The sequence below is a fragment of the Apibacter sp. B3935 genome, from assembly GCF_009827705.1.
Lineage (GTDB): Bacteria > Bacteroidota > Bacteroidia > Flavobacteriales > Weeksellaceae > Apibacter.
In genome coordinates this window covers 136357-185144 of sequence record NZ_WINL01000004.1, presented here as the reverse complement: position 1 = coordinate 185144, position 48788 = coordinate 136357, and the positions used below count along the sequence as shown (strand labels likewise).

The following is a 48788-nucleotide window of genomic DNA, read 5'->3' as shown; positions in this document are numbered from 1 at the left end:
TTTTTTTTTAATCTTTTTTTAATCTTTTTTGCTAAGCAATCATCAATCTCCTGAATATCACCTATTTAACCTCAAAAAAAATTTTTAATTTTTTTTCTATTTATTCCTGCTTCTCTCCTGATCATTCGTATTGGACCTTATGGGCTCGTTCTTCTTCTTTTCTATTTTATTATCTTTATAGGTTGTATTCTCTAATTGATAGTTTTGAATTCCTTTCCTCTAATGTTTTTATTCAAGTACTTTTTTTATATATATAGGTTGATAGTACACTTTACTATTAATACTTTTTATTGTATCTTTTATTTAACATTATTGTTCTTTACGGAGTCTTTCCAGTTCTGCAGCTACTAAATGATGTGATATTGTTTTTTCTTTAAATATATTGAGTATCTCCTTCTTTTCTTTTTCCGTTGCTCCTAATTGATTTATTATATTGGTAAGATGCATTTTCATATGTCCTTTTTGAATTCCTGTTGTAATTAATGATCGTATTGCAGCAAAATTTTGAGCCAGTCCAGCAACTGCTACAATTTGCATAAGTTTTTCTGCTGAGGGATTATTTAATATTTGTAAGGATGCTATTACTAATGGATGAAGCTTCGTTAAGCCTCCAACTATTCCTAAGGATATAGGCAGATCAAGCCAAAAACGAAATTGATCGTTTTTAATTTCACAATGAGTTAAACTGGTGTATTTCCCTTTATGTGAGGCATAGGTATGTGCACATGCCTCAACTGCTCTAAAATCATTTCCTGTGGCTATTACTACAGAATCAACTCCATTCATAATTCCTTTATTGTGAGTAGCTGCTCTATAAGGTTCTACTTCTGCTATTTCAACTGCTTGTTTAAACTTCCAGGCAAATTCTTCCGGAGGCATTCCGCTGCCGTCCTTTAAGTCTTTTATTTTACAGCTTACTTCCGCTCTCGCCATACAATCGGGTGTATAATTGGAAAGTATAGACATAATAATCTGCAAGCTGTTCTTTTCTTCTTTATTAAATATATTGGATTTTTGAAATTCTGTTTTAAATGTTTTTGAAAATTGTTCTAGGCATGAATTTATAAAGTTTGCTCCCATACTATCTTGTGTATTAAAAGAACCTTTTATCTGATAGTAGTTTTCAAGCTCTTTGGATTTATCTATTAACTCTATATTCACAATTCCTCCTCCTCTCATCTGCATATTCTTAGTGAGATCCTTCGAATGTTTAATAAGTTCTTCTTTTAAATGGGTGTTAAACCATTGTAATAATTTACTTCCTTCTCCTTTATATATGAAGTGTATATGTCCTAATTTAGTGTTTCCTAAAAGTTTCGTTTTAAATCCTCCTTTATCTAACCAAAATTTAGCTGATTTGGAAGCGGCCGCTACTACTGAGCTTTCTTCTATAGCCATGGGCAAGGCATATATTTCATCATTTATTAAAAAATTAGGTGCTATACCATAGGGAAGGTAAAAATTGCTTATAGTGTTTTCTGTAAATTCATCATGTAGTTTTTGCAAATCAGCGTTATGATTCCAATACTGTTCTAATATATTTTTTAAATCTCCTGAACCTCCTCCGTATTGTTGATTTAGCCAGTTAATTTTTTGTTCTTTGTTTAGTTTTGAAAACCCTTCAATAATTTTACTTTTCATCTTATTACTTGATTAAGTCTTTAACAAAAGTAAAATATATAATTATATATCGTAATTATTTACATTTATTGTTAATGACATTTTGTTTTTTTAATACTATAGTTTAGTAACATTCTTTAGAGGTACAATCTTTTATATATAGTATAAGTAATCAAATTATATTTTTTTGAATATTTTTTTATACATTTTACTCTTTTTAAATTATTTTTTAATTTTAGAATTAAAATCCTCTATTTTGTTTACTTTTTTATATTTATTTTTTTAAACTTTTAGTATATATTTGTATTAAAACCTAAAAGTAAATGGAAAACCCATCCACTGCAGTCAATATTGAACAGAAATTAGCTTTTGATTTAGCCAACTATACTAACAAAAACATTTTTATAACCGGAAAGGCGGGAACGGGTAAAACCACTTTTTTAAAGGAATTGAAAAATTCTACTAGAAAAAACACTATTATCGTTGCTCCCACGGGAGTTGCAGCTATTAATGCGGGAGGGGTTACTATACATTCTTTATTCGGGTTTCCTCTTACAAGTTTTATTCCTGTTAATGACGGATGGATTGATCGGAATATTGCTATCACTAAATTAGAACTTCATCAACATTTTAGGTATAATAAAGATAAGAGAAAATTATTTTCGGAGGTTGAATTATTAATTATCGATGAAGTTTCCATGTTGCGTGCGGATATTCTTGATGCTATTAACTGGTCTTTGCAATACACAAGAAAAAATGCTGCTCCTTTTGGAGGTGTACAAATACTTATGATTGGAGACATGTATCAATTACCTCCTGTAATAAAAGAAGAACAATTGAATCTTTTAAAGAATTATTATAAAAGCCTTTTTTTCTTTGATGCATTAGTTTTGCAAAATAATCCTCCGGTATGTATTGAATTCAAAAAAGTATACAGGCAAGATGATCCTGTTTTTATAAATTTATTGAATGCTATTCGATACCAGGATTTTGATTCTATTGATTTTGAATTACTTCATGAAAGATATGATCCTGATTTTATTCCGAAGGAACCCGGTTATATAACTTTGACAACTCATAATTCTATTGCTACTTCCATTAATGAGAATGAATTGAGAAAACTCAATAAACCTATTAAGTTTTTTGAGGCTATTGTAGATGGTGTATTTCCTGAAAACTCTTATCCTACTGATATGGAATTGGTATTAAAAGAGGGCACTCAAATCATGTTCATTCGAAATGACAGCTCCGGCAACAGAAGGTATTTCAACGGAAAAATCGGTATTATTGAAAAAATTGAGGATTTTGAAATTTATGTTCGATTTGAAAATCAAAAAGAATCCTTTTTATTGGAACATGAAGTTTGGAAAAATATAAAATATACTGTTGATCCTGAAACGGGAAAGATTACAGAAGAAGTTTTGGGATCGTTTTCTCAATTTCCCATTCGACTTGCTTGGGCTGTAACCATCCATAAAAGTCAAGGGCTAACTTTTGATAAAGTTATTGTTGATGCAGGAAAATCTTTTGCTTCCGGCCAGGTTTATGTTGCCTTAAGCAGGTGCCGAACTTTGGAAGGAATTATTTTAAAATCTATTATAAGAAATCATAATATTATTCAGGATTCTAAGATAAATGAATTTCAAAATCAAATGTGGAATGTGCATGAGTTAGAAAATACTCTTAATGAAGAGAAATATAATTTTGGACTTGAAACTCTTTTTAAATCTTTATCGGTTCTTTCTTTAACTCATAGGATTCAGGATTGGCGCAAAATGACTATTGAAAAATCTATTCCTGAAAAACAACAGGTTTTGGATTTAATTACTTCTATTGATGAGTGCTTACATTCTCTTTTGTTAATCAATCAAAAATTTCAACGAAATATTCTTTCTCGTTTTAATTCATCAACTATTACCAATAAAGAGGAAATATGGCGAACTATTGAAATGAGGGCTAAAGACGCTGTTGAATATTTTGCTGATGAGCTTTTTCTTAAAGTTTGGAAACCTTTGCAAACTCATTATCTTGATTATAAAAATAAATCAAGAATTTCTCAATATCTTAAATTCATTTGTGAATTTGAAAATGATATCAAAATTAAAACAAAATTTATACTTTCCACGAATCTTATTGATCAACGAATTACATATAAAGAATATATTTTTACTTCTGATTCCGAAACTTTTTCAAAAGCCGATAAAAAGGAAGACACGGTTGATTTAACTTTACAGCTTTTGCAGGAAGGAAAAAATCTTACAGAGGTAGCCAAAGTTAGAAATTTGACGGTTTCTACTATTAGCAATCATGTGGCTAAATTGATTTCTAAAAATAAAGTATCTGTATATGATTTTATCTCTGAGGAAAAGTATGTTTTGATTGAAAAAAAATTAGCTGAGTTAAATACTAAAGAATTAAAACTTATTAAGGAGTCATTGGGAGATGATGTTTCTTACGACGAAATTAAATTTGTACGAAGCGATTTGGGCATATAAATAAACAATACTGTGAGTAATTGAATTCTATTTTTCAAGTACGCGTATATCTACTCTTCTGTTTTGTGCCTTACATTCAGGTGTATCATTAGCTTCACAAACCGGATGCTGTGATCCATATCCTTCAGATGATATTCTTTCTGTTTGTACTCCTGATTTAATTAATTCTTCTTGAACGATTTTTGCTCTATCTTCTGAAACTTTTTTATTAGTTTCTTCTGATCCGGTAGTATCGGTATATCCTCCAATTTTAACTTTAGCTTTAGGAAATGCTTTTAAAATTTGAGATAAATTTTTTATTTGTTTTCCTGATTCTGTAGTTAAAGTGGTTTTACCTGTATCAAAATATACTCGATCTAATGTAATCCAGCCTTTGGTTTTATCTTCACTTACATTTAGAGTTGAATCTTTTAGAAAATTAAACAATTTGGCCTCGGTTGAATTGTTTCCTACTTCGAAAATTTCTTCTCCGTTCGGAAGTTTTATGGTAAATATATCCCCGGTTTCATATATAAAATTTCCTGTTGCAGGATCTAAAGTACCTTGAATGACTGTACCAATTTTATCTACTTCAACCGATTGTTCTTTTTCTAATTTTTCTTTTTCTGCCTGTTGTTTTTCAAGTTCTTCTTTTTTATCTCTGGCACATTCACAACTTGTTATAGTACAAACAATTGTTAAAGCTCCTAAAAATTTTACAAGGGGTTTATATAATTTTTTATTCATATTAATAATTTAATGTAAAAAAATTAACTCACAGTATTATTTATTAAGAAGGTAAATTTACATTAATATTTCATTTAGGAAAATTTTAATAAATAATTATTTTATACCTTATCATATATTTTATTTTTAAGATATTAAATAAATTTAAATTAAAAGAACTTGTATTTGTCGAATACTAATCATTTAAAAAATGATTTATAATTAAAATAAACACATCATTATCTTAATTTTTTTACTATTTTTATTGATCAATTTTCAATTGAGATAATGTGAATTAATTTTATTTTTTTATTATATCTATTAAATTATTTTTTTTTATTTTTTTAATATATTAATTGATTTTTTTTTATATTATATTTGACCATTTGCAATAGTTTAATAATGAAATATAAAAATATAGTATACATTTTCTTGATTGCAATTATCATTAAAATAGTATATATTTTTACAGCAGTCTTTATTTTAAAGAACACTATAGATTATTCTAATTTTAACACTTTTATTGGAGATATTTTTTTTAGATGGGACTCCCATAAATACTATTCTTTAATAATAAATGGATACCCACATTCATCACCGGAGATTTTAGCTGAAAAAGATCATATTTGGGCTTTTTTTCCGCTATATCCCGGAATTATTTCTGTTTTAATGAAAATATTTTCTTTAAGTTTTAACACAGCTGCATTTTTTTGGTCTCTTGTATCTTCTTTAGCTGCTTTTCTAGGAATTTACTGGTTTTGTAACATTTATTTTAACAATACTAAAAAATCATTATTTATAACTATACTTTTTTTATTTCTCCCATTTAGTTACTACTTTTCAGCTTTTTTAACTGAAAGTACTTTTTTACTTTTATTAATATTTTCATTTATTAGTATTTATAAGAAAAAATATTTTATCTTCTCGATTCTATCTTCTTTGCTTGTTCTTGTTAGAGCTAATGGAATGTTATCGGTATTTATCCTTTTTTTATTTTTTTTAGAAAATAAAGGAATCATTTCTGGATATTTTAGATTTAATTTTTCAATTAAAAAAGAACTTGTTATTAAGTCATTATTTTTCGTTCCTCCTGTATTAGTATTTCTATGCTATTGCTTATATCAATATTATATGACCGGAGATTTTTTTGCTTTTTCAACAGTACAGAAGGCTTGGGGAAGAACAGGCGGAATTCCTCATGACTTTATTATTTTTAGAATTCCTTTAGCGTTACTATCTTTATTTTTGTTTGTTTATTTTTTAAATGTTAAAAAAAATCAATTAAGTTTTACTCTAATGATTATTTTGAATCTATTACTTCCTATTTCAACTGGGACTTTTGGTTCTATTCCAAGATACAGTTGTACATTATTTCCACTTTATATAATAGTTGGTAATGCTGTTAACAACACAAAAATAAAATGGCTTATTGTTGCTTTAACTTTCTCTATACAAATTTATTACTATATTTTATGGTTGAAACTTAGTTTTGTCACTGCTTGATCAATTAATTACATTTAAACTACAAACTATATATAGATTTTTAGATTATTTAAATTACTAACTTGAAAAATAGAAGTTTTTTAGTAACTATATATGTTTATTTATATTAAAAAAGATCAAATTATTTTCAGTCAATAGAAGCCGGGATATTGATATTTTTATTATTAACCCCATACAAATGTTTAAAAATAAATAATCTCTTATAAGTCAAAAAGTTTACTTTATCTTACTTTAAAAAAATGATCATAAATTTATAAGGGTTTAAATTTTATATATCTCATTGTAGAAAAGAATGAAATATTTTTGGATTCCAATTTTTTAAACTCGTCGAGTTTATTTCATTAAATATCTGTCTCCCCTAATTAATCTAACTTAAATTTTAACATTAAAAGATAGAAATGTATTTTTTCATCAGGTTTATAAAAATCATAAATTATCTCGTACCATAATTAGCCAATTGTATATTGGGAACTACTTATAAATTCCGGCTTATTTCCGTTGAAGAAGATAGTAGTAAGCTTTTATACACTTATTTTAAAATAAGAAAAATTTATTTAAATCTTTACGTTGTTATTAATTTACTTTCACAAAATAAAACGCTGATTATATAATTATTAACAAAATATAAAGATGATAATTAATTTATCATTTAAGAATTCTACAAGAAATAAGGGCATGAATAATGGATTCAGGAAAAATATCTTCATCGTATATATTATTCAATAATTCGTCAAGATCATAGGATGAAATCTGATAATCATAATATAATTTAGGTATATTATTTTTTTTAAAAAGGTAAAGGGTTTGTTCAAAACGATTGTAAGTTTTTTCAAGAATCGTTATCTTTTGTTGTATGGATTCAAAACTAATTTCAAATTGGTTTATTTTCTGATCTAATTCAGCTATCTTTTCCAACAATATATCATCTTCTGTTGATCTAGTTTGTAATGTTATATCATGAAGTCGTTGTTGAGATTGACTTTGTAGCATTTTAGCCAATCGATTAGATATTTTTCTAAATTCATTACTTTCACCCGATCGAGTTTCAATTAATTCATTTTCTATATCCTGTTTCTGTTTTTTATAATAAGCCAAATACTCCTCAGTTTGTTTCAATTCTAATTTGAGTTTAGGCAACTTTAAGTTTTTTTCAACATCATATTCTTTTTGATCTTTCTGCTCTAATAAAGATAGGCATAAATTTTTTTCAGATTCATAGCATATTTTAGACTCTTCAACTAAAGCAATTAATATTTTATGGTTATTATAATTTTCAGAAAAATTTATAAATCTAGCAATCCAATTATCTAAATTACGAATAATCCCAGAACCTTTATAACTAATTTCTCCATAATCACGATCAATCAAATAATTATAATATCGATTTTGATTGTACTTTTCTATTTTAGTTGAAAACTGTTGGTTTGAGGTTTCAATTTTTTTTTTATCTAGATTTAATTTTTCCTTAGAAACATTATATCGATTTAAAAGAGATATATACTCTGAATCATTGTCTAAACGTACAAGCTTTAGCTTATAAAAATCATCTAATCTGATAAGAATATTATCTATTTTTTGTTGATAATCATTGATTAGAATATCTAATTTATCAGATTTACGTTTCAAATTACTATTCAATTCTTGTAAATTCTTAATCGCTGTTTGTATTTGAGAATCTTCATTTTTGGGCGATTCCAGTAAATAAATAGTAGCTATCTTTTGGAATATTTTTACCTGTTCATTTTTTAATTTCGAAATTTTTTCATGAGTAACATCAATTTCTTTTTTCGTGATTTCAATAGAAGCTTTAATTTCCAACCCTTTCTTGGCTATTCTATTTTCGATTTTTTCTGTATCCATTTTTTATTCTAAAATTCAACCTGCTTTAATTAAATTTGGACAATGTAAATTTAATTATATATTTAGTTTGTATAAATATTGATAAATCTTCTTTTACTTTTTGAGTAACAAAAGTTAACTTAATAAGTATTTTAGAAACTTTCAGATCAATATTTTGTGCAACCAAAATAGCAATTAAAGTTTCAATTTATTTGCTGAAATTTTAGCGTAAATAAATGGATTTTTCATTGTTATTAGCATGCTATTTAAGTTGATCAATATATTTAAAAATGTAATTTGTTACAATATGATAACATATTAGAAAATTTAATGATATTATACAAAACCAAATAAATATCATAACTGGAGTTAATAAAGCATACCGAAACCATTTAAAGAAAACTCCACGCTTTATATAACAAAAAGCAAGAAAATGCTGAAACTTTGATCTTTTCGATTCTATAAAATGTAAACGATTATCAAACCACTGATCAATTCCCATTTCAATAGTCTCATTATCTACATCCAGACCCTGAGATTGATAATAATTTTTGATGCCATGCTCTAAATTATTGCGTAATTTATCACGATCAAGATGCTCATTTAATAATTGTTGTTTTTGATGTAATTCATCAATTATTGCCATTGCACCTAATTGGTCACTAACTTTTATTTCATCCATTAATCATTTACTTTCAATAAAATATTATTAAAGCGTTGTTTACCATCCTCAACAATACGATCAATTTCTTTCGCATTATCAATTGACTCATTTCTTAGTTCAGCAATTAATTGATTACTTGATTCTTGATAATTAACAATTGCTTCAACCAAAGCTCTTAATGAATCAGCTTTTATAGTTGAACCATATCCAGCTCTCAAACCTTCTTCTAGTTGCTTATTTCCTATTTTAGCAATACTTTCTATTCCTTTATTCATACCATCTTTCATTGCTTCTAATGTCTTGGTACTTTCACTTAAGCCATTTAATGAAGTGATAGAGGCACTTAAAGCTGTGAATACAACTTCATTGGTCGAAAAAAAACTCACGCTTTGTTGATAAACACGTTCTTTTACAGAGGTTGTTTGCTGTAATCTGGCAAATACAGCTTCCGCTGAATTATAAGAAACCAATAAATTATTTGATAAATCTAAAACTATTTGATAACGGCTATCCTCTTTTTGCAAATTGCGTAGCGCTTCATCTCGCAATAGCTCTAACCGTGCACGAGCTAAATTATCATTATCAGTAAAATTATCAACTTCTGCAATTGCTAATGATAACTTTTGTTTACACTCTTCAAGGCGGGCAGTAGCAATCTCTAATACTTCTTCTGCTAAGATTTGAGCTTGTTTTAAACCAAATCGAAAGTCTTGATAAGCATTCAATATTACACGTTCTCGTTCAATCTGATTTCCTGTTTCTTTAGCAACATCTAAATAGGTTTTCTTAATCAAGTTAAAACGATCTGGAATTGAACCTCGTATAAAGGTCATCCAACCCATTTTGATTTTTTCTAAAAAATCTAATTTACCATCATCTAGCCAATTTAACATTTTTTCCATATCGGCACGAATGCTATCAAAATATACAACAATTTTTGTATAACGATCGGAAGCGTGAACACCATCAATTTGCTCTCGAACTACTTCATTAAATGCACTTTGTTGTTGTAAAGTGCGAGCTATAGCTATAATTCGATTTTTGTCAATTTCAGCAACATGATCTAATAATTTTAAAATCGGCGCATCAGATTGAGGTTTTATTAAAATACCGATTTTATTTAACTTTTGTACAGCTCTATCTACATAAGTAATTAAATGATTAGACATCTTATAATATCTTTTTAAGTTTTTTGCAAACATATAAAATTTTTAATCATTTATTTTAATTGTATGTATAATATGTTAATATAATTTGATCTTAATATAATTATAGTCAAAGATTTTAGATGGTTATTGTTTGGGATTGTTTATAAAAATTTGATTGAAAAATCTGATAAAATATTTAATTAATTAAATAAAAAAGTAATCATTTCAATAAGAACATGGATTATTTGCATAATGATTGATACATGATTAAAATTTTTAAAAAAAGAATAATAAGATCTTTTAAAAACAGCATAATAGCTAACAATATAAACATTTTGAATGTATTTAATTGTATTTCTTTATTAAGTCAAATTATCTTTCAATTTTATGTCCGTTATGTTTATTATTTCCAGAAATCATTAATATGTATCTAAAATATGTATCTAAGGAAAAAACCTTATCACAGTTATCCTATTATCATGACTAAATATCCTGAAATTTTTATTCCCATAAATCTTAAATCGATCTGAACATTAAAATAAAATTATCTATTATAAATTTTGACAGATGTTTTCAAGATATCATTCTTCGCATATTTGATTAATAATAGAATATTAACCTTAAAACCAAAAAATTTAAAAAATAAAGAAAAGCAATCCAAAATTACTTTTCTGGATTCTGTTTCTTACTCTTGAAGATAATTACAAAAAATACGATAAAGTATACATGAATTTTTAAATTTTAAAAACTAAATTTGTCGTAAATTATATTACATGTTTGAATAGATCTTTAATAATAGAGATAATATATTTCGTAAGGACGATGGATGCGGGAAAGAGCTTGTTGATGTGGAACAATATTCCATAGACTTATTTCTCAAATATTTATCCAATTTAAAAGGAAAAATCTACAAATCAATTATCAAAGATGAATTTCAATAAAATAAATAAGCATTCTTAAAACTTAAGAAGTCAAGCCCAACTATAAAAATGCTTTGACAGGGGTTTTGTGCTCCAACAATATATATAAATATGGGAATAAAAAATGCAAAAAATACCTTATCGTTTTTCAGAGACATATGTAAATATCTTTTCCTTAACTATTAAAACTGATTTTTATGTTCGTATTTTCTCTAAATAAAAACCAATTGTCTGAACTAAAAGAAAAGCCTTTTAAATTGGAAAAGGAAATTCAATTATTATTTGAAAACAATATGGAAATCTTAACAGGATTAATGTATATTAAATCGGAATTTACGATTAAAAATAGCCGGATTGACACCCTTGCTTTTGACATGGAAAGTAAAGCCTTTGTTATCATTGAGTATAAAAGAGAACGGAATTACAGTATTATAGACCAGGGCGTTTCTTATCTTAATCTGATGCTTGAGTATAAAGCCGATTTTATTGTCGAATATAATGAAACCCAAAAGCATTCCATTAAAAGGAATGAGGTGGATTGGTCGCAAAGCCGAATTATATTTGTTTCCCCTTTCTTTACCGAATTTCAAAAACAATCTTCCAATTTTAAGGATTTAGCTATAGAATTATGGGAGATTAAACGTTATGAAAATAATAGTCTCATAATAAATCCGATAAAAAAATCGAAATCAGCTCCTAGTATTAAACAGATACAAAGTGACAGAAACTCTAAAATATCAAAAGTAACTAACGCTATAAAAGTATTTACAGAAGAGGATCATTTGGATCACAAATCTGAAGAGGTTAAAGAATTATACGAAATGTATAAAAATGCGATTTTAAACCTTCCTGCTAATATTGAAACAGAGCCTAAAAAACTATATATTGCTTTCAAAAAAGATAAAAATATTGCAGATATTGTACTATTAAAAAAAGGGTTGAAAATTTTTATAAATAAGAAAAGTGGAGAATTGGATGATCCTAAAAAATTGACGAGAGATGTATCTAAAGTTGGACATTGGGGAAATGGAGATTATGAACTTATTGTTGAGGATACGCATAACTTAGAATATATTATGAGTTTAATAAAACAGGCTTTATAGATTAAAAAATATCTATTTTTCTAATTATATCATTTTTTTATTATATTATCTAACCTGTTCTACATAATTATTTAATAGTATTTAGATCAAAATTAAATCCGATATACAAACTAAAAAAATAATTCTTCTCATTATTCAGAAAATTATAGGTAGCTATTTCAAATTCTATATTTTAACGATTTCATTAGATTTATTTTTAATAAAATCTTTAGTAACAATTATTTATTTCAACCATTTTAAGAACATAAATAATGAACTATTATTTTATAATAAATAAAAAAACCCCTATAAATATAATATTTAAAGAGGCCTAATAATATTTTTAGAGTAATAAACTACTCTTGAAGATTGTGATCGCGAAAGGACAATAAAAATCACATTAAAGGAGCATAATATTCAATAAAAATAATAAAATAGTCCTAAGAAACGTTTAATATTTTTTGATCATAAGTTAAATAATATTCCTACTGTTAATTTTTCACTAATTGAAAATTATTTCATTAAGTAAAATTTGAAAGTGGAGTATCTATTTCCAAAAATTAAGAATTAAATGGTAAACTTTATAAAAAATTGTTTATCATTTAAATAAAGATTAACTAAAAGATAATCTTCATTTTTTTATTATCAATCTATTTCCGATAAAACAGCTATAGTATTCCATTTAAAAAATATTAAACAATTCAGTTTGTCTAATACTAGCACTAAAATAATCATGAATTATTTTAATTTCACTAGCAACCTTATAATTAATAATACACTTACCAAATATATTTTAAAAATATAGTTAAGAATAATTTATTAATATCATATATTATATCAATTCTGGGTGGAGAAATAAATAAAAGATTATATTAATTTAAAAAATTAATAACATTCAAAGGTATTGTAAAGAAAAAGTTTCCCGATTCTTCTTTAATAAATAAAAGAACTGTACCCGAACCTTGTAAGAATAAAATCGTCTTATCTGTATCTATATTAGATTTGATATAAGCGTATAATACACTTTATTATGTATAAAGTTTTATATAACTTTATTTTAACGAAATCAACAATTATATCATCTATCTTCTGACTATATAATAATTGAAAAGCAAAAAACAAAAAACAAGCTATAAAAGAGAGTTTCATTAAGTTTTTTTGTAGAAAATAAAAAAGACTTTCAAAAAATTGAAAGTCTTTATAATTATATTGTGATCGCGAAAGGATAGAAACCCAGACTTGTAACCTGCTTATTTTCCAACATATAACAATTTTCAAATTCTGACAGGGGGATGTATAGGGGGAATTATTTTACAAAATTACATATTCAAGCTCTACCCTTAGATGTGCTATGATTCCTTGCAACCATTTAACAATTTTATCTTCATCATCAATTTTATGAACATGTCCTTGGCTACTTTGCCAATTACCATTCATAGCAAAATGAATTTTATTAACATCAATAACTTTCTGTTTTTCGTCCTCCAATATTAATAAAAAATCATCTTTATCAAAAGTTTTTGAATATTCCTCAAACGTTCTTTCAATTGCTTGATTTGCAGTAATATGCCAATGAGGTTGAGAATGATTTTCATTAGGATTGTAATTATCATCCCACTCTGCTCTAAATAATTGATATTTTCTATAATCACTATCTTCACCTTGAAAGACAGATAAAGAAATATATGTATGAAATATATTATTATTTTTATTAGGTAATTTCTCTGTTATGATAATAAATTTTATTTCTAAAAATATCCAGAAATCTCTAAACCATTTTAAAACATCTACCGACTCAGAGGGATAATCAAATCTATTCAAAGCCTTAGAAGAACCCTCTATTCTATAAAAAATACTAGTATGACTCCTTGTATATGATTTTAACCTAAAAGGATTAATAAATAGGTTTTTACAATTTATATTAATGGAATCTATTAATTTTTGAGGCTCTATCATGAACAATATTATTAATTATTTCACACATTAAGATAGAAAAAACTCCTTAAAATATCATCTATTACTTGTTTAACATAGACATTGCCTGATTCTAATTCTTTTCCTAATTCTATCAATCTAAAATATACATCTGGATTTTTTTCGAATGTTAAATGAGCCTCTGGAATAGGTATATTACTTGTATTTTTTTTCCCAAGATCATACCATTCTCCACCAGCAAGTTGTTTAGAATAAATTGATAATAATCTATTAAAAATATTACTTGAAAAGAATGCTAAATAAAAATAATAGTCGTCAAAAGTAAATTCTTTTTTTGGAATCCAACCATTTCCTCTTTCAATAACATACTCCCCTAATTTATCTAAACCAAAAGAATTTGCATTACCAAACTCCGTCGAATATAACCTTTTCTCTTTATTAATTAGCCATGCTCTATGTTCACTTAAAATCCACCAAGAGTTCTCATCTTTTCTAGCCCTATTAGACAACTGTTCTTTGAAAGAACTTAACTTTTCATAAGAATATGGAGCAATTTCCCTAAAAGTCTCTTCGTTTTTTATTATTAAACCTTTCTCATCATAGGGATACCAAACATAATTTTTTATTTCTATCTTCCCATTTTTTATTGATTCATTATTAATCATTTTTCGATAAAATCTTTTTTCTGAAATAGGTATGTCTTCAAATTGGGATAGCTTAATAATAAACATTTTACTCCCTGTTCTAATACCTTGTTTAACGGAAAAAAGATTTGAGACTCTTGTTAATAATCCATCTTGCACAAAACGCTCAATATTTTTTTTGAATTTAGTTTCTGCTAATGAAATTATTTTCCAATTATCAGAAATAATAGGAAATTCTGTAGAAGTATAAATACTATAATTTTTTTCCTCAACTGCTTGTTGATTATTAATATCCATTCTTCTTAAATCTCTTAAAACATTTTGAACTATTCCTTTTTCATTTTTACTCCATATTAATTTGGGTAAATCACGTGTTTTCGGTTTTTGCCCAATAAAAAAACTGACATCAGTTAATGCATCCTCAAAAACAAAATTTCCAAGTTTAGCAATTATTTTTATTGTCAGATCTTCATTAATTTCATTTCGTAAATTATTATATGAAGCATATGTAAAAATAGAAGATGGTAAAATACACCCTAATATTCCTTGATTATTCAGAGACTTTACCGATTTATAAAAAAAAGCACTCGCTAAATTTGGTTTTCCTTTTCTCACTTCACCCCCTAATATTTCTAATACGACATCTCTTTCTTTCTTATTTTTCAATAACTCCCAAGACAGAAATGGAGGATTCATTAATATTAGGTCAAAATCATCATCCCATTTTTCTTCAAGCGAGTTATTTACTTGCCTCACTTCAAAAGTCATATTATCGTCATTCCATTGTGTCCTCTTTTCATATTGTAATAAAAATTTAGATGTATTTACAGCACTTTCTGAAATATCCCAACCTTTTACATCTATTTCCCCAGAATAACCTAAATTCTTAAGTTGTTTTAATACTTCTATTAAAAATTCAGACGAACCACAAGCAGGATCAAAAATTTTTATTTTTTTTACCGAAAAATCTAAATATTTTAAACAATTTTCAACTATTGAACGAGCTAAAAATTGAGGAGTATAATGTATACTTGAATACATATCTTCCTTCATGAATAATTGATTAGAAATACCTCCAAATAAATCTCGTTGAGGATTAAAATAAATCACTTCCCGATGAGCTTCTTGAAATAAAGTTCCAGAAACATGACGTAAAATCAAATCAAGTCTTGGGTTAATAGATTTAACACCCAGCTTCATCAATTCAACAAAATAATCAAATTGACTGGGAATCTCACTATCCCTAATTCCCCATTTTTCATAATCTATATTTGAATAATCCTCTTCTAAACTTATTAATAATTTAAAAAGTAAATTTAAAGCATCTGATGGTTTTTCTCTTTCAAGAGTGACATTCCGTAGTCTTCTAAAAATATCTAAGACAAAGGGTACCACATCACTTTCTGTCTTATATGATTTAGATAACAGATATTTATAAAATCTATCTGAATAATTCTCTACCTGTTGTTTAGGAATGGTTTCTACTTCTTCACTTAACCAATTATAAACTTTTATATTATCGTTATTAATTACAACAAAATTTTTAGTATTTGTTGACCACGATTTTTCAAAATAAGACTCTATTATATCCTCCTTTGAAGAAATTTCCAAACAAAAATCAGCATATCCTCCATTTAACATGAGAAACTTCATATCACCAATATTAGGATTAAGATGGATTGGAAGTAATCCAAAACTTCTTGTCCAATTATCTATTACAGCTAAATCTCTCATTATAATATTTATGCAAAAGTAAAAAATAATTGATTAGCAAAAATATTCATTAATTACTCTTTTTATGGAATTAAATATAAATATATATAATAAATAATATCTAATTTTAAGTCATATTTTTATTTAGTTTAACAAATTTAAATTGTAATTAAAACATTTTTAACTATTTATAATAATTAGTTTTACTAATTCTTCAATTTCCCAGCAGACCAGAATACAAAGTCCATTTTTTTTATTTCATTGATTTTGTATTCTTTAAATCTTTCATCAAAATATACATTCATCTTAGGCAACAAATGTTTATTCAAAATTTCTTTGTAGACATTTTTTATTTCTTCATACTGCTTCATATAGATTTTCAACTTTTCATCGAACGGAGAAACATAAGGTCTAACAAAACTAAACATTCTAGCTACTCCACTATCGTAAATAGGCATTTGTTCATCTATCATATTTAGCATTTTAGTAGTAAAAGAAAATTGAAAAGTGTTTAGCCCTCTTCTGCTAGGAATTTCATACAAACGTTGTAATACATCAGAAAAGTTAAAAAAATTTTGATTTCTATACTCTTCCAGAATAATAAAATATTCATTTTTAAATTCAGAGGTTAATCCTGCATTATCTAATCTATAAAAACTTCTATATACAAATTGAAACAAGTAATTCTTCCTTACATCAAAATCAGCAAATTGCTTTTTCAAGAAATTATATGTCACAATACTTTCAAATTCAATATTTTCAACAATTTCATCAGAATTCTCCTCTATGAAATCTATAATTTTTTTAGTTTCAGTCATTTTCATAATAAAGGGATAAGTTTAATGTTTAGGATTAAGCTAGTCCTCTACAATTGTATATCTAGCTTTTATTTCATTAATAGTAACTTCTGGTAATATCTCTAATTTACTCAATTCCCAATCTTGAACGATATTTGAATAAATTCCTTCTACCAAATCTTCAAAACTAGGAATGAAAATTGTTGTCAAAGTATTATCACTTTTATCAGAAAAATCCCCCGACCAATATTTAGGAATAACAATTTCATTATTTTTTTTAATAGATAACAAAAATTTAAAACTTCCTGCACCTTTATCTTTTTTTTCTGTAGCTAACCCAAACTTATGAACTAAACTATTTCTTAAAGCTTTGATTGCATCTATTTTTTCTTGATTTAGTGGGGAAAAATATTTTAAAGTACAGTATATACCATTAGTTTTCTCAATTTTATCTATTTCCTTAGGTTTAAATATACTTCCGATTTGCTCAAGGAGGATAAGATAATTAATAAGAGAAGTATATTGCATTGAATAATAAGTTTGTTCAACAAAATTATTCTCATTCACCTCATTCATTTCATAAACTCCAGTCTCAATATTTCTTCCAGCAAGTTTTCTTGCATTTCTTAATAATAGCGCCATCATCGAATAACGACATGGCGTTTCCCCTTCCATAGGTTGATTTATTTTAAGGAACTTCTGTGTATAAATTCAAAATCGTTAGTATTCATAGATTTATGTTTTTATTCGTTTAGTTCAAATATATAAATTTTGTCTCATTATTTAACTTAAGTACAGTCTCATTTAATCCACTTTCAGCTACCCAACTTAAACCGAAAATAAACCCATATAATCAAAGATTTAAAGGCTTAATATTGATATTCCGATTCAAGTTAATCCGTAGGCTTAGGATTCTAAGAAAAACAAATTCAGTATAAAATAGCAAAAAATGGGGAATTGGATTTAACCTTTACGAATAAAAAACCCCTATAAATAATATTTACAGAGGCCTAATAATATTTTTAGAGTAATAAACTACTCTTAAAGATTGTGATCGCGAAAGGATTCGAACCTTTGACCGTCTGCTTAGAAGGCAGATGCTCTATCCAGCTGAGCTACGCGACCCCTTTCTGATTTATCAAGTCGGGGTGACAGGACTCGAACCTGCGACCCTCTGGTCCCAAACCAGATGCGCTACCACCTGCGCTACACCCCGAATATACCTTGTGTGTTAATGCGGAGAGTGTGGGATTCGAACCCACGCGACAGTTTCCTGTCGACAGTTTAGCAAACTGCTCCGTTAACCACTCCGGCAACTCTCCAAATTTAGTCCGAATTCCAACTAATTTGGAGTGCAAAAGTAAGTGTAAGATTTTACTTATGCAAGTATTTTTTTAAAATTTTTGACTTATAATTATTTTACTGTTTTTTAACTTTGTTATTATATAATAAAATAAATGATACAAATAATAAAATTCAACATTTTGTGTTGTACACTCTTCTTCTTAGTAAGCTGTGGATCACAAAAAAAGATTATCGTTGATAGCAAGGTTATTAGAGATACTATATATATAACCCATGCTAATCCTAAATATCACATCATAACCGAAGCCAACCTTCCGGCATATGTTATTTCTCAAAAAAATTTCCCTTCCGTTGCATTTAATGAAAGAATTAAATTTTTAGTCCTACACTATACAGTTTCAGATTATCCAACCTCTGTTAAGATATTGGCTAAAAAAGGGCAAGTAAGCGCTCATTATTTAATCACCGATCAGCCGAACGATACCATTGATATCTTAGTTAGTGAGGACAAAAGAGCCTGGCATGCGGGAGTTAGCTCATGGAACGGAACAGAAAATTTAAATGATACTTCCATAGGTATTGAAATAGTAAATAAAGGATACACTAAAATAAAAGATTCATTAATATTTACTTATTTTCCAAAATATCAGATTAAGAAAGTTGCGACTTTATCCAAAAACATTATTAATCGTTACGAGATTGACCCAGTGAATGTTGTGGGGCACAGTGATATAGCCCCGTTAAGAAAACAAGATCCCGGACCTATGTTTCCTTGGAAAGAGTTATATACTCAGTATGGAATTGGAGCTTGGTATGAGGAGTATGACAAAGAGTATTATTTGACTCAATATATTCCGGATACCTACCCTTACAGTTCTCCATTGGAATTTCAGAAAGCACTTAAAAAATACGGTTATAAAATAGATTTAACCGGAGAATGGGACAAAAATACATATCTAACAATCCGTGCATTTCAATGGCATTTCAGACCTGAAAAGGCTGATGGCAATGTAGATGCTGAAACTTGGGCTATTTTACAAGCCTTGAATAAAAAATATCGTTCCAATACTAAATAACTTTATAATTTTATCAAAAAATTAATTTCATGTCACACCACTCAGGATTTGTCAGCATTGTAGGTAAACCCAATGTAGGAAAATCCACTTTGATAAATCAATTAATAGGAGAAAAGCTATCTATTGTAACTCCAAAAGTACAAACTACCCGTCATCGAGTATATGGAATTTGGAACGATGAAAATACACAAATTATATTTTCCGATACCCCCGGAATAATACAAAATCCTGCTTATGAATTGCAGGAAAAAATGAATGATTTTGTAAAAGAGTCTTTTGAAGATGCTGATTTGATTTTATTTATCACAGAATTTGGCGAAGAAAAAAATCCTTCTGAATTTTTAGTTAAAAAATTAAATTCGGTAAAAATACCTGTTATTGTATTACTAAATAAAGTTGATAAAGCTAAAGATGCTTCAACTATATCTGAAAGCGTTGCATTTTGGCATAACCAATTACCAAATGCAGAAATTCTTCCTATATCTGCCTTACATTCTCTCAATACCGAATTAATTCTTCCAAAAATTAAAAGCTTATTGCCGGAAATGCCTCCTTATTATGATAAAGAACAATTTACAACCTTATCGGAACGTTTTTTTGTGAATGAGACCGTTCGTGAAAAAATATTGCTCAATTATCAAAAAGAGATTCCTTATTCTGTAGAAGTCGTTACCGAAAGCTTTAAAGAAGAAGATCATATTATCCGTATTGAATCGACTATTTATGTAGAAAGAAATACACAAAAAGGCATTCTTATCGGTCATAAAGGACAAAAAATTCAAAAGGTAGGGACGGAAGCTCGACTTGAGTTAGAAAAATTTTTTAATAAAAAGATTTTCCTCAACCTTTATGTCAAAGTAAAAAAAGATTGGAGATCCAATGATCGGGATTTAAAAAATTTCGGATATACAAATAAATAAGATTAAATAACTGGTTGACAGGTTAACTTATTTTTTTGTGCTATTTTCAATAAAAGTACTTTTCACATTCTTATTAATCCTTATTTTTTCAACACTTATTGTTACCTTTGTCGAAATTTGAAGACTTTACCATGAATAAATATATAAAACTTGTTATTGCAGCCCTCATAATCGGATTGGGCATTTATCTGATGTTTAATCGTCAAATAGGATTAGGAATTCTATTGGTTATTCTTTCTGCCGTGCCTATTTTATTATTTTTCAGAAACGAATATATTTTATTGGCTTTTTGGAAATTGAGAAAACAAGATCTTGTAGGTGCTCGTTCCTGGTTGGACAAAATTACTAATGTGAAAAGTCAATTAGTAAGAAAACAATACGGATATTATAACTATCTTATGGGGATTACTGAGGCTCAAGGCAATGCTGCTAAGGCCGAATCGTATATGAAAACTGCTTTGGATTACGGTTTAAGTTTTAAACACGATCGCGCATTGGCTACACTAAATTTGGCGGCAGGAGCTATGATGAGAGGTAATAAAAATGAGGCAGAACGTTTTTTAACTGAAGCTAAAAAATTAGATACTTCCAACATGTTGGGAGATCAAATTAAAATGATGAAAGAACAAATGAAAAGAGTAAATGTTTCGAGAAGCAATATGATCAACCCTCAAATGAGAAGTCGTTCCAAATTCATGAAATAATTAATTTTAGCTTATATTTGTATCACACATTTCATTTAAAAAAACTTTTTCAAATTTCAAATATAAATATCCTAGTTTTAGATTTTTATCAATAAAAAAGGCTGTTAAATTAACAGCCTTTTTATCTACTATATATTTTTTATTAGCTATTTTATTGATTCATCGTTAATAAGAATTCTTCATTGGAAAGAGATCGGTCTAATCTCATTTTTAAGAACTCCATAGCTTCCAATGGATTCATATCTGCCAAATGATTCCTTAATATCCACATTCTTTGTTGAGAAACCGGGTCTAATAATAAATCGTCACGACGTGTTGAAGACGAAACCAAATCAATAGCCGGATAAATACGTTTATTGGCAATTTTTCGATCCAGTTGTAGCTCCATATTACCGGTACCTTTAAATTCCTCAAAAATTACCTCATCCATTTTAGATCCGGTATCTATTAACGCCGTTGCAATAATAGTAAGAGAACCTCCTCCTTCAATATTTCTTGCCGCTCCAAAGAAACGTTTCGGTTTATGAAGTGCATTGGCATCTACCCCTCCGGAAAGTACTTTACCGGATGCAGGAGAAACCGTATTATAAGCACGAGCCAAACGGGTAATGGAATCTAACAATATTACTACATCGTGTCCACATTCCACCATTCTTTGAGCTTTAGACAGAACAATATTGGCAACTTTTACATGTTTTTCGGCTGATTCATCAAAAGTTGAAGCAATTACTTCTCCTTTGACGCTTCTTTGCATGTCGGTTACCTCTTCCGGACGTTCGTCAATCAATAATACAATCATGTAAACTTCCGGATGATTTATGGAAATTACATTGGCAATATCTTTCAGTAAAATTGTTTTACCTGTTTTAGGCTGAGCAACGATCATCCCTCTTTGTCCTTTTCCAATAGGTGAGAATAAATCTACCACACGAGTTGACAAAGTAGCTCCTTTACCTGCTAATTTAAATTTTTCTTCAGGAAATAAGGGAGTTAAATGCTCGAATGATACTCGATCTCTAACAAATAAAGGATCTCTTCCGTTTATTTCGATAATCTTAACTAAAGGGAAAAATTTTTCACCTTCTTTTGGTGGACGAACTTCTCCGGTAACAGTATCTCCGGTCTTAAGTCCAAAAAGCTTAATTTGGGAAGGAGAAACATATACATCATCGGGAGATGAAAGGTAATTAAAATCAGAGGAACGTAAAAAACCATATCCGTCCTGAGTGATCTCTAAAACTCCTTCTGTTTTTATAATACCCTCAAATTCATAATCGGAGGAACGATATTTATTACCATTGGTATGTGATCTGTTAGCATATTCCTTAGTATTGTTTTTCTTCGGGCTTTGATAATTGGTTTTAGGCTCTTCATCAAAAAGCTTTTTATCATCCTTAGAAACTGTAGTTTTTTGAAAATGAGTGCTGTCTGCACTTTTTCTTAATATAACTTGCGGCTTTCTGTAAACCGGGATATCAATTTTAAAATCTTCATCATTTTCCGAAACTTCTTTTTGAATGTCATCATCTATTAGTGAGTCATCATCTTGGGAACTTTTATTTTCAACCACTTCCTCTTTAGAAAATAAAGTATCTCTCTGCTGTTGTTTAACAGGTATTCTTTTTCTTTGTCTTTTTTCCGTTACTATAGGCTCTTCATCGGTGGGTTTTTCCGACTCATTGTGGTGTGTTTGTTTGTTTTGATGAGCTAAAATTAATTCAATTAATTCTGATTTTTTTAATCCTGAACTTTTAATTTTTAATTCATTAGCAATAGACTGCAAATCAGCCACTTTCATTGCTTTAAGCTTTTGTTCCTCAAACATAAGTTATGTTTAGTATGATTTTAAAATTACTCGAAAATTACGTAAAATATTGATTTTGATTATTTTATAAAAGAATAAAGTGGTAACTTTATGAAAAATAATGCACTAATCTTTAGTAGATTATTCAGCAATATTACAAAATATTTTATTAAAACGCTAATTTTTTATACATTTGCTGTTCAAAAAAGCGAAATTTTGATCCAAAGAATTCAAAGTATTTATCTATCATTAGCCGGTATACTGGGATTTGCTGTCGGTTATATAACCGATTTCATTCCTAATGATTTAACAGATATGTTCCTTTTATTCCTCATCGGATTGTTAGCTTTTATTTCCCTATTCTGCTTTAAAAGCAGAAATGTTCAAAAAAAAATTAATTATATAAATATAATTATAAACGTATTGTTGATCGGTTTTATGGTTTATGATTTGCTAAATTCATCTGGAGGAAGTACTATACTTCCTGAGAAAGGTGTTGAGCTACTCGTCCCGGTCCTGCTGATTATTCTGCTTGCCATGGCAAATAAGTACATCAATAAGGATGAAAAGCTCATAAAATCTGTAGATAGATTCCGTTAAAACTCATAACAACTTTTAATGAGTGCAAGAGTCGTTTTATAAAATAAAACGACTCTTATTTTTTGCAACCATATAATAATTATGGGTAATGCAGAACAAGCTTCCATCCAAAAACGGGTGTAAAAAAATTGATGTGTTTTTCCCATAAATACTACCATACCCATACTGATTATACACACCACTTCCCATGCTGTCACATAGATTAAATCGCTTTGCTTATAAAAAGTCAAAGCAAAAACTAGTGCAGATAGAAATAAACATATACAAGCAATACCTTTGCTTTTTCGTATTCCTAAATAGTTGGGTATTGTACAAATAACATCTTTTTTCATGTCGCAAATATCAAAAGGCAGAGTTATACCTATGATAAAAAAATACAGAATTAAAAATTCTGCAAACGTATTACGATTACCCGAATTTCCTATATATAGAATCGCATAGGCCCATGCAAATGATATAATAAAAATTTTTAATAAAGGAATGTTTCTGAAAGGAATTTTTATAAAATCCGAATTATACATGATTACAATACTTCCAATAAATGCAATATGAAAAAATTGTAGTAAATCTTTTTCCTTACATACTATAAAAGCAACAAGTATTAAACTGATGACTGAAATATAAAAAGAATGTTTTTTTAAGATATTTCGCGACCAAGTATTTTGAAAGCAAATAAAATTATAAGCAGCTAAGGCAGAAAAAAAAATTATTCCAATTCTGCTGTAATTTACGGATTGGTTTAAACTTCCAAAAAATAGACATAATAAAGAAATCATGAAAGAAACCCATAATTGAGTTTTAATTAAAAATCTTTCAATCGATTTTTTCATTTCACGACCTTATCAACTGCCCACTCTTTTTGGATTATTTTTCACAAAGGAATCCCACCCCGAATATGATTTTGAAGTATTTACCGATGAGGGAACTCTACTGTTTAAAAAGTGGCATACTGCCAGAGCCAGTCCATCGGAAGCATCCAAATATTGAGTAGGAAAATCTTTTAAATTCAATAAAGTTTTTAACATTCCTGCAACTTGTTCTTTGGATGCATTACCGTTTCCTGTTATTGACATTTTAACTTTTTTAGGAAAATATTCTGTAATAGGAATTTCTCTTAGTAAGCCGGCAGCCATAGCCACACCTTGCGCTCTGCCTAATTTTAACATAGACTGAACATTTTTAGCGTAAAAGGGTTCTTCAATTGCCAATTCATCCGGATGATAGGTATCAATCAGCGACAAGGTTTTATCAAATATTTTTTTAAGCTTTAATGCATGGGATTCAACCTTTTTAAGAATTAGCTCATCAATGCACAAAAGCTTCATTTTATTACCCACTACACTAATAATCCCAAATCCCATAACATTCGTTCCGGGATCGATTCCTATTATAATTCTTTCCGTCAAAATGTTTTAATAATGTAATCTTAACAATTCTTTAAATATGCTTTCCAGCCTTCTTCTTTATATTTCTTGGCAGCTTCTTCCGGATTCTTAGCTCCGTAAATGCCTCTGCCGACAATAATAAAATCTGTATGATAGTCGGAGAATACTTTTTCAGGGGTATTGAATTGCTGACCTTTGGAATCTCCTGATTCAGTTAAATTCACCCCCGGAGTGAATAACAATAAAGCAGAAGGTAGTTTGGATTGGGCAACACATCCTATTACATTGGATACTTTACTTGAAATTTCGATAACTTTCGACTTATAGTTTTCATCTGTTAAAGTTCCTTTTGACGACATTTCTGCAATAGTCACTACTCCGGTTTTTTCACCAAATACTTGTAAGCTTTCTTCTCCGGCTATAACATGAGAGGTTATTAAATCTGCCCATTCTGAAATTTTATAAATTCCTCCGTTAAACTGCATATGTTGTGTATTACCTATATCTCCAAATTTTCTATCCTCGAATAATAAAAAGTTTTTAGCTGCAGCAATCCCTTTCAATTCGTGTATAAAATTTTCAGTAAAGTCTGAAATTATGTCTGAATGCAATTTAACAGCCACAATGGAATCCCCTATTTGATGGGCTAATTTTAAAATTTCTGCAGATTTATTGGTATCTAAGGAAGCTATTAAATTGGTTTTTTTTGATAATGCAATTTCGATCAGCTTCTTAGAAACCGAATGATTCTGTAATTTTAATTTTTCCTCATAGGTTAATCGAGGAGCACTTAATTGTACCGTTGGTTTTTCTTTAAGAAAGTCTTTAATTTTAACAACTTGTGATTGATTTAAAAATTCATGATTGTACAGAATATCAATTACATTTTCAATACTGAATAAAGTGTGAACATGATATCCTTTGCTTTCCAATAATTCTTTACCCCCTTGTTGCCTATCTAACACTACAACAATATCTTTTACTTTTAGTCCTTCTTTTTCTACCTCTTCTATCGTTTCAAGCAAACTTTTCCCACTTGTTATTACATCTTCCACGAGTACGCAACGTTGTCCTTCTTTAAAGATCCCTTCCAACATTTTTTTCGTCCCGTAATTTTTACTCTCTTTTCTTTTTATAATTAATGGCACTTTAGATTCTAAAGACATCGCCGTAGCCATAGGTAAAGCCGCATAGGGAACACCGCAAATAAGTTCGTGCCTACAATCTTTTAGCATAGCCAATAAAAGTTGTGACAATTCGCTTAGTAATTCCGGACTGGAGGCTAATGGTCGTAAATCAACGTAAAAAGGAGAAAGAATCCCACTTTTTAAAGTGAATTCACCAAATTTTATTATTCCCAGTTCATAAGATTTGAGTAAAAATTTTTCTTTGTTAATCATCTTTCTTTTGATTTAAGCAAAGGTAATAAATTAATAAATTTAAGTGTTTGTAAAAAACTAAGAGAAATTAAATTCCTTAACTATTTAACACTTTGGTAACAATAATAAAATTTATCCATATTTATCTTTTATTTGATGATGAATCTTTCAACTCAAACCCTCTTTTGTTGGCAAATGATTTTTGGGCTTCTACAATTTTACCGTCAATTTCATTTAATTTAACTTCATTTACATCCATGTCTTCCAGAGCTTTTTCAAATTGATCTTTTGTTAATTTTTCTTTTGAAGTAAATCCTTTTATCGACGTAATCATATTATGGATATACTCTTCACATAAGTTTTTTAAATCTTCCCCATCTTTGGGTACTTCATAGCCGTTAATTTTGTTGATCAATTTTTCTAATTCTTCAGAAGCAACTTTTCCTTTTTTGGTGACGGAAACAAAGTCACCGGTATCAGGGTGCTGTTCAACCATAGCATAAAAGGTGGTATATTCCCTGTCTGCTCTATTCAAATTTTCCATTAAATTGTCGTTAAATTTTCCGGGTCCCGGATTACAAGAGTATAAGCTAAACAGCCATACAGAAAAGAATAAAATTCTTAATTTTTCCATTATATTTTATTTTTAACCAAATATATAAAAACATTCAATCTTTTTTTAGCCAATCTTCTATAATTATAAAAGATAAAATCAAAGTACTCATATTTACTAAAATTATATACATTTGTAAACTATGCGAAATCGTTGGTTAATTTTACCTCAACCTGATCCAAATAAAGCCCAAAAACTAGCTGAAGAACTGGGATTCCCTGTGGAAATTACCAGCCTTCTTTTAAAACGAGGTGTTTCTACATTTGATGAAACTAAAACTTTTTTTAAACCTTCGCTTGATCAACTTCATGACCCTTTTCTTCTAAAGGACATGAACATTGCTGTAGAAAGAATCGAAAAAGCCATAAATACTAATGAAAAAATACTTATTTATGGAGATTACGATGTGGATGGTACTACTTCTGTGGCAATGATGTATCTATTTCTTAATTCTTTTTATAAACATATCGATTATTATATACCGGATAGATATGAGGAAGGGTATGGCATCTCTTACCAGGGCATCGATTTTGCCGCTGCTAATGGTTTTTCCTTAATAATTGCATTAGATTGCGGAATTAAAGAAAAAGATAAGATTTCTTATGCAAAAGATAAAAACATTGATTTTATCGTATGCGATCATCATTTGCCGGATGAAGTTCTTCCGGAAGCGGTTGCTATTTTAGACCCGCAAAGATCAGATTGCAAGTATCCCTATAAATTTTTAAGCGGATGTGGGGTTGGCTTTAAGCTTATTCAAGCTTTGTCCTCCCAAAAACAAATTCCACAGGAAGATATATTTCCCTACTTAGACTTAGTAGCTATCAGTATCGCTGCCGATATTGTACCGATAACCGGTGAAAATCGAATTTTAGCTGCATTTGGTTTGAAACAATTGTTGGAAAAACCCAGAGTAGGTTTAAAGGTTTTTTTACCCAAAGAAACTCGTGAAGCTTTTTCAATTAATAATATTGTATTTGGAATAGCTCCTAAAATAAATGCTGCAGGAAGAATCAGCCATGCAAGCAATGCTGTAAAGCTACTTATTACAACTAATGACATTGAAGCTCGAAAGATCTATACTCAAATTAATGAGCTTAATAACGAACGTCGAGAGCTTGATGCCAATATCACTTCCGAAGCCATTCAAGAAATTATAAAAACAGGTCAAACCAGTACTTATTCCACCATTGTTTTTAATCGCAAATGGCACAAAGGGGTCATTGGAATTGTAGCTTCCCGATTAATTGAAGAATATTACAGGCCTACTTTAGTCTTTACAGAAGGAAAAAATAAAGACCTGGTTGCTTCTGCTCGAAGTGTTACCGGTTTTGATATTTATAAAACTTTGGAAAAAACCTCTGAGTATTTGGAACAATTTGGAGGTCATATGTATGCTGCAGGGCTCTCGATAAAAAAAGAGAATTTTTTACCCTTTAAAGAAAAATTTGAATCTGTAGTTAAAGAAACGATTAAGGAAAGCCAAAGAACGCCAACTATTGAAATAGACGAAGAAATATCTCTATCCGTAATAAATAAACGTTTTTTCAAACTTATCAGTTATTTTGCTCCATTTGGCCCGTCTAATTTGCGCCCGGTATTTTTAGCCAGAAATGTTTATTTTGGAGGCGATTATACGCTTATGGGTAAAGATCGTTCCCATTTAAAAATTATTGTTTTCCAAGATTCCATTAAAAATTCATTTGAAGCTATCGCCTTTAAAATGGGTCATCTTTTGCCTAAATTTGAAAAATATCCTTTTGATATGGTTTTCACTTTATATGAAAATTATTGGCAAGGCAAAACTTTTTATCAACTGCAAATTAAAGATGTTAAATTTTATGAGGATTTGTAACTTTGTTGAATGAAAGTTGGTTTATTTTTCGGATCATTCAATCCTATTCATATAGGACATTTAATTATTGCAAATTATATCATTGAAAATTCAGATCTTACCCAAATCTGGTTTGTTGTAACTCCGCAAAACCCTTTCAAAAATAAATCTACTCTGTTAAAAGATCATCACAGATTGGAAATGGTAAACCTTGCCATTGAAAAATACCCGCATTTCAGATCTTCTTCAGTTGAATTTGCTTTACCCAAACCTTCCTATACCATTGATACGTTGGTTGTACTTAAAGAAAAATATCCATCCTATGATTTTGTTTTACTAATGGGAGAAGATAATTTGAATTCATTTCATAAATGGAAAAATTATGAACAAATTTTAAAATATCATTCATTATTTGTTTATCCTCGAATTAACAGTATTCAGAAGGAACAAACTATGGACCATCCACATATTCATAAAATTTCCGCTCCCATCATTGAAATTTCTTCTACCTTAATACGCTCTATGATTAAAGAACATAAAAATGTTCGCCCCATGCTTCCTCCGGAAGTATTCAATTATATTGATGGTAGCAATCTTTATAAATAATTACTTTTTTGTAATTTTGCAAGTTGTTTTTGCTAAAAAATTATAAGTAAATGGAAGATAGTATAACAATGGATTTAGAATCCGGTCTATCATTACCTATTATGGAGCATTTTTACACCATTCAAGGGGAAGGTAGATATACCGGTACGGCTGCATACTTTATAAGAATAGGCGGTTGTGATGTAGGATGTCATTGGTGTGATGTAAAAGAAAGTTGGAATCCTTCTATTCATCCGGTTAGTTCTGTAGATAAAATTGCCGAAACGGCTGCTTCCCAATCGAAAACCATTGTTTTAACCGGAGGAGAACCTTTAATGTGGAATTTAGAGCCCTTAACGTCCAGACTAAAAAATTTGGGTTGCCGAATACATATCGAAACTTCGGGAGCTTATCCTCTATCGGGACATATTGATTGGATCTGTCTGTCTCCTAAAAAAACAGCCCTTCCTCTCGAAAGTGTGTATGCAAAAGCAAACGAATTAAAAGTAATTGTTTATAATAATCATGACTTTATTTTTGCTGAAGAACAGGCTTCTAAAGTAAATGATAATGCCATTTTATATTTACAACCTGAGTGGAGTAATAGGAATAAAGTTACTCCAAAAATCATTGATTATGTGATGAAAAACCCTAAATGGCAAGTTTCTTTACAAACTCATAAATATTTAAACATTCCTTAACAACAGCAATTGATAAAGTCTAATCCTATATCATTAAAAAACCCTTCTGCCTTCATTTTTTAGTTTTTAATGCCTTTAATCTTTATTTGAATTAGCAGAATCATGTCTTTATAAACGATTACTATCAGATTTCAATATCTTTTAATTAATTCATCCTTTTGAGTTTATATCATTTAATAGGATAAATTATTTTTTTTTACTATCTTAATAAAAAATTCGGGAAGTTATCGTGAAATTTTTTTATGTATATAGTTTTTTTTTATTCTTCAATAAAAAAGAATTATGCTTACACAACGTAGGGACTTTGTTTTATTGACTAATTTTGAAATGTAAAAAATGAAATAATATTTTGATAAACAAAACAATAAAATTATGTCAATAGTAGGTAAAAAATTTCCAAACATTTCAATAGATGCCATGGATCACATGGGGGATGATTTAAAGATCAATATTTTTGAGGAGGCAACTAAAAAAAATAAAAAAGTTTTATTATTTTGGTATCCTAAAGATTTTACTTTCGTTTGTCCTACCGAACTTCATGCTTTCCAGCAAGCACTACCTGAATTTGAAAAAAGAAATACTATAGTTATAGGGGCTTCATGTGATACTAACGAAGTACATTTTGCCTGGTTAAATACACCTAAAGACAATGGCGGTATAGAAGGGGTCACTTATCCAATCTTAGCAGATACAACACGTAATCTTTCTAATATTTTAGGAATTTTAGATATTGAATCTTCCGAATATGATGAAGATTATGAAACTGTGATATTGAAAGGATCCAATGTTGCATACAGAGCAACCTTTTTAATCGATGAAGAGGGAAAAGTTTTCCATGAAAGTATTAATGACATGCCATTAGGAAGAAATGTTCAAGAATATTTACGCCTTATAGATGCCTATACTCATGTTCAAAAATTCGGTGAAGTATGTCCGGCTAACTGGGAAGAAGGAAAAGATGCGATGAATGCCAATCGTAAAGGAGTATCGGATTATTTATCTTCTCATTAATTATAATTTAAAATACAAAAAAATGGTACAAGAATTACAAGAAGATAATTTAAGTGAAATTATCAAAGAATCTCCGATCGTTCTCGTTCAGTATGCCGCTTCATGGTGTGGAAACTGTAAAATTATGAAGCCGAAATTTAAAAAAATTGGCGAAGAAAACAGCACCATTCCTTTTTTAATTGTTGATGCGGAAAAATTTCCTGAATCTAGAAAATTAGCAAATGTGACTAACTTACCGACTTTTGCTTCTTTTAAAGACGGAAAGCTGGTTAATCAAATACAAACAAATAAAATAGAACCTTTACAAGAATTAGTAAATGAAGTTACCCATAATTAAACATTTAACTCAATTCATTGAAAATAATGATGAAGATTATATCAATGAAACAATTGAAACCTTAGAGAACTTAACGGAAGCTCCGGGTTTGAAAGATGAAGAATTAGATGTTTTAGGAGAAGTGCTCTCTAATATGTACGGAGCTATTGAAGTTAATAAGCTAATGAGAGAGGGTATGGATGAAAAAAATGCTTTAAATGCATTTATGAAACGTGTCCTCGGATCAATTGATAAATAGTCTATACTTTTAAATTTAATTTTTAAAAGCCTTGCAAGATTTTTCTTGTGAGGTTTTTTTATTTTTAAAAATGACTATTAAGGTAAATATTATTTTCATATTTCATGTCGAAACCGTAATTTCGTAAATTAAAATAAATTAAATTACGAATAAATGGCTATTCTTGGACAAATAAGAAAAAGAAACGGGTTATTAATAGGTTTTGTTGCTGTAGCATTATTATTATTTTTATTAGGTGGAATTGATTGGAGCAGAATTGGCAAGAAAGATCCCAATGTTTTGGGAAAAGTAAACAAAGAAGCGATCTCACGCCAGGAATATTATAGTCAACTTAGTCTTCTTTCTTCTCAGTACCAAGGGCAATATCCGGAAAATTTACTTGAAGGACAAGTTTGGAATTCGTTAATTGAACAAAAATTAATTGAGCAAAAATTTAATGCCTCAGGATTAATTTTAACTGATAAAATGATTTGGAATATGGCCAAATCCTCTCCTTTGTTTAACAATCCTCAATTCAAAGATAAAAGTGGAAATATTAATACCAAATTGATTCAGGATGAATTTCAAAAAATGGAAGAAAGCCAAAATGCCTCTCCGCAATACAGAGAATATTTCCAAACTATGATGACTTTAAAAAAGAATTTTGGTTATCAAGCAATGGGTAAACAATATTTAGGGACTTACGGTTCCGGAATGTTAACCAATAACAAGGAAATTGAACTTTTAGCACAAAATCAATCCAATATTGCAGATATTGAATTCGTTAAAATCGATTATAATACATATCAGAAATCAAACCCTGTTAAGGTCACAGATGAAGATTTAAAAGCTTATATTGAAAAACATAAATCTTTATTTAAAATTGATGAAAACAGAACGCTAGATTTTGTATATTTCTCTGCAAAACCTACTCCTTCCGATGAAAATAACACATTACATTCGTTAAATGCCTTATTGTCTCAATCCATTATTGAAGGAGATACCATTCAAGCATTTGGTTCGGTTAAAAATGATTCACTATATATCAGCGAGTTAAATACCGCACAAATTGCAGATAAACCTTTTATCTCTCAATACAGAAGCGAAAAGCAATTGCCTCAAAACATACAAAATTGGGTAAAAAATGCTTCTATCGGACAAATTTCTAATGCTTATAAAGATAATGGATACTATGTATTATCTAAATTAATCGCTAAAAAAAATACGGATTCTGTAACTGCTAAAAATATATTAATAAGTTACACCGGAGCTCAGCAAATCCAGCCTAAAACTGCCAGAAACAAGGATCAGGCAAAAAAACAAGCGGATGAACTTGCGGCAAAATTAAATGCTAATCCTAGTGATTTTGCAAAATTAGCTTCTCAATATTCAGACGATCCGACGGCTTCCTCGAATAATGGTGAAATGAAGTTAACAACTGCTCAAGATTTTCCTGCTCCTTATAAAAAATTACAACGTTTTTTGGAAACTTCTCCAACAAATAAAGCAGAAGTTATTGAAACTCCTCAGGGATATTTGGTATTAATGATATCTCAAAGGAAACCGGATGAAATTGTTTATAAACTAGCAGATCTTGCGAAAGAAATTAAACCTTCTGAGGAAACTATCGAGACTGCCCGTAAACAATCAACCAATTTCATACAATCCATTCAAGGAAAGTCATCAAGAGAATTTATTGATTTCGCTAAAAAATCTAACTATAAACCACAACAGCAACGTGGCATAGTACGTTTTGGTTCTATGTTGAACGGATTACACACAGATAAAGATTCTGATATTATTGCTTGGGCGTTTGATTCTAAAAGAAAACTTGGTGATACTGAAGTATTCACTACCGGTGACCAAAGTTATATTGTAGCCAGAGTTTCATCTTTATTTAGTAAAGGGTTGGCAGATCCTTCTTTAGTTAGAGATGAAATTGAAACTGAGGTAAGGAATGAAAAGCTGGGTAAGATAATTGCTGAAAAAGTAAATTCAGGAAACAAATCACTTGACAACTTAGCAACTGAATTTAAAACTACAAAAAGCAATGCTTCAATAAGTTTTGATAATCCATCAGTTAACGGAGAATTTGAGCCTAAGGTGGGGGGTGCTGCATTTGGGTTAAAACAAGGAATTACCTCAAAAGCAATTGAAGGAAAAAGCGGAGTTTATTTAATTGTAACTAAATCGATTACTAAAGGACAAGTTGGAGACAAAAAACAGCTTAAAACCTCTTTAATGAGTCAATATGCTCAACAAATGCCTTCTTTACTTTTAAGATCATTAGTTCAAGAGTCAGATATTACCGATTATAGAGGTATCTTGTTAAATCAACAACAAAAATAATTTAGACAATAAATATTAAAAAAAGCATACTTAATTATAAGTATGCTTTTTTGTTTTTAGCGATACTTCCTCAAACAATTTTGAGTTAATTATTCTATTAATTTTAATAAAAAACCTCTCTTATCGAAATAAAAGAGGCTTCTTATAAAAATATTTATTACTTACAATTTATCGATTCAATAGTTTAGCTGCTTCTTTAGCAAAATAGGTAGAAATAAGACCGGCACCTGCTCTTTTTATACATGTTAAGCTTTCAATAATAATTTTATCATTATCTAACCATCCATTTTTTGCAGCCGCTTTAATCATGGCATATTCTCCACTAACCTGAAATACCGAAATAGGCACATCTATTATTTCATTTAATTTAGAGACTATATCTAAATAAGGAAGCCCCGGCTTTACCATAACAATATCTGCGCCTTCTTCAATATCTTTCAAGGCTTCATTGATGGCTTCTTTACTGTTACCGTAATCCATTTGGTAGGTTTTTTTATCTCCAAAACCGGGAGCACTGTCCAGAGCATCTCTAAAAGGACCGTAATACGAACTGGCATATTTCGCTGCATAACTCATAATACCTACTTCATCAAATCCATTTTCTTCTAATGCTTCTCTAATTGCTGCAACTCTTCCATCCATCATATCGCTTGGCGCAATAAAATCTGCTCCTGCTTCTGCATGGCTTAAACTCATTTTTACCAAAGCATCCACGGTTGCATCATTTACAATTTTACCGTTTTCAACAATTCCGTCATGTCCGTAAATTGAATAAGGATCAAGAGCGACGTCCGGCATAATTACCATTTCGGGTACAGCATCTTTAATAGCTTTGATTGATTTTTGCATTAAGCCGTTTTTATTCCATGCTTCTTTGCCTGTATTATCTTTTAAATTTTCACTGATTTTTACATAAATATTCACCGCTTTAACTCCTAAAGACCATAATTCTTTAACCTCTTTAATTGTTAAATCCAATGATTGTCGATATATTCCCGGCATAGAAAAAATTTCTTCTTTTATATTTTCTCCTTCTGCAATAAATATCGGCATGATAAAATCATCGGTAGTTAAAATCGTTTCTCTTACTAAATCTCTTATGGCTTGAGTTGATCTTAATCTTCTATTTCTATTATATAGTATCATTTTTTGTTATTTCGTGTTAATAGTTGACCTTAAAAGGTATAATTTAAAAGAATTTGGTAAAAACCAATAAGATAAATAAAATCTTATTCAGTTTAAAAAATTATATTACATTTTTATACCACTCCTATCTGCAAAATATTCTGCAAATTTTCTTATTTCTTCTGCTATTTCTTCCTCATCTGTGGCTCTCTGATAAGAATCTCCTAAAGAATGCAATACTTGATGAAAAAACCGCTTCATATCATCAACAGGCATTTCTTTGGTCCATAAATCAATCCTTAAAGCTTCTTTAACTTTATCATCCCAAACAGATAATAAAATAGCTTTACTTTCTGCTCCAATTACTCCTCCGTCCGGGGCTGCCCATACAATTTTTTCGGGTATATGGTTTTCATCTAATTGTACATTAAAATTTATTTCAGTTTCTTTCATTAGCTCCTATTAAAATATTACGTTGTTTTGTATCTTTAAATATTAGTGTGTATCAACCTCAGGATGAGGCTTATATTTGGACTTGGCAAATATTTGCTCATGGTTAGGATTTTTAATAAAGTCTTGAAGGCTTATTTGAGGATTTTCAAGTAAGTACTTTCTACAAATTTGCCATCCGGTCCAACAACCTATTCTCCCCGGACTTTGAGAGTCTACCTCCGTATAAAATTTAGAAAAAGGCGCTAACGATAAAAACCGATCAGATAAAGAAATATCGTCACTAAACACATAATTACTTTCAATAAAGAAATTCCATATTTCATATTCGTTAGTTTTCGCCCAATTTATCTGGTCTTGGGTATATCCTATTTTATAACAATCTTTTACTTCCGGCAAAAAGGCATCTTCCAAAACTAAAATTTTGCCTTGATAAATCATTTGTGAAACAAAAGATTGGCTGTTCGTCTCTCGCGGAACTATTGCCATTCCTTTAATTATTTCTTTTGCCGTTTTTGATGAAAAATAGTCCATGCTCATTGTTCTCTGGATATATTTATCTATATTCATCATATTATAGTATTTATTATCAAAACCTAAAAAGCAATCTGTAGCAATAAGTAAATAATTATTTTGTGGAATATATGTAATCGGATTCAAATAATCTGAGGTAAATGATGAATATAAATATACTGCGGGAGATTTAAATTCCGGATAATAATACTTGATATGCTGAAAAAGATTCTCTAATTCAGCTTTAATTCTATCGTTAGAAACTTTTTTCTTTATTTCAGAATAAATATTGAGTTCTGTACTATCCCTTCGATCTTTTTCAAATCGGGAATCCGGGGTATTCTGACTCAAATAAAAAGGATATTTTTTTCTGAAATTCGGTATTGAAATATCTAAATTGTAAAAATCTTTTGCTATATCATGAATTTCAACAGGTTCTTGTATCTCGCTAACCTCTACTTTCCACCTCTTATTCAAATCTTCTTTATTGTTTTTATGAGTGCAGCTTATTACTAATAACAATACTGTAAGATATTTAATAATCTTCATTATCTTTACACTTGATTTTTAAATATATAATATTACGCGCAAAGATACAATATTATGAAAACAACCAGAGTAATTTCCTATATTGTTAATTGGTTAAACGATTATCTCAAAAATAGTAGAGCAAAAGGATTTGTTGTAGGAGTATCCGGAGGAATAGATTCCGCTGTAGTTTCTACATTAGCTGCTGAAACCGGTAAACCCGTTTTAGTTTTAGAGATGCCTATTCATCAACCGGAAGACCAAGTTACTCGAGCCAGAGAACATATAAAATATCTTACTGAACACTATACAAATGTTACCGGAAAAACTATAAATTTAACCAACACTTTTGAGGCTTTAAAATCTGATTTAGAAGCGGATGAATCTCATGAAAAAAACAATTTATCTTTAGCCAATACTCGGTCTCGTCTTCGTATGACTGCCTTATATTATTATGCAGGACTCAACAATTTCTTGGTTTGTGGAACAGGTAATAAAATAGAGGATTTTGGTATCGGCTTTTTTACTAAATATGGAGATGGAGGAGTTGATATCAGCCCTATTGCCGACCTCTTAAAAAGTCAGGTTTTTGAAATAGCCAAAGAATTACATGTTTCCGAATCTATTCAGAAAGCGAAACCTACCGATGGTCTTTGGACTGATGACCGATCTGATGAAGACCAAATTGGAGCATCCTATCCGGAATTGGAATGGGCAATGAATGTTCATGAAAATTATAAGGCTTCTGATTTTACAGGAAGAGAACGTGAAGTTTTCGAAATTTATGATCGATTAAACAGACTCGCTCAACATAAAATTAATCCTATTCCGGTTTGTAAAATTCCTAAAGAATTACTTGATTAAACTTTGTTAAGGATACTGTTTAACTACACGGTTACTATAATTATTAATTGTTCTTAGTTCATCTATATATTAGTTGTAAAAAAAGAACAAACCATCAAATAGTTAAACATGTAAAAAAGATTTAAAAATTAATAATTTATTTTTCTATAACTCATTCAATTATTATTTTTGTTTTAGAAATTAAACTTGATTATGGGACGCGCATTTGAATATAGAAAAGCTTCAAAATTAGCCAGATGGGACAAAATGGCAAAACAGTTCAGCCGTATTGGTAAAGAAATTGCAATTGCTGTAAAAGCCGGTGGCCCTAACCCTGAATCTAACCCTGCACTTCGTCGTTGTTTACTTAATGCGAAAGGTGTAAATATGCCTAAAGACAATGTAGAAAGAGCGATTAAAAAGGCTTCAGGGGCAGATGCAGAACAATACGATGAAATAACCTATGAAGGATATGGACCGGGAGGAATTGCCATTTTTTTAGAATGTACTACTAATAATCCTACCCGAACTGTAGCCAATGTTCGTGCTATATTTAACAAATTTGAAGGAAATCTGGGCAAAAATGGAGAACTTACATTTATTTTTGATCGAAAGGGGATTTTTACTTTAGATAAGTCAAATCTTACTATGGATTGGGACAGTTTTGAATTGGAAATGATTGACGCAGGAGCCGAAGAAATTGAAGAAGATGAAAATGAAGTGATTATAACCTCTTCTTTTGAAGATTTTGGTTCTATAAACCATAAATTTGAAGAATTGGGTATAGAGCCTAAGAGTGCAGAATTACAAAGGTTGCCTAACAATACAAAAGCTCTTCCGTTAGAACAGGCACAAACTATTTTGAAAATGCTTGAAAAATTTGAAGACGATGATGATGTTCAACAAGTATTTCATAATATGGAAATTACTGAAGAATTGCAAAACGCTGTAAATTAGAATTTTTCACATATATAAAAAATAGAAAGTTTCTTATGCTTATAAGAAGCTTTTTATTTTTTTTATATCTATCGTATTCCTGTTAAATCATTAAGCAATAACTTAAACAATTTTAAATTATTAGTTGATTTTTACAACCAGAAATCTAAAATTGGTTAATTTATGTTCGATTGATCTTAGCTAATTTTTTTTCGACCCATAGCGTTGCGAACGGGAAAAAGGCTGACATTAATACAAATACAAAATCTTCATCATCCCATTTATAATGCTTTCTAACTAAAATCGCCAATATAATATATGCGGTAAAAAATAAACCGTGTATCATACCCGTCGGAATCATAAATAAGGTATAATGAAAAAAATATTTTAAGGGCATGGCTACTAAAAAAAGTAAGAAACAACTTATGCATTCTGCATAACAAGCTAAATTAAAATATTTTTCTACCTTTTTTTTATTCATTTGCTTACCTTTACTCGTACAAAAATAATCATTTATCAAGATAATTTTTGCATTTACATAAATGGTTCGTATTATCTTTTTATTTAGATACTACTGTATGTGAATACATCTTTAGTTCAATTTCATCTTTTTTTATTATATAAAATCAGAATATATATCTTATTGTATATCAATTATTAAATATTATATAGCAATAGCAAGGCACTTAACACCTAATTTATATCATGTCTATGTTAATATATAATAAATAATTTGTACCTTATGAGAAAAAAAAATAATATGATGAAAAAAAGATTTGTATTATATGCATTAGCCGGTTTTTGCGCATTTAACCTCAGTAAGGCGCAAACCTATCCCCAAATCGTTGTAAATAATCAAAGATTTTCTGATTGGAACAAAGATGGAAAACTACAACCTTATGAAGATACTCGACTGTCGGATTATGAAAGAATTAATGATTTAATTTCTCGTTTATCTGTTGATGATAAAATACATTTACTCTTGGGTACGGGAATGGTTGGATTTGAAATGTTGAAAGGGTTTGAAGCTATAGACCCTAAAGGAGTCACAATACCAAGCTATCTTATTCCCGGGTCAGCAGGTTCAACTACACCCATTGACAAATGGGGCGTTCCTGCAGTAATATTTACCGATGGTCCTGCAGGTGTCCGCATTTCTTATAAAAGAAAAGGAGAAACAAGAACTTATTATGCCACAGGTTTTCCTGTAGGGGCCCTTATTTCGACCACTTGGGATACAGAATTAGCAAAAGAAGTTGGAAATGCTATTGGAGATGAAGCCTTAAAATATGGCTCGGATATTCAATTGGCTCCGGCATTAAACATCATTCGCAACCCTTTGTGTGGGCGTAATTTCGAGTATTTCTCAGAAGATCCTTTAATAGCCGGTAAATTCGCTTCAGCGATCACACAAGGAATTCAAAAAAACGGTGTGGGTGTTTCTTTAAAACATTTTGCCGCAAACAATAGTGAAAACAATCGAATGGACTTAGATGTTCATCTATCTCAAAGAGCGTTACGAGAAATTTACCTACGCGGATTTGAAATTGCTGTTAAAGAATCTAATCCAGCAACCATTATGTCTTCTTACAATAAAATTAACGGGACTTACACTTCGGCAAGTTATGACTTATTAACTACCATTTTACGTCACGAATGGGGCTTCAAAGGAGCAGTAATTACAGACTGGTTTGGCGGATATGCCAATGTATCAGCTATAAGTGATACCAGCCATGATGGAATAAGTAAAGATTCTTATGATGAAAACATATTTGCAAAGCAATTACATGCAGGAAATGATTTGTTAATGCCGGGTACACAAGTACAATTTGAAACCCTTAAAAAATACATTGAAACTAAACGTCTTTCTATAGAAGATGTAAATAATTGCTTGAGAAATGTATTGGAAATGATCTATAAATCTCCACGGGTAGCTGGTTATGTACCAACTAATAATCCGGATTTGAAATCCCATGCACTTTTAAGCAGAAAAGCAGCTTCAGAAGGTATGGTTTTATTAAAAAATGAGCAAGGGGCTTTACCTTTAAATAAAGGAAGTAAAATAGCCTTATTTGGAAGTGGTTCATATAATATTATAGCAGGAGGAACAGGAAGTGGAAATGTAAATAAAGCATATGTAATTTCTTTACCTAAAGGATTGGAAGATAACGGTTATGTGATTGATAAAAATTTAAATCAAACCTATTCTCAATTTGTTAAGGAGGAATTAGCTAAAACTGAGGAATTAAAGAAAAAATTACTCGCTATCTTACCAACTTTAACTCAGCCGACCATTAAGGAAAAAGCGATCCAAAACAGTGCTAAAGAAAATGATATTGCAATCATTACTATTGGAAGAGAAGCGGGTGAATCCGGAGACAGAAAAATTCCTGATGATTTTGATCTTTCCGAAAAAGAACAAAATTTAATTTCTGAAGTATCAAAAGCATTTCATCAACAAAATAAAAAAGTGGTTGTGATTATAAATTCAGGAAGCGCTATTGAAACTTCCAGTTGGAAAGATAAAGTAGATGCTATAGTTTGGGCAAGTCTTCCCGGTCAGGAAGGTGGTTATGCTATAACCGATGTACTTTCAGGAGCTGTGAATCCATCCGGAAAATTAACTCAAACCCTACCTGTTAAATATACAGATGTTTCTTCTTCTTCTAATTTTGACGGAGTTCCGCCGGAAAAACCAACTGACGTATCTTATAAGGAAGGCATTTATGTGGGATACAGATATTTTAACACATTTAATGTTATTCCATCTTATGAATTTGGGTACGGCCTTTCTTATACAAAGTTCGACTATTCTGAACCTGTATTGAGTTCCGCTGAATTTAATCAAAAACTTTTGATCTCTCTTAAAGTTAAAAATACAGGAAGTGTTGCAGGTAAAGAAGTTGTTCAATTGTATCTTTCAACTCCTAAAGGGAATATAGATAAACCATCAAAAGAATTAAAGGGATTTGTTAAGACCAGAGTATTGAAACCGGGAGAAACTCAAGTGGTATTTTTCGAACTTCAACCCAAAGACTTAGCTTCTTTTAATCCTTTGGCTTCCGCATGGATTGCCGATGCTGGAATCTATAAAATTGAGTTTAACTCATCTCTTACTAACACTAAGCAAGTATCTAATTTTTCATTACCAAATAAGTTAATTGTTGAAAAAGTAAACAATGTGTTAAATAATGATCTTAATTTTCAAGATTTAAAATCTAATAGATAAATCATAATCCATTATTTTTAAAGTCATATTAATTTAACAGAGCGGAAAATAAAATATTTTCCGCTCTTTTTTATATACTATGTTTCTCCCATTATTTTATCAAAAAATTTATTAGTACTTTTAACCTTCGTAAAAATATATTTTCAATCCATGTCTATAGCAGATTCATTACAAACAACTTTAGAAACCCTACCCTCTAATGTTCAATTAATAGCCGTTTCAAAAACTCATCCTGCAAAGGAAATTGAAGAAATGTATCAATGTGGACAGATCGATTTCGGTGAGAATAAAGTTCAAGAATTAGTTGAAAAATATAATCAATTGCCTAAAAATATTCGCTGGCATCAAATTGGGCATTTACAAAAGAATAAAGTAAAATATATTGCTCCTTTTGTTTATTTGATACATTCTGTTGATCGTTTGGAATTGCTTGATACTATTGAAAAAGAGGCGGTAAAAAATAATCGTCCGATTTCTGTTTTATTACAAATAAAAATAGCTCAAGAAGATTCTAAATATGGATTAACTTTCGATTCGGCTCTTGAAATACTTAAGCTTAAAAAGGATGGAATGTTTCCACATGTTACTATTCTTGGTCTTATGGGTATGGCTTCATTTACTGATAATACTTCTCAAATTGAAAAAGAATTTTCTTCTCTTCACGATTTTTATATAACCCATCAAAATGAATATGGTCTATCGATTTTATCCATGGGCATGTCGGATGATTATCTAATTGCCATAAAGTGCGGAAGTAATATGGTTAGAATTGGATCTAAATTATTTGGAAAACGAAATTATACTGCGTAATTTTTTACGGGAATTGTTTGATAAGCTATTTCTTTTAACATATTGTCTTGGGTAAAGAGAAAATCAATTCTGCCTAATAATAAACCGGCCCATCCCACTTGATTGAGCAATACTACTTTGCCTTCTTTGTTTAGATATTTTTCCGGTTCTTTAAAAAAGGTATGTGTATGGCCTCCGAGTATTAAATCTATATTCGATGTTTGCTGACACAATTTCACATCGCAAATTTTATCGGGAAAATTAGGATATTTATATCCTATATGGGAAAGGCAAATTACTAGATTACATTTTTTTTCTTTTTTTAGCATTCTTGCTCGATCTTGTGCAATTTCTATAGGGTCCAGATATTTAGTTTCTAAATAATTCTTTTTTTCAACCAATCCGGCTAATTCAACTCCTAACCCAAATAATCCTATTTTAATGCCTCCCTTTTTTATGATTTTATAATCTTTGGTTAATCCTTCCAACAGCGTATTGCTAAAATCATAGTTTGAACAAAGAAAATCAAATTTAGCATGTGGCAGTTGTTTTTTAAATCCCTCCAATCCATTATCAAATTCATGATTTCCCATAGTTGAAGCTTCATATCCCATGGTTGACATTAATTTAAACTCCAGTTCACCTCCGAAAAAATTGAAATAAGGAGTTCCTTGAAAAACATCACCCGAATCTAATAATAATACCTGTGCTTCTTGTTTTCGTATAGCATCTATTAAAGTTGCTCTTCTGGCAAAACCTCCTTGATTGGGATTTTTGGTATAAGTCGCCGGAAAAGGGTCTATTCTACTATGTTGATCATTGGTATGTACTATGGTTATTTTTTTGTCTGATTGTAAAACACGGGAAGCAAATGATAGGGAGGGAAAACTTAAAGCTCCTCCTGCTAAAGCAGCTGTTTTGATAAAATCTCTTCTTTTCATTTGAATTTTTTTAATCTTCAAAGACTAATCTTTGACCTTTAATGTCCGGCAATACTTTGTAATTTTTTACCTGTTCTAATAGAATATCTCGTAATTTTAAATGAGTGATTTCTTGGGCATCCGATTTCATGAAAAAATTCATTCTATCTCCGCCATTCATTAGATAATCTATGGTAACAACCCAATATTTTTTTGTTGGATCAAAATTTTTACCTTCAATTTGTGCAAAAATCAATTTATCTTTTTTATATACTAATTTTATTCCTGCCAACGGATGCCCTTTTTTTTCAATTCTTAAATAATCAAACATTTCCTTCATTTGAGTTTCATCTAATTGTAAAAGGACCATCTCATTTTCAAAGGGTGATACTTCAAATATATTTTCAACAGTAACTACTCCTTTAGGGATTATAGTTCTGATTCCGCCGCTGTTTAACAAACAAAAATCGGGTTCAGGTTTATTGTTTGTTTTAGCATATTTTTTAGCATATTCTAATACTAAGTCTGCTAATAAATTTCCTTCGTTGCTGGAGTATCCTGCTTTGGTGAAGTCTACATTGGCATAACTAATGGGTTGATTCATTATTGAATCTAATTGTTTTTTATATGGATAAATGAAATTTATAATTTGTGAATCCGATTTAATTGAATCAGTAATTTTTTTATTAAGATGTATTTGGTACACCTCTTTTACCTTATTTGTTTTACAATGTATCAATAACAACAAAAGGAAATTTAAAAAAATCACCTTACAAATTAATTTCATAATATTATAATCTATTGATTTAAAATTATATAAAATCCATTAGATGCACAATTTTTTAATAGAAATTATTTTTAGACCAAAAGGATTCATATAAATTTGAATTTTTATTTAATTCTGCTTCTAAGCTATCTTTCCCCATTATTTCTATTAGAGTTTTCTGATCATTATAAAGTGATCTTCCAAACCCTAGACCTTTAGCTTTTATTTCTCCTCCTATACTTTCAATAATTGTTGGAAACCAATCATAGGTTGTAAATTTTCTATTCTTAGATTGAATAGGTTTTTTTCTCGAATTAATAATACAATTATAGGGGTATCTTTGACATTTAATTTTATTAAAAAATTTTTCATCCATAGACAAGTGGTCTCCTAATAAGACTATAGTAGTATTTTCATAAAAGGGCTGAGCTTGAATCCACTTTATAAAATCATATATTTGTTTGCTTGAATAAGATATTACATTGGCGTATTGTTCTTTATATAAAATCTTAGCTTCTGATTCTAAATACCCATTTGAAAAATGGGTGTTTAGGGTGTTAATAATAACACTAAATGGCTTTTTTTTCTGAGATAATCGATTTATTTCATGTTTTGAGAACTCAAATAATTTTGAATCTTCTATTCCCCACCATACAAAATAATCTTTCGGAATCATTTGTTTTTCTTTAAAATAGTTATAGTCTACTATTTTAAAATTTCCATGAAATTGAAAAAATTTTTTCATGCCTGAATAATTCGAATCTGATCCTTGAATTAATAATTGAGTATATCCATTCTTTTCAAGTATATCTCCTAAGGTAATTACTCCTGGCAGAAAAGATTCATATGTAGATATATCATTGCCCTTCAATGGAATTTTTAAAGGGAGACCTGAATTTGATGAAACCATAGCGGCTATAGTCCATCCAGTAAAACTAACTTGAATACCTCCCCCAACGTTTTCTGTTGCACTAAAATTTAGGTTTTCGTTAGCCAACTTGGTTAATTCGGGTATTATATTTGTATCAAAACAACCGCCTTCTTTTTTTGATTGCATTGTTGATTCGATTGATTCTAAATAAATGAGGATTAAATTATTGGAATTTTTAGGAATTTTAATGTCTACATTTTTAGGATTAATGTATTCTTCATTATAAAAATCTGTTTCTTTAAAAAAATAATTATAAATGTTATTTACCTTTATATGTGTAGCAAAAAACCATATAGATATCGTTAGTGTTATAAAAGAAAAAATAGATACATTCCTATAGTTTTTTAAAAAAACAATAGGATATAATTGAAACTTATTTTTCAATTTAAAAATTCTTATATATAAAAATAATTTATTAGGTTTATAAAAATTTGTAGATAGAATTATTAATAATATAACTACAATTGATGAAAAAATTAAAGACTTTGTAATTAATTTTAATATATATTCATGATTGGGATTATAATCACGGACATTTATATGAAACCATAGTTGTTCAAAAACAACCCCATTAAAATTATTAATAATCCAATTTGCTGTACTAAATATAAGTATAGAAATAAATATGGTGATATATGAAAATATTTGTACTAGCTTTTTAAATGTTTTAAACATTATTTTCCTCTAAAAACTAAAATTGTCTTAACTTTTTTAATTATTACATAAGCTATTACTGAATTTAATATTGCAAATATTAATGCTAATAATAAATATTTTATACAAAAACCTATTGTATATAAACTTTTATCTTCTAAAGACAAATCTATATTGGTTAAAAAATAAAAGCTTCCAATAACCATAAAATTTATTACGTTAATAAAAATAATAGCTCTTTTAATATATATATAAAAATTAGTTGATTTGTTTAATAAATATTCAAGAAAGGATGCAGATATAAAAGCAGGTAAAATGAACAATATTATTTGTATCATATTTTAAATATAATTTCAAAAAATTTTATCTTCTCACCAAATATAGTTAATTTTTTGAACCTACTAAAACATTGGTATAAATAATTTCATATTTATGTATTTAAAATATACAAATTACATTATATAAGATTTATTATTTAAAAAAATTTTTAAAAAATTTTTTTGTCTATAATATAATTTATTATATTACGCAACATAATATAAGGAACTTTTAATATTTACTATGTTTATCATAGAATAAATCACTTTATAGAGAATATTCATTTCAACATACTATTTTTAATTAATTTTAATTAAATCAATATTATTTATATTTGTAAAGATTATAATTATCTTAAGTAGATGAAAATCCTTATAACTGGAATAGCAGGGTTTATTGGGTACCATTTAGCTGAGTATTTAGCCACAAGAGGAGATGAGATAATTGGAATTGATAGTATTAATGATTATTATGATGTTAATTTAAAATATGGAAGACTTGTTGAATTAGGTTTTAACAATTCGGAATTTGAATATAATAAAATCATTGTAAGCGCTAAACATCCCAATCTTTCTTTTATAAAACTCAATTTAGAAGACAAAATTAAATTAGAACATTTATTTGCCGAAAAAAAATTTGATTATGTTATTAATTTAGCAGCTCAAGCAGGAGTTAGGTATTCATTAATAAATCCAAATGCTTATATTGATTCTAATATAGTTGGTTTTATTAATATTTTAGAATGCTGTCGAAATTATCCCGTAAAACATTTGACTTTCGCCAGTAGTTCAAGTGTATATGGTTTAAATTCCAAACAACCTTTTTCTACTAAAGATAATGTTGATCATCCTGTAAGTTTATATGCTGCTAGTAAGAAAAGTAATGAGTTAATGGCCCATACCTATAGCCATCTATTTGGTATTCCTACAACTGGATTACGTTTTTTTACTGTATATGGTCCTTGGGGGAGACCTGATATGGCGTTTTTTATTTTTACCAAGGCCATTTTAGAAAATAAACCAATAAATATTTATAATTATGGTAACATGAAGCGGGACTTTACTTATATATCTGATATTATTCAAGGTATCGTAAAAGTAAATGACAATCCGCCTAAAGAAAATAAAAATTGGAACACTATGGATCCTGATCCATCTTCTTCTCAAGCTCCATATAAAATCTATAATATAGGTAATAGTAAGCCTGTAGAACTCATGACTTTTGTTAAAACTATTGAAGATAAATTAAATAAAAAAGCTATCATAAATTTACTCCCTATACAACCCGGTGATGTTCCATCAACATATGCTGATGTTACTGACTTAATTGAAACATTAGACTACAAACCTGAGGTTTCCGTCAATGATGGAATTAAAAATTTTATTACATGGTATAGAAATTATTATTCTATATAATTGAAAAAATCATGCTGTCTTACTTTAAAGATATTAAGATATGTATAATCGGTCTTGGATATGTTGGGCTACCTTTGGCTATTGAATTTGCTAAAAAATATAAGGTTATAGGTTATGATATATCATCTGAAAGAATTTCTCAATTAATGAATTTTGAGGATATAACATTAGAAATAGCATCAGAAGAAATATCAAAAGTATTAGTAAATTCTACAAACAGCTTTAAAAATAATATCGGTTTTTATCCTACAACCAATTTACAAGACATAAGTGATTCAAACATATATATCGTTACAGTACCTACGCCAGTCGATTCATCTAACAAGCCAGATTTGAGCTTTTTAAATTCAGCAAATATAACTATAGGTAAGGTAATTGAAAAAGGAAATATAGTTATCTATGAATCTACATTTTATCCAGGATGTACCGAAGAAGAATGTATTCCTATTATTGAAAAAATATCTGGATTAAAATATAATTTAGATTTTTTCGCAGGATATTCTCCGGAAAGAATTAATCCTGGAGATAAAATTAATACTTTATCTAAAATAAAAAAAATTACATCTGGTTCAACTCCATATATTGCTGACATAGTAAATAACTTGTATGCATCAATTATTACCGCTGACACGTATAAAACAAGTAGTATTATAGTGGCAGAGTCTGCTAAGATAATTGAAAATGCTCAACGAGATATAAATATCGCTTTTGTTAATGAGCTGGCAAAAATATTTAATTTATTAGAAATAGATACTACAGAAGTTTTAGAAGCAGCCGGAACTAAATGGAATTTTATACCATTTAAACCAGGGCTAGTCGGAGGCCATTGCATAGGAGTAGATTCTTACTATTTAGCCCAAAAGGCTCTGAAAATAGGTTATCATCCAGAAATTATACTTGCAGGGAGAAAATTAAATGATTCCATGCCTCATTATATTGCTTCTGAAGTTATTAAGTTAATGGCTAAAAAGAATATTACAATAAACAATTCTAAAGTATTAATTTTAGGAATAACTTTTAAAGAAAATTGTAACGATATTAGGAATAGTAAAATTATAGATATTGTTTATCAACTTAATGAATACGGTATTTACGTTTGGGTTTATGATCCAATTGCTATTTCTGAGAACGTTGAAAAAGAATTTGGGTTAAAAAACATAAACACCATACCAGATCAAGTATATGATGGAATTATTTTAGCTGTTTCTCATAATATTTTTAAAAAATTTAATTTAAAAAAATATTTGAAAAAAAATTCCTTCATTTATGATTGTAAATCATTCTTTGACAAAGAAATGGTTGATAAACGTCTTTAAAAATTTGTACTATGAAAAATCCTTTAATTACTTTTCTGTCCCAGTTTATATTTAAAAAATTTATCCTTTATGATTGTAAATCATTCTTTGATAAAGATATGGTTGGTAATCGTCTTTTAAAAATTTTTACTATGAAAAATCCTTTAATTACTGTTTCTATCCCAGTTTAT

At 29.1% G+C, this 48788-nt stretch carries 41 protein-coding genes and 3 tRNA genes; 20 read left to right on the top strand and 24 right to left on the bottom strand.

Annotation, left to right across the window (positions count from 1 at the left end):
• Positions 1 to 309: 309 nt before the first annotated feature.
• On the bottom strand, positions 310 to 1641 hold the full coding sequence (locus GFV00_RS09065) for a hydroxymethylglutaryl-CoA reductase, degradative (protein WP_160557678.1): 1332 nt from the start codon (positions 1639 to 1641) through the stop codon (positions 310 to 312).
• 302 nt (positions 1642 to 1943) lie between these two features.
• Between GFV00_RS09065 and GFV00_RS09060 the strand changes: the two genes are divergently transcribed.
• Positions 1944 to 4115: a helix-turn-helix domain-containing protein gene (locus GFV00_RS09060; RefSeq protein WP_160557679.1), complete on the top strand. Its 2172-nt coding sequence runs from the start codon at positions 1944 to 1946 to the stop codon at positions 4113 to 4115.
• A 27-nt stretch (positions 4116 to 4142) separates the two neighbouring features.
• Here GFV00_RS09060 and GFV00_RS09055 read toward each other — a convergent pair whose 3' ends face one another.
• Positions 4143 to 4841, bottom strand: a complete 699-nt coding sequence (locus GFV00_RS09055) for an OmpA family protein (protein WP_160557680.1) — start codon at positions 4839 to 4841, stop codon at positions 4143 to 4145.
• 381 nt (positions 4842 to 5222) lie between these two features.
• Between GFV00_RS09055 and GFV00_RS09050 the strand changes: the two genes are divergently transcribed.
• Positions 5223 to 6323 carry a hypothetical protein gene (locus tag GFV00_RS09050; RefSeq protein ID WP_160557681.1) on the top strand — a complete coding sequence of 367 codons (1101 nt, stop codon included), beginning with the start codon at positions 5223 to 5225 and terminating at the stop codon, positions 6321 to 6323.
• Between the two features lie 645 nt (positions 6324 to 6968).
• Here GFV00_RS09050 and GFV00_RS09045 read toward each other — a convergent pair.
• The 3 genes from GFV00_RS09045 to GFV00_RS09035 form a co-directional block, all read right to left on the bottom strand.
• On the bottom strand, positions 6969 to 8183 hold the full coding sequence (locus tag GFV00_RS09045) for a hypothetical protein (protein WP_160557682.1): 1215 nt from the start codon (positions 8181 to 8183) through the stop codon (positions 6969 to 6971).
• Between the two features lie 241 nt (positions 8184 to 8424).
• Positions 8425 to 8844 carry a DUF6384 family protein gene (locus GFV00_RS09040; protein ID WP_160557683.1) on the bottom strand — a complete coding sequence of 140 codons (420 nt, stop codon included), beginning with the start codon at positions 8842 to 8844 and terminating at the stop codon, positions 8425 to 8427.
• Complete coding sequence (locus GFV00_RS09035; RefSeq protein WP_221411033.1) at positions 8844 to 10028, bottom strand: hypothetical protein; 1185 nt, start codon at positions 10026 to 10028, stop codon at positions 8844 to 8846. Before GFV00_RS09035 ends, GFV00_RS09040 begins: the two co-directional genes overlap by 1 nt.
• 1063 nt (positions 10029 to 11091) lie before the next feature.
• Between GFV00_RS09035 and GFV00_RS09030 the strand changes: the two genes are divergently transcribed.
• Positions 11092 to 11997 (top strand): DUF5655 domain-containing protein, encoded by a 906-nt coding sequence (locus GFV00_RS09030; RefSeq protein ID WP_160557684.1) that lies wholly within the window; start codon positions 11092 to 11094, stop codon positions 11995 to 11997.
• Between the two features lie 1290 nt (positions 11998 to 13287).
• Here the strand turns inward: GFV00_RS09030 and GFV00_RS09025 are convergent.
• The 7 genes from GFV00_RS09025 to GFV00_RS08995 form a co-directional block, all read right to left on the bottom strand.
• A complete protein-coding gene (locus tag GFV00_RS09025) occupies positions 13288 to 13932 on the bottom strand; it encodes a hypothetical protein (RefSeq protein ID WP_160557685.1) in 645 nt (214 codons plus the stop codon).
• Positions 13933 to 13952: 20 nt separating this feature from the next.
• Entirely contained in the window at positions 13953 to 16208 is a 2256-nt protein-coding gene (locus tag GFV00_RS09020; protein ID WP_221411206.1) for a class I SAM-dependent DNA methyltransferase, read from the bottom strand.
• A gap of 266 nt (positions 16209 to 16474) precedes the next feature.
• Positions 16475 to 17092, bottom strand: a complete 618-nt coding sequence (locus GFV00_RS09015) for a hypothetical protein (protein WP_160557687.1) — start codon at positions 17090 to 17092, stop codon at positions 16475 to 16477.
• A 33-nt stretch (positions 17093 to 17125) separates the two neighbouring features.
• Positions 17126 to 17740, bottom strand: a complete 615-nt coding sequence (locus GFV00_RS09010) for a hypothetical protein (RefSeq protein ID WP_160557688.1) — start codon at positions 17738 to 17740, stop codon at positions 17126 to 17128.
• Positions 17741 to 18116: 376 nt separating this feature from the next.
• Positions 18117 to 18190 (bottom strand) — tRNA-Arg (locus tag GFV00_RS09005).
• Positions 18191 to 18208: 18 nt separating this feature from the next.
• Positions 18209 to 18281, bottom strand: a tRNA-Pro gene (locus GFV00_RS09000).
• 21 nt (positions 18282 to 18302) lie between these two features.
• A tRNA-Ser gene (locus GFV00_RS08995) sits at positions 18303 to 18387 on the bottom strand.
• A 135-nt stretch (positions 18388 to 18522) separates the two neighbouring features.
• On the opposite strand from GFV00_RS08995, the gene GFV00_RS08990 reads away from it, so the two are divergent.
• The 3 genes from GFV00_RS08990 to GFV00_RS08980 all read left to right on the top strand — a co-directional run bounded on the left by GFV00_RS08990 (position 18523) and on the right by GFV00_RS08980 (position 21070).
• Positions 18523 to 19446, top strand: coding sequence for an N-acetylmuramoyl-L-alanine amidase (locus GFV00_RS08990; protein ID WP_160557689.1), 924 nt, complete (start codon positions 18523 to 18525; stop codon positions 19444 to 19446).
• Positions 19447 to 19475: 29 nt separating this feature from the next.
• Positions 19476 to 20366, top strand: coding sequence for a GTPase Era (gene era, locus GFV00_RS08985; protein WP_160557690.1), 891 nt, complete (start codon positions 19476 to 19478; stop codon positions 20364 to 20366).
• A gap of 131 nt (positions 20367 to 20497) precedes the next feature.
• On the top strand, positions 20498 to 21070 hold the full coding sequence (locus GFV00_RS08980; protein WP_160542850.1) for a DUF2892 domain-containing protein: 573 nt from the start codon (positions 20498 to 20500) through the stop codon (positions 21068 to 21070).
• A 151-nt stretch (positions 21071 to 21221) separates the two neighbouring features.
• Here the strand turns inward: GFV00_RS08980 and rho are convergent, their stop codons facing one another.
• On the bottom strand, positions 21222 to 22895 hold the full coding sequence (gene rho / locus GFV00_RS08975; protein WP_160557691.1) for a transcription termination factor Rho: 1674 nt from the start codon (positions 22893 to 22895) through the stop codon (positions 21222 to 21224).
• Between the two features lie 90 nt (positions 22896 to 22985).
• Between rho and GFV00_RS08970 the strand changes: the two genes are divergently transcribed.
• A complete protein-coding gene (locus GFV00_RS08970) occupies positions 22986 to 23474 on the top strand; it encodes a DUF4293 family protein (RefSeq protein WP_105296568.1) in 489 nt (162 codons plus the stop codon).
• On the opposite strand, the gene GFV00_RS08965 is transcribed toward GFV00_RS08970, so the two are convergent.
• The 4 genes from GFV00_RS08965 to GFV00_RS08950 all read right to left on the bottom strand — a co-directional run bounded on the left by GFV00_RS08965 (position 23471) and on the right by GFV00_RS08950 (position 26872).
• Positions 23471 to 24304, bottom strand: a complete 834-nt coding sequence (locus tag GFV00_RS08965; protein WP_160557692.1) for a hypothetical protein — start codon at positions 24302 to 24304, stop codon at positions 23471 to 23473. The genes GFV00_RS08970 and GFV00_RS08965 overlap by 4 nt on opposite strands.
• A gap of 12 nt (positions 24305 to 24316) precedes the next feature.
• Positions 24317 to 24883 (bottom strand): crossover junction endodeoxyribonuclease RuvC, encoded by a 567-nt coding sequence (ruvC, locus tag GFV00_RS08960; RefSeq protein WP_160557809.1) that lies wholly within the window; start codon positions 24881 to 24883, stop codon positions 24317 to 24319.
• Positions 24884 to 24900: 17 nt separating this feature from the next.
• Entirely contained in the window at positions 24901 to 26259 is a 1359-nt protein-coding gene (gene pyrF / locus GFV00_RS08955) for an orotidine-5'-phosphate decarboxylase (RefSeq protein ID WP_160557693.1), read from the bottom strand.
• Positions 26260 to 26380: 121 nt separating this feature from the next.
• Positions 26381 to 26872 (bottom strand): hypothetical protein, encoded by a 492-nt coding sequence (locus GFV00_RS08950; protein WP_160557694.1) that lies wholly within the window; start codon positions 26870 to 26872, stop codon positions 26381 to 26383.
• Positions 26873 to 26993: 121 nt separating this feature from the next.
• Between GFV00_RS08950 and recJ the strand changes: the two genes are divergently transcribed.
• The 7 genes from recJ to GFV00_RS08915 all read left to right on the top strand — a co-directional run bounded on the left by recJ (position 26994) and on the right by GFV00_RS08915 (position 33885).
• The gene (recJ, locus tag GFV00_RS08945) at positions 26994 to 28706 is read left to right on the top strand and encodes a single-stranded-DNA-specific exonuclease RecJ (RefSeq protein WP_160557695.1); all 1713 of its coding nucleotides are present in this window, start codon (positions 26994 to 26996) and stop codon (positions 28704 to 28706) included.
• A 9-nt stretch (positions 28707 to 28715) separates the two neighbouring features.
• The gene (nadD, locus tag GFV00_RS08940; RefSeq protein ID WP_160557696.1) at positions 28716 to 29291 is read left to right on the top strand and encodes a nicotinate (nicotinamide) nucleotide adenylyltransferase; all 576 of its coding nucleotides are present in this window, start codon (positions 28716 to 28718) and stop codon (positions 29289 to 29291) included.
• Positions 29292 to 29341: 50 nt separating this feature from the next.
• Positions 29342 to 29971 carry a 7-carboxy-7-deazaguanine synthase QueE gene (locus GFV00_RS08935; protein WP_160542858.1) on the top strand — a complete coding sequence of 210 codons (630 nt, stop codon included), beginning with the start codon at positions 29342 to 29344 and terminating at the stop codon, positions 29969 to 29971.
• Positions 29972 to 30343: 372 nt separating this feature from the next.
• Positions 30344 to 30982 (top strand): peroxiredoxin, encoded by a 639-nt coding sequence (locus GFV00_RS08930; RefSeq protein ID WP_160542859.1) that lies wholly within the window; start codon positions 30344 to 30346, stop codon positions 30980 to 30982.
• 22 nt (positions 30983 to 31004) lie between these two features.
• The gene (locus tag GFV00_RS08925) at positions 31005 to 31319 is read left to right on the top strand and encodes a co-chaperone YbbN (protein ID WP_105296559.1); all 315 of its coding nucleotides are present in this window, start codon (positions 31005 to 31007) and stop codon (positions 31317 to 31319) included.
• Positions 31300 to 31557, top strand: a complete 258-nt coding sequence (locus GFV00_RS08920) for a hypothetical protein (protein ID WP_160542860.1) — start codon at positions 31300 to 31302, stop codon at positions 31555 to 31557. Before GFV00_RS08925 ends, GFV00_RS08920 begins: the two co-directional genes overlap by 20 nt.
• A gap of 153 nt (positions 31558 to 31710) precedes the next feature.
• Positions 31711 to 33885: a SurA N-terminal domain-containing protein gene (locus GFV00_RS08915; RefSeq protein ID WP_160557697.1), complete on the top strand. Its 2175-nt coding sequence runs from the start codon at positions 31711 to 31713 to the stop codon at positions 33883 to 33885.
• 168 nt (positions 33886 to 34053) lie between these two features.
• Here the strand turns inward: GFV00_RS08915 and hemB are convergent, their stop codons facing one another.
• The 3 genes from hemB to GFV00_RS08900 all read right to left on the bottom strand — a co-directional run bounded on the left by hemB (position 34054) and on the right by GFV00_RS08900 (position 36522).
• Entirely contained in the window at positions 34054 to 35031 is a 978-nt protein-coding gene (gene hemB, locus GFV00_RS08910; RefSeq protein ID WP_160557698.1) for a porphobilinogen synthase, read from the bottom strand.
• Between the two features lie 105 nt (positions 35032 to 35136).
• Positions 35137 to 35463: a gliding motility protein GldC gene (gene gldC, locus GFV00_RS08905; RefSeq protein WP_160542863.1), complete on the bottom strand. Its 327-nt coding sequence runs from the start codon at positions 35461 to 35463 to the stop codon at positions 35137 to 35139.
• A gap of 42 nt (positions 35464 to 35505) precedes the next feature.
• A complete protein-coding gene (locus GFV00_RS08900; protein ID WP_160557699.1) occupies positions 35506 to 36522 on the bottom strand; it encodes a gliding motility protein GldB in 1017 nt (338 codons plus the stop codon).
• 54 nt (positions 36523 to 36576) lie between these two features.
• Between GFV00_RS08900 and nadE the strand changes: the two genes are divergently transcribed.
• Together nadE and GFV00_RS08890 are read left to right on the top strand one after the other, a co-directional pair.
• Positions 36577 to 37365 (top strand): NAD(+) synthase, encoded by a 789-nt coding sequence (gene nadE / locus GFV00_RS08895; protein ID WP_160557700.1) that lies wholly within the window; start codon positions 36577 to 36579, stop codon positions 37363 to 37365.
• A gap of 192 nt (positions 37366 to 37557) precedes the next feature.
• Positions 37558 to 38301 carry a YebC/PmpR family DNA-binding transcriptional regulator gene (locus tag GFV00_RS08890; RefSeq protein ID WP_105296552.1) on the top strand — a complete coding sequence of 248 codons (744 nt, stop codon included), beginning with the start codon at positions 37558 to 37560 and terminating at the stop codon, positions 38299 to 38301.
• A 160-nt stretch (positions 38302 to 38461) separates the two neighbouring features.
• Here the strand turns inward: GFV00_RS08890 and GFV00_RS08885 are convergent, their stop codons facing one another.
• Complete coding sequence (locus tag GFV00_RS08885) at positions 38462 to 38761, bottom strand: DUF3817 domain-containing protein (protein WP_160542867.1); 300 nt, start codon at positions 38759 to 38761, stop codon at positions 38462 to 38464.
• 279 nt (positions 38762 to 39040) lie between these two features.
• On the opposite strand from GFV00_RS08885, the gene GFV00_RS08880 reads away from it, so the two are divergent.
• Together GFV00_RS08880 and GFV00_RS08875 are read left to right on the top strand one after the other, a co-directional pair.
• On the top strand, positions 39041 to 41509 hold the full coding sequence (locus GFV00_RS08880; RefSeq protein ID WP_255448842.1) for a glycoside hydrolase family 3 protein: 2469 nt from the start codon (positions 39041 to 39043) through the stop codon (positions 41507 to 41509).
• A gap of 150 nt (positions 41510 to 41659) precedes the next feature.
• Complete coding sequence (locus tag GFV00_RS08875; protein ID WP_160557702.1) at positions 41660 to 42319, top strand: YggS family pyridoxal phosphate-dependent enzyme; 660 nt, start codon at positions 41660 to 41662, stop codon at positions 42317 to 42319.
• On the opposite strand, the gene GFV00_RS08870 is transcribed toward GFV00_RS08875, so the two are convergent.
• The 3 genes from GFV00_RS08870 to GFV00_RS08860 form a co-directional block, all read right to left on the bottom strand.
• The gene (locus GFV00_RS08870) at positions 42307 to 43239 is read right to left on the bottom strand and encodes a metallophosphoesterase (protein WP_160557703.1); all 933 of its coding nucleotides are present in this window, start codon (positions 43237 to 43239) and stop codon (positions 42307 to 42309) included. The genes GFV00_RS08875 and GFV00_RS08870 overlap by 13 nt on opposite strands.
• Positions 43240 to 43249: 10 nt before the next feature.
• Positions 43250 to 43822, bottom strand: coding sequence for a 5'-nucleotidase (locus GFV00_RS08865; protein WP_160557704.1), 573 nt, complete (start codon positions 43820 to 43822; stop codon positions 43250 to 43252).
• A gap of 238 nt (positions 43823 to 44060) precedes the next feature.
• Entirely contained in the window at positions 44061 to 45299 is a 1239-nt protein-coding gene (locus GFV00_RS08860) for an LTA synthase family protein (RefSeq protein WP_160557705.1), read from the bottom strand.
• 950 nt (positions 45300 to 46249) lie between these two features.
• Here GFV00_RS08860 and GFV00_RS08855 point away from each other — a divergent pair.
• Together GFV00_RS08855 and GFV00_RS08850 are read left to right on the top strand one after the other, a co-directional pair.
• On the top strand, positions 46250 to 47302 hold the full coding sequence (locus tag GFV00_RS08855) for an NAD-dependent epimerase (protein ID WP_160557706.1): 1053 nt from the start codon (positions 46250 to 46252) through the stop codon (positions 47300 to 47302).
• Between the two features lie 11 nt (positions 47303 to 47313).
• Positions 47314 to 48618 (top strand): nucleotide sugar dehydrogenase, encoded by a 1305-nt coding sequence (locus GFV00_RS08850; RefSeq protein ID WP_160557707.1) that lies wholly within the window; start codon positions 47314 to 47316, stop codon positions 48616 to 48618.
• The last annotated feature ends 170 nt before the right edge of the window (positions 48619 to 48788 follow it).

Excerpts from the sequence above, each read along its gene's own strand:
- GFV00_RS08965 (WP_160557692.1), bottom strand. The coding sequence starts at position 24,304 with ATGAAAAAATCGATTGAAAGATTTTTAATTAAAACTCAATTATGGGTT.
- GFV00_RS08925 (WP_105296559.1), top strand. The coding sequence starts at position 31,005 with ATGGTACAAGAATTACAAGAAGATAATTTAAGTGAAATTATCAAAGAA.
- gldC (WP_160542863.1), bottom strand. The coding sequence starts at position 35,463 with ATGAAAGAAACTGAAATAAATTTTAATGTACAATTAGATGAAAACCAT.
- GFV00_RS08870 (WP_160557703.1), bottom strand. The coding sequence starts at position 43,239 with ATGAAAAGAAGAGATTTTATCAAAACAGCTGCTTTAGCAGGAGGAGCT.
- GFV00_RS09030 (WP_160557684.1), top strand. The coding sequence starts at position 11,092 with ATGTTCGTATTTTCTCTAAATAAAAACCAATTGTCTGAACTAAAAGAA.
- GFV00_RS08930 (WP_160542859.1), top strand. The coding sequence starts at position 30,344 with ATGTCAATAGTAGGTAAAAAATTTCCAAACATTTCAATAGATGCCATG.
- GFV00_RS08950 (WP_160557694.1), bottom strand. The coding sequence starts at position 26,872 with ATGGAAAAATTAAGAATTTTATTCTTTTCTGTATGGCTGTTTAGCTTA.
- GFV00_RS08935 (WP_160542858.1), top strand. The coding sequence starts at position 29,342 with ATGGAAGATAGTATAACAATGGATTTAGAATCCGGTCTATCATTACCT.
- GFV00_RS08880 (WP_255448842.1), top strand. The coding sequence starts at position 39,041 with ATGATGAAAAAAAGATTTGTATTATATGCATTAGCCGGTTTTTGCGCA.
- GFV00_RS08980 (WP_160542850.1), top strand. The coding sequence starts at position 20,498 with ATGAATAAATATATAAAACTTGTTATTGCAGCCCTCATAATCGGATTG.
- GFV00_RS09010 (WP_160557688.1), bottom strand. The coding sequence starts at position 17,740 with ATGGAAGGGGAAACGCCATGTCGTTATTCGATGATGGCGCTATTATTA.
- GFV00_RS08850 (WP_160557707.1), top strand. The coding sequence starts at position 47,314 with ATGCTGTCTTACTTTAAAGATATTAAGATATGTATAATCGGTCTTGGA.
- GFV00_RS09040 (WP_160557683.1), bottom strand. The coding sequence starts at position 8,844 with ATGGATGAAATAAAAGTTAGTGACCAATTAGGTGCAATGGCAATAATT.
- GFV00_RS09035 (WP_221411033.1), bottom strand. The coding sequence starts at position 10,028 with ATGTTTGCAAAAAACTTAAAAAGATATTATAAGATGTCTAATCATTTA.
- GFV00_RS09045 (WP_160557682.1), bottom strand. The coding sequence starts at position 8,183 with ATGGATACAGAAAAAATCGAAAATAGAATAGCCAAGAAAGGGTTGGAA.
- recJ (WP_160557695.1), top strand. The coding sequence starts at position 26,994 with ATGCGAAATCGTTGGTTAATTTTACCTCAACCTGATCCAAATAAAGCC.
- GFV00_RS08915 (WP_160557697.1), top strand. The coding sequence starts at position 31,711 with ATGGCTATTCTTGGACAAATAAGAAAAAGAAACGGGTTATTAATAGGT.
- GFV00_RS09055 (WP_160557680.1), bottom strand. The coding sequence starts at position 4,841 with ATGAATAAAAAATTATATAAACCCCTTGTAAAATTTTTAGGAGCTTTA.
- nadD (WP_160557696.1), top strand. The coding sequence starts at position 28,716 with ATGAAAGTTGGTTTATTTTTCGGATCATTCAATCCTATTCATATAGGA.
- GFV00_RS08865 (WP_160557704.1), bottom strand. The coding sequence starts at position 43,822 with ATGAATCAACCCATTAGTTATGCCAATGTAGACTTCACCAAAGCAGGA.
- GFV00_RS09015 (WP_160557687.1), bottom strand. The coding sequence starts at position 17,092 with ATGAAAATGACTGAAACTAAAAAAATTATAGATTTCATAGAGGAGAAT.
- GFV00_RS08885 (WP_160542867.1), bottom strand. The coding sequence starts at position 38,761 with ATGAATAAAAAAAAGGTAGAAAAATATTTTAATTTAGCTTGTTATGCA.
- GFV00_RS08920 (WP_160542860.1), top strand. The coding sequence starts at position 31,300 with ATGAAGTTACCCATAATTAAACATTTAACTCAATTCATTGAAAATAAT.
- GFV00_RS09060 (WP_160557679.1), top strand. The coding sequence starts at position 1,944 with ATGGAAAACCCATCCACTGCAGTCAATATTGAACAGAAATTAGCTTTT.
- GFV00_RS08970 (WP_105296568.1), top strand. The coding sequence starts at position 22,986 with ATGAAAAATAATGCACTAATCTTTAGTAGATTATTCAGCAATATTACA.
- GFV00_RS09025 (WP_160557685.1), bottom strand. The coding sequence starts at position 13,932 with ATGATAGAGCCTCAAAAATTAATAGATTCCATTAATATAAATTGTAAA.
- era (WP_160557690.1), top strand. The coding sequence starts at position 19,476 with ATGTCACACCACTCAGGATTTGTCAGCATTGTAGGTAAACCCAATGTA.
- GFV00_RS08890 (WP_105296552.1), top strand. The coding sequence starts at position 37,558 with ATGGGACGCGCATTTGAATATAGAAAAGCTTCAAAATTAGCCAGATGG.
- GFV00_RS08855 (WP_160557706.1), top strand. The coding sequence starts at position 46,250 with ATGAAAATCCTTATAACTGGAATAGCAGGGTTTATTGGGTACCATTTA.
- GFV00_RS09020 (WP_221411206.1), bottom strand. The coding sequence starts at position 16,208 with ATGAAGTTTCTCATGTTAAATGGAGGATATGCTGATTTTTGTTTGGAA.
- GFV00_RS09050 (WP_160557681.1), top strand. The coding sequence starts at position 5,223 with ATGAAATATAAAAATATAGTATACATTTTCTTGATTGCAATTATCATT.
- nadE (WP_160557700.1), top strand. The coding sequence starts at position 36,577 with ATGAAAACAACCAGAGTAATTTCCTATATTGTTAATTGGTTAAACGAT.
- rho (WP_160557691.1), bottom strand. The coding sequence starts at position 22,895 with ATGTTTGAGGAACAAAAGCTTAAAGCAATGAAAGTGGCTGATTTGCAG.
- pyrF (WP_160557693.1), bottom strand. The coding sequence starts at position 26,259 with ATGATTAACAAAGAAAAATTTTTACTCAAATCTTATGAACTGGGAATA.
- GFV00_RS08900 (WP_160557699.1), bottom strand. The coding sequence starts at position 36,522 with ATGAAGATTATTAAATATCTTACAGTATTGTTATTAGTAATAAGCTGC.
- GFV00_RS08875 (WP_160557702.1), top strand. The coding sequence starts at position 41,660 with ATGTCTATAGCAGATTCATTACAAACAACTTTAGAAACCCTACCCTCT.
- GFV00_RS08990 (WP_160557689.1), top strand. The coding sequence starts at position 18,523 with ATGATACAAATAATAAAATTCAACATTTTGTGTTGTACACTCTTCTTC.
- GFV00_RS09065 (WP_160557678.1), bottom strand. The coding sequence starts at position 1,641 with ATGAAAAGTAAAATTATTGAAGGGTTTTCAAAACTAAACAAAGAACAA.
- hemB (WP_160557698.1), bottom strand. The coding sequence starts at position 35,031 with ATGATACTATATAATAGAAATAGAAGATTAAGATCAACTCAAGCCATA.